This is a genomic window from Blastococcus sp. SYSU DS0753 (assembly GCF_054051175.1).
In genome coordinates, this window is sequence record NZ_JBJHAT010000028.1 from 1 (window position 1) to 57,040 (window position 57,040).

Genomic DNA, 57,040 nt, shown 5'->3' on the forward strand with positions numbered 1-57,040 from the left:
GCCGCCGCGGAGCTGGCCCGGATGAGCGGGGAGCTGCAGGAGGCGGTCGCCCGCTTCACCGTCTGAACCAACCCGGCACGCCCGACGGCGCCGTCCCCCGACCCGGGGGCGGCGCCGTCGCGCGTCCGGCTCAGGTGAGCACGTTGTAGGCGATCACCATGTTCACGACGGCGGCGACGACCGCCACCGCACCGAGCACCAGACCGGCGGTGGCCTGGCCGGTGCGGGTGCTGTTGCGCCGGGCGGCGACGCCCAGGCCCACGCTCACGACGCCCAGGGCCAGGCCGATGATCGCGAACAGGATCGCGAAGACGACGCCGACGGCGCCGGTGACGAGCGAGGCGATCGCCAGGCCGTTCTGGCCGCTGCGCGTGGACGGGCTGCTCGACTGCTGAGTGGTCACGGGATCCTCCCGGGATGGGGCCGGGGCGGTCCCGGCGCCGGACCGTCAGTGAGCGCGGGCCCGCCCCCGGAAACCGCCGGCGACCAGCGTCACCCGGTCAGGGGAACCGGTGGGTTCCGGTCGGATCGCGCGCTACAGGTACTGGCCGCCACCCGGACGGAGGTCCGGCTGGCCCGCCGGGTGCTGCCCGCCGGGAAGGGCCTTCCGCCGGATCTCCTCCAGCTGGGCCCGGGCGGCCATCTGCTGGGCGAAGAGCGCCGTCTGGATGCCGTGGAAGACGCCCTCCAGCCAGCCCACGAGCTGCGCCTGCGCGATCCGGAGCTCGGCGTCCGAGGGCGTCTCGCCCTCGCTGAACGGCAGCGAGATGCGCGCCAGCTCCTCGCGCAGCTCGGGGGCCAGGCCCTGCTCCAGCTCGCGGATCGAGGAGGCGTGGATGTCGCGCAGCCGGTTGCGGCTGGCGTCGTCGAGGGGGGCCGCGCGGACCTCCTCGAGCAGCTGCTTGATCATCGTGCCGATCCGCATGACCTTCGCGGGCTGCTCCACCAGCTCGCCGACGTCCATGCCCCCGTTGCCCTCGTCGTCGGCCCCCTGGGGCATCGGCACGGTGCCGACCGGACGCCCGTCCGGCCCGACCACGACGACCTGCTGGGGGCGCTCGTTGCCGTTCTGCGGTGCAGTCATGCCACCCATCCTGCCCGGTGGCGCGGACGCTCCGCCGGGGGCCGGGAGAGTGCGGGCCGACCGGGGGCAGGAACTAGGGTCGGACCATGGCATCGGGGGGCCGGCTGGACGTCGCTCGGGTCCGCGGTCTCTTCCCCGGTCTGTCCGACGGCTACGTCCACGCCGACGGCCCGGCCGGCTCGCTGGTGCCCGAGAACGTCGCCCACGCGGTCGGCTCCGCGCTGCGCACGCCGATCGCCGAGCGGGGCGGGGTCTTCCCGGCGTCCGGGCGGGCCGAGGCGCTGGTCTCCGGTGCCCGGGCCGCCGTGGCCGACCTGGTCGGCGGCCGGCCCGGCGGCGTCGTCCTCGGGCCGAGCGCGACCGCGCTGACCTATGGCATGGCCCGCGCGCTGGCCCGCACCTGGCGCCCCGGTGACGAGATCGTGCTCAGCCGGCTGGACCACGACGCCAACGTCCGGCCGTGGCTGCAGCTGGCCGCGACCACCGGGGTGCAGGTGCGCTGGGCGGAGGTCGACATCGAGACCGGCGAGCTGCCCGCCTGGCAGTACGCCGACCTGCTCACCCGGCGCACCCGGCTGGTGGCGGTCACCGCCGCCAGCAACGCACTGGGCACCCGGCCCGACGTCGCCGGCATCGCCGCACAGGCGCACGCGGTCGGTGCGCTGGTCTACGTCGACGCCGTCCACGCCGCCCCGCACGTGTTCCTCGACAAGGGCTCGCTCGGTGCGGACTTCCTGGCGGTGTCGGCCTACAAGTGGTGCGGGCCGCACGTCGCTGCTTTGGTGGCCGACCCGGAGCTGCTGGAGTACCTGCGGCCGGACAAGCTGCTGCCCTCGTCGGACCGGGTGCCCGACCGGTTCGAGACGGGGGTGCCGCCGTTCGAGCTGTACGCGGGGGTGAGCGCCGCCGTCGACCACCTGGCCGGGCTCTGCGCCGAGGCGATCGGCAGTCGCCGCGACCGGCTCCGGGCGTCGATGGCCGCCGTCGCCCGGCACGAGGGCGACCTGTTCGACTGGCTGGACCAGGCCTTGCGGGCCATGCGCCACGTTCAGGTCCTCGGCGAGCCCGAGCGGTGCACCCCCACGCTGTCGTTCACCGTCGCCGGCATGCGCCCCCGCCAGGTGGCCGCAGAGCTGGCCCGGGCAGGCATCTGCGCCTGGGACGGTGACTTCTACGCCCGGGAACTCTTCGACGCCCTCGGGGTGAACGAGAGCGGGGGCGCGGTGCGCCTGGGGCTCATGCACTACAACACCGCCGACGAGGTCGGCCGGATCATCGACGCGGTCGCGGGGCTGCGTCCCCGCTGACGGCCCCGTCCCGAGGCTCGCCCCGAGCGTGCGAGGGGTGAGGAGGACGGGGTCCTCTTTCAGGAGCCGGGGAGGAGCAGCACCTTCCCGACGTGCTCGCTCGCCTCGACGACGCGGTGCGCCTCGGCCGCCCGCGCCATGGGTAGCCGCCGGTCGACGACCGGCCGGATCGTCCCGCGCTCGACGTCGGGCCACACGTCGTGCCGCACCGCGGCGACGATGTCGGCCTTGCCGCCGGGGCCGGTCGCCGGCCGCGAACGCAGGGCGGTGGCGTGCACCGCCGCCCGCTTGCGCAGCAGCGTGGCGATGTCGAGCTCCGCCTTCGACCCGCCCTGCATGCCGATGATCACCAGCCGGCCCCCGACGGCCAGCGCCTCCAGGTTCCGGGCCAGGTACTTGGCGCCCATGTTGTCCAGGACGACGTCGACGCCGCGGCCGTCGGTCGCCTCGCGCACGCGCTCCACGAAGTCCTCGTCGCGGTAGTTGATCGCGACCTCGGCGCCGAGCTCGCGGCAGACGTCCAGCTTGGCCGCGGTGCCGGCGGTGGTGAGCACGCGGGCCCCGGCGCCGGCGGCGAGCTGGATGGCCATGGTCCCGATGCCGCTGGACCCGCCGTGGACGAGGAAGGTCTCGCCCCTGCCGAGCCGGGCCAGCATGAACACGTTCGACCACACCGTGCAGGTCACCTCGGGCAGCGCGGCCGCCGTGGCCAGCTCCACCCCGGCGGGCTTGGGCAGCAGCTGCCCGGCCGGGACGGCGACCCGCTCGGCGTAGCCGCCACCGGAGAGGAGCGCGCACACCTCGTCGCCGACCGACCAGCCGGTCACGCCCTCGCCGACCTCGCTGACGACGCCGCTGCACTCCAGGCCGAGGATCTCGCTGGCGCCCTTGGGCGGCGGGTAGAAACCCTGCCGCTGGAGCAGGTCGGCCCGGTTCACCGCGGCGGCCGCGACGTCGACGAGCACCTCGCCGGGGCCGCACACCGGGTCGGGGACCTCGGCCCAGGTGAGCACCTCCGGGCCGCCGGGTTCGCTGATCGTCACCGCGCGCATGGCCCGACCCTAGAAGGACCCCCTGCCCCCCGCCGCTCGCAGGCTCGCATCGGGCCCCTGCAGGGGGCCGCTCCTGCCCTACGCCGCTCGCAGGCTCGCGTCGGGCGCCGGCAGGGGGCCGCTCCTGCCCTACGCCGCTCGCAGGCTCGCATCGGGCCCCTGCAGGGGGCCGCTCCTGCCCTACGCCGCTCGCAGGCTCGCGTCGGGCGCCGGCAGGGGGCCGCTCTTGCCCTACGCCGCTCGCAGGCTAGCGTCGGGCGCCGTTGCCGCGCCGGAGACGGCGACGGTGCTGCCCACGGCGTCGCTGGCGGTGGCGAGGTCGGCGAGCACCGCGCCGACGGCCCGGCGGGACACCTTCATCCCGTCCGTCCCGCCCGTCCGGGACGTCGTGGCGGCCTCGTCGCCGTCGGTCAGGTAGACCGGCTGCACGATCGTCCAGTCCAGCGCGCTGGCCCGCACGATCTGCTCCTGCCGCTCGTGGTCGGCGATCTGCGGGCGGAGAACCAGGGCGAAGACCACCCGTGAGGTGAACGGCAGCCGGTCGCGCGTCTCGCCGACCCCGTAGGACGACTGGACGACGAGCCGGCGCACGCCGTGCCGCTGCATCGCGGCGACCACCGTGGCGGTCCCCCGCGAGCGCACGTCCAGGGGTGTGCCGGAACTGCCGCGCAGCCGCACCCTCAGCGCGGGCTCGGCGATGCCCAGAGCGACCACGACGGCGTCCTGGCCGTCCACGGCCCGGCCGACGTCGGCCGCGCTCGTCGCATCCCCGTCGACCCCACGGACGCCGCGCCGTCCGCCGAACGCCGTGCCCGCCGCCCGCGCGAACGCGGTGACCTCGTGTCCTCGGGCGACCAGGGCGTCGACCGCTGCCCGACCCGAACCGCCCGTCGCTCCCACGACCAGTACTCGCATGACCCGCTCCTTCGGTGGTGGAGGTGCTGCCGGCGCGTTGCCGACGTCGTCCACCCTGGTCTGGACGGGCAGTCGGGAGAACGCCCGTCCGTCGCCGTTCCATGACCGTTCGTCCAGCGGATCTGGACTGGCGGTCCCCGCGCGGTCAGGCTCTCGGCATGGCCGTCGACCCCGCCGCCCCCTGGGCTCCCGTCGACCCGCTCGGGGGCGTCCTCGGCGACCTGCGCATGCGCGGCACGTTCTACTGCCGCGCCGAGGGCCGGGCACCCTGGGGCGCGGAGATGCCCGCGATTGCGGGCTGCATGAGCTTCCACGTGGTCACCGAGGGCGGCTGCCTGCTCGAGGTCGACGGCACGGTGCACCAGCTACGGGCCGGGGACCTGGCGCTCGTGCCGCACGGGCGCGGGCACCTGCTGCGCAGCGATCCGGGCGCGCCGATCGCGGGCCGGGCCGACCTGCTGCCGCAGGACTACCTCGGCGAGCACTACTCGGTGCTGCGGATCGACGGCGGCGGGGCGCCGTCCCGGCTGATCTGCGGGGTGGTCGAGCCCGAGCGGCCGGGTGCGCTGCACCTGCTCGACCTGCTGCCCCCGGTGCTGCTGGTCGAGGCCGGCGACGCGCGCGCGGGCTGGTTGTCGGTGCTGCTGGGGATGATCGCCGACGAGGTGCGCCAGGACCGGCCCGGCGCCGAGGCGGTGGTCACCCGGCTGGCCGACGTCATCGTGGTGCAGGCGATCCGCGGGTGGCTGGACACCGGGGCCACCGGGCCCGGGTGGCTGCGCGCGCTGCGCGACCCGCAGGTGGGCCGGGCGGTCGCGGCGGTGCACCGCGAGCCGGGCGCGGCGTGGACGCTGGACCGGCTCGCCCGTGAGGCGCGGATGTCGCGCTCGGCGTTCGCGGCTCGCTTCACCGAGCTCGCCGGCGAACCCGCGCTGCGCTACGTGACCCGCTGGCGGATGCACCTCGCCACGGCCGCGCTCGCCCGCGGTGCCCGGGTCAACGAGCTGGCCCGGCAGCTGGGCTACGAGTCCGAGGCCGCCTTCTCCCGGGCCTACAAGCGGGTGACGGCGGTGCCGCCGGTGACCGTCCGGGGCCGGCCGGAGGGATCCGCCCCCGGACGCGCGACGGCGCCGCGCCCCCGGGGGGATGCGGCGCCGTCGTCGTCGGTTACGCCCGGGCCTTGAGGTCCTTGCGCAGGATCTTGCCCGCCGCCGACTTCGGCACCTGCTCGATGAACTCGACGAAGCGGATCTTCTTGTGCGGGGCCACCTTCTCGGCCATGTAGGCCATCACGGCGTCCTCGGTGAGCTCCGAGCCGGGGGCCCGCACCACGAACGCCTTGGGCAGCTCCTCGCCGCTCTCCTTGTCCGGCACCCCGATCACCGCGGCGTCGGCGATCTCCGGGTGGTTGATCAGCACGGCCTCCAACTCGGCCGGGGCCACCTGGTAGCCCTTGTACTTGATCAGCTCCTTGACCCGGTCGACGACGGTGTAGCGGCCGTGCTCGTCGACGATCGCGACGTCGCCGGTGTGCAGCCAGCCCTCGCTGTCGATGGTGCCGGCGGTGGCGTCGGGGTTGTTGAGGTAGCCCTTCATCACCTGCGGGCCGCGCACCCACAGCTCGCCGCGCTCGCCCGGCGCGGCGTCCTCACCCGTGCCCGGGTCGATCAGCCGGCACTCGGTGTTGGGCACCGCGTAGCCGACCGAGCCCTTCGGCACCTCGCTGGTGACGCCGGGCGGCTCCGCGCCCGGGTCGGGCGTGGTGTGCGACACCGGGGAGAGCTCGGTCATCCCGTAGCCCTGGCCGACCGAGACGCCGGTGTCGGCGCCCTTGCGCAGCCGGTCCTGGGCGGCCAGCGCGAGCTGCTCGTCGAGCGGGGCGGCGCCGGAGAGGATCGAGGTCAGCGAGGAGAGGTCGTACTGGTCGACCAGCGGGTGCTTGGCCATGGCCAGCAGGATGGGCGGCGCCACGAACGCCCGGGTGATCTTGTGGTCCTGGATGGTGCGCAGGAAGTCCTCGAGGTCGAACCGCGGGAGGGTGACGACGGCGCCGCCCCAGGCCAGGCCCTGGTTCATCAGCACGGTGAGGCCGTAGATGTGGAAGAACGGCAGGACGGCGATGATCCGCTCCTCCTCGCCCAGCTGGATCAGCGGGCGGCACTGCGCGACGTTCGCCACCAGGTTGCGGTGGGTGAGCATGACGCCCTTGGGCAGCCCGGTCGTGCCGCTGGAGTAGGGGAGCGTGACCAGGTCGTTGGCCGGGTCGATGTCCACCTGGACGCTCGGGGCGTCGGCGCCGAGCAGGTCGAACAGGTTGGCGTGGCCCTCGGCGCCGTCGAGCACGATGACCTCGTCGACCGGCGACTTCTCCACGGCCGCGCTGGCGCGGTCCATGAACAGCGAGATGGTGATGAGCATCTTCGCCCCGGAGTCCTTCAGCTGGAAGGCGATCTCCTCGGGCGTGTAAAGCGAGTTGATCGGGCTCATCACGCAGCCGGCCGCGGCGATGCCGTGGAAGACCACCGGGAACCACGGGGTGTTCGGGCAGAAGACGGCGACGACGTCGCCCTTGCGCAGCCCGCGGGCGTGCAGGTTGGCGGCGACCCGGTCCACGTACTGGGCCAGCTGACCGTGGGTGATCACGTCGCCCTTGAGGCCGTCGATCAGCGCCGGTGCATCGGGCTTCTCCCGGCCGGCCGCCAGGACGAACTCGGGGACGGAGACGTTCGGGATCTCGACGTCGGGATAAGGGCTGGACAGCGCCACGGGTGTTCCTCCTCGCAGGGTGTGTGGCGCCAGTCTCACACCCGCGGTGTCCCCGCTCACAAGGGGGTTACCGGCGGGTTCGCCCGATCAGCGGGGCCAGAGCACCGACTGCGTGCAGCGGAACAGCGCGATGGTCTTCCCGGTGTCGGCGTTGCGCACGACGGCGTCCCACACCTGGGTCGTCCGCCCGGCGTGCACGTTGGTCGCCTCGCACGCGATGCGCCCCTCGCGCGCGGTGCCCAGGTGGTTGCTCTTCAGCTCGATCGTGGTGAACCCGCTGGAGCCCGCGGGCAGCAGCGCCCGCGTCGGCAGCCCGCAGCTGGTGTCGGCCAGGGTGACGACAGTGCCGGCGTGCAGGTAGCCGTTGGGTGCCAGCAGCTCGGGCCGGATGTCGAGGTGGCTCGTGAGCCGGCCGGGCTCGTGGGTGTCGACGACGATTCCGAGCAGGCCCGGAAAGGTGCCCGGCAGCAGGTCGTTGAGCTCGTCGGCGGTCAGGAACCCGGTGGCGGACATGGCTGGCAACGTAGCGAGCGCCCTCGGGACGGCGACCGGCACCCGCCTCGCCGGGCGACCTCCTGGCTCACCGTGCGGGGTCCTGGCTCACCGTCGACGCTGAGCCAGGACCCATAACGATCAGGTCACCTGATCATCAGGCGAGGCCGCGGACGGTGCGGAGCGGCGGGCGGGTGCCCTGGATGGACGCCACCATGTCCAGCGTCTGGCGGGTCGCGGCGACGTCGTGGGCGCGGAACACCCGCGCCCCCAGCCAGGCGCTCACCGCGGTCGCCGCGAGCGTGCCGGTGAGCCGTTCCCCGACGGGGACGTCGAGGGTCTCGCCGACGAAGTCCTTGTTCGACAGCGCCACGAGGACCGGCCAGCCGGTGGCCACGAGCTCGCCCAGCCGGCGGGTGGCCTCCAGCGAGTGCCGGGTGTTCTTGCCGAAGTCGTGCCCCGGGTCGACCAGCACCCGCTCCCGCGCCACCCCCGCCGCGACCGCCGCCTCGGCCAGGGTCGTCGTCCGAGCGACGATGTCGGCGACCACGTCGGCGTAGGCGATCCGGTGCGGCCGCGTGCGCGGCGGCAGCCCGCCGGCGTGGGTGCACACGATCCCCGCGCCCGCCTCGGCCGCCACCGCCGCGAGCTCCGGGTCGACCCCGCCCCAGGCGTCGTTCACGATGTCCGCGCCGGCGGCCAGCGCCTCCCGGGCGACCTCCGCCCGCCAGGTGTCGATCGAGATCGGCAGCGCCGGGTGTGCAGCGCGGATGGCGGCCACGAGGTCGACGGTCCGGCGCACCTCCTCGGCGGGGGAGACCTCCTCGCCGGGCGCGGCCTTCACCCCGCCGACGTCCACCATGTCCGCACCCTCGGCGACCACCCGGTCGACGCGCTCCACCGCCGCGGCCAGCTCGTAGGTGGCGCCGCGGTCGTAGAACGAGTCGGGGGTGCGGTTCACGATCGCCATGACCGCGAACGCGCCGTCCGGCACCTCGAGGGCCCCCAGTCGCAGCAACCCGCTCCCCGTCCGATCGTGGTGTGTGGTGGAGTCAGCCAACCAGACCGTCCACGAGGAGGCAGACAGATGGCGCAGACGACGGCGCACGGCGTCGAGGGGGTCCAGGGCCTGGTCGGGCAGCACCTGGGCCACAGCGACTGGGTGACGATCACCCAGGAGCAGGTGAACCAGTTCGCCGAGGCGACCGGCGACCACCAGTGGATCCACGTCGACCCGGAGCGGGCGAAGAAGGAGAGCCCGTTCGGCGGGCCGATCGCGCACGGCTACCTGACGCTGTCGCTGCTGCCCTCCCTGATGCCGCAGATCGTGGAGATCGGCGGGTTCCGCATGGGCGTGAACTACGGCACGGAGAAGGTGCGCTTCCCCTCCCCGGTGCCCGTGGGCGCACGGGTGCGGGCTGGTGCCACGCTCGAGGCGGCGACGCCGTTCGAGGGCGGCATCCAGATGAACCTCGCCGTGACCATGGAGGTCGAGGGCGGCAGCAAGCCGGCGATGGTCGCCACCGTCGTCTACCGCCGCTACCTCTGACGCCGCGGCGCTCGGGCATAGGAAGCTTTACCCGCGTTCTGACCGCCGGGACGCAGGTAAAGCTTCCTATGCCCAGACGCGTCAGTCGACGAGGGCCTGGTTGACGAGCTGGCGCAGGTAGTTGCGGATCGGCAGGGTGCTCGAGGGCAGCAGCTGCGTGTAGAAGCCGACGGTGATGTCCTCGACCGGGTCCACGTAGAACGCCGTGGACGCCGCCCCGCCCCAGCTGTAGTCGCCGATGTTCGAGACGACGCCGTAGCGCGTCGGGTCGATCACCATCGAGACCCCGAGACCGAAGCCCACCCCGCGCAGCGGGGTCTCGGCGAAGAGCGGACGGCCGAAGCTCTCCAGGTCCTGGCCGCCGGGGATGTGGTTGCGCACCATGTGCGCGAGTGTGCGCGGGCCGAGCAGCCGGCCGCCGTCGTAGGCGCCACCGCGGCGCAGCATCTCCGCGAACCGCAGGTAGTCCCCGGCGGTGGAGACCAGCCCGCCGCCGCCGGAGAGGAACGCGGGCTTGCTCAGCGCCGCCTGCCCCATGGCGTCGAGCGGGGCGAAGCCCGTGGGCGCGCCACCCGGCTGCCCGGGGGTGGCGGCGTAGAGCCGGGCCAGGGTGTCGGGGTCGTCCTCGGGGCGCAGCCCGAACGACGTCTGGGCCATGCCGAGCGGCCCGAAGATGCGAGAAGCGAAGAACTCGTCCAGCGGCTGCCCGGAGACGACCTCGACCAGCCTGCCCAGGACGTCGGTGGAGACGCCGTAGTTCCACTCGCTGCCGGGCTGGAACACCAGGGGCACCGAGGCCCACTGCCGGCAGACCTCGGCGGAGTCCGCGCCCGGCGGGGTGCCCCACTCGTGCCCCATCGTGCGGTACATCGCGTCCACGGGGTGGGCGTGGTGGAAGCCGTAGGTGAGCCCCGACATGTGGGTCAGCAGGTGCCAGATCCGGATCGGCTCCACCTGCGGGGCGGTCACCGGCTTCATCGCCGACCCGGCGACGTAGACCCGGGTCTCGGCGAACTCGGGCAGCCACCGCGAGATCGGGTCGGTGAGCTGGAAGGCGCCTTCCTCGTACAGCATCATCGCCGCCACCGAGGTGACCGGCTTCGTCATCGAGAAGATCCGCCACCGGGTGTCCAGCTCGACGGGGAGGCCGTTCTCCACGTCGCGGGAGCCGTAGCGCCCGACGTGCACCAGCTTCCCGTGCCGGGCGACCGTCACCAGGAAGCCGGGCAGCTGGCCGTCCTCGACGTAGCGGGCCAGCCGGCCGTCCAGGCGTCCCAACCGGGCGGGGTCCATGCCCACCTCGGCCGGGTCGGTGACCACCTGCAGTTCGTCGCTCACGCGCACCTCCGGGTCCCGGGCGCCGTCCGCCGCCGGGCGACGCCTCGACCGGCATCCTGACTCACGCCGTTGTGAGCCGGGACACACGGGGGTCTCGGCGTCCGCCCGGCTGCGGGCGCGACCTGCGATCAGACCGGGACGGAGCTCGCGGCCTTCTTGAGGTTCGAGCCGGCGGTCACCTTGACGGTGTTGGCCGCGGGGATGTCGATCGACTCACCGGTCTGCGGGTTGCGGCCGGTGCGGGCGGAACGCTGGGTCCGCTCGACGGTGATCAGCCCGGAGACGGCGACCTTCTCGCCACGGGTGATGGCGTCGACCAGCTCGTCCTGCAGGCCGGCGAGGACCGAGTCGACGGTCGAGGCCGGGACGTCGGCGCGCTTGGCGATGGCGGAGACCAGTTCGGCCTTGTTCATGTGTTTCCTCTCGTAGGCGGTGGCGGTGCCGTGTGCTCGGCACTCAGCCGGGTCTTCCCTCCCGGACGCGCGGCGCGCCGCCGGGGTTCCCGCACCCGCGCTCGTCGCGGGGTGCGGCCGGCCCGTCTCGCGGGAGTCCGGGCCGGCAGCACGGTGTCATGCCGCCTGCTGTCCTGGCCAGTGGGGGGTACCGCGAAACCCCGCAGCAGACCCGCCGGTCACAGCGGTAACGCCCCTCCGCGGGCCGGGCGACGCGCCGGGGCGGCAGGCCCCGGGGGCGCCCCCGGGGCTCGCGGGAGCGCGCCGGCGGAGGACCTCCCTCAGACGTCGACGATGTGCGAGCGGACCGACGCGACCAGCTCGGGGCCGACCTCGTGGATGCCGTGCGCGGCGGCGCCGTGCGGCACCGCCTGGGCGAAGATGCCGTCCTCGTCGGCCGCGGTGAACGTGGCGTCGCAGCCGGGGATGACGTCGCCGCAGGCGAAACGCTTCATGGGGGTCTCTCCTCTGGTGGGGTCAGCGATCGGACCTGGCGCTGGAGGCCAGGTCCTCGATCCGCAGCAGCCCGAGCACGTGGCCGGTCGGGTCCGTGCAGACGACGGGGTCGAAGCGGTGGGCGGGCGGTCGGGTGAGCGCCCGGCGCAGCGCGTCGCCGATGTCGGTCGAGGGGTGCACCCGCAGCGAGACCGGCGCGGTGTGCACCTCACCGGTCCGCGGGTCGCAGAGCAGCAGCGCCGCGGGCTCGCCGTGCGGCCCCACCACGACGGCCGGCGGGGTGGCGGGCACGTCCTCGCCGAGCACGTACTGGCGCACCGGGCGCAGCAGGCTGGCGACGCTGTCGGTCAGCCGCGCGCGTGCCACGTGGGCGCGCACCAGCCGGGCGACCTCGGGGTCCAGTGGCCGGAACTCCGGGGCCGGGCGGCCGAGCAGCCAGCCCTGGGCCAGCGGCACGCCGAGGCGGGTGACGGCGGCGAGTTCCGCGGGGGTCTCCACGCCCTCGGCCAGCAGCCAGGCGTCGATGCGCCCGGCGAACTCGCCGATCATCTCGACCAGCGCCATGCGCACCGGGTCGCCGTCGACGTCGGAGACGAGGGCACGGTCGAGCTTCACCAGCTGCGGCCGGACGGCGGCCAGCTGCTGCAGCCCCGAGTAGCCGCTGCCGGCGTCGTCGAGGGCGATGAGCGCACCGCGCTGCCGCAGGGCGTCGGTCTGCTGGCGCAGGGTGGACAGGTCGTCGACGGGGGTGTGCTCGGTCAGCTCCACCACGACGCGGTGCAGGTCGGGCCGGGTGGCCAGGGCGGTCTGGATCACGTCGGTGCCCAGCAGGTGCGGGCTGACGTTCACCGTCAGGAAGGTGTTGGCGGGCAGCGCGTCGACCGCGGCGAGCGCCTTGTGGATGGCCAGCGCCTCGAGCTCGGCAGCGACCCCGGCCTCGGTGGCGGCGGCGAACCAGACGTCGGGCCCGGCCGCGCCGGGGAAGCGGGCCAGCGCCTCGTAGCCGGCGATGCTCGCCGCGGCGAGGTCGACGATCGGCTGGAACACGAGAGTCAGGTCGTCGGCGTCGGCGAGCAGCGGACGGCAGTCCGGCAGACCGATCGTGCGCGTGCCCAGCATGGTCAGGGGATCGACCGGTGCGCTCCGCTCCTTGACCGCAGCTATGCGCCCTCACCCGGCGGGGGGAGACGCGCCGCGCCGCCGGCGGGGACACCCGTCCGGATCCGTCGGGAAGCCGTGCCAGCATGTGCGGAGGACGCCCCCGGCCCGGGGGCAGCGGACGCCGGGTGGAGGGTGCGTGGCCACGAGAGGCTCCGCCGTCCCGGACGGGCAGGTCGAGCCGGACCCGCTCACCGATCCGCTGCGCGTGGCGGCGGCGCGCCGGCTGCTGCTGGAGGTCCCGGGGCCCGCGGCCTTCGACCGGCTCTCGGCGCTGGCCGCCCGGCTCGTGGACGCCGGCCACGCGAAGGTCACCCTCTTCACCGACCACGACGTCGTCGTCGGCGGGTACGGGCTGCCCGCCGGCGTGGTCGGGGGGCCGGCGCTGGCGACCGGCGCCCTCTCGGCCATCACGGTTCGCCAGGGCCGGCCGCTGAAGGTCGCGGCGGCCGCGGAGGACCCGCGGGTGGCGGATCTGCCCGCCGTCGCCTCCGGCGAGGTCGGGGCCTACCTGGGCGCGCCGTTGATGGCCGCCTCGGGGCAGGTCGTGGGCGCGCTGGCCGTGTACGACGCGGCGCCGCGGAGCTGGTCCGAGGACGCCGCCGAGCTGCTGGAGCAGCTGGCGGCCTCCGTCGTCGCCGAGCTGGAGCTCTCGGCGGCGCAGTCGGCGGTCGGCACCTCGCGGGCCTGGCTCGAGGTCGCGCTGGAGGCGAGCTCCGTCGGCATCTGGGAACGGGACCTGCGTACCGGGACGATCCACTGGGACGACCGGTGCGCGGCGCTGTTCGGCCTGGAGTCCGCGGTGGAGCTGAACTCGCTGGACGACGTCCTCGAGTCGCACGTGCACCGCGACGACCACGCCACGATGGCCGAGGCCATGCGGGTGGCGATCGAGGACCGCAGCGACTACACCATCGAGTTCCGGGCGCTGCGCGAGGACGGCGCCACCCGCTGGGTGCTCGCCCGCGGCCGCGTGGTCGCCGACGCGACCGGCGCACCGGCGCGGGTCCTCGGCACGGCCGTCGACATCACCGAGGCCCGCGGCCAGGCGCAGCGGCGGCTCACCGCCGTGCAGCGGGCCGCCGCCATCGCCGAGGTGGCGGCCGAGCTGGCGAACGCCGCCCGGCTGGACCAGCTCGCCGACATCGCGCTGCGCGGAGCGCAGGTGCTGGGCGCGGAGTCCAGCGCTCTGGCGGTCTTCGACTCGTCGGGCGGTCCGCTGCGGCTGCGCATGACCGGCAACATGGTCGCCACCGTCCGGGAGGGCGCGCCGGACGCCTGGCTCGAGGACGGCGTCGTCCTCCCGATGGACGACGCGCTCCCCGCGCAGCACGCGGCCCGGCACGGGCGCCGGTTGCTGCTCGGCGACCCCGGCGAGGCGGTTGCCCGGTTCCCGGCGCTGGAGCCGGTCGTCGAGCTGCTCGGGCTGGGGGCGCTGGCGACGATCCCGCTGCGCATCGAGGGGCGGCTCCTGGGGGCCTTCCTCGCGGCGTGGACCACCGAGCACGAGTTCACCGCCGACGACGTCGAGGTGCTCGAGGCGCTGGCCGCGCAGATCGCGCTGAGCGTCTCGCGCCTGCAGGCCGACGCCGAGCGCGGTGCAGCGGTCGCGGCGATGGCGCAGGCCAACCAGCGGCTGCGGCTGCTCGCGGACGCCGGCCGGGTCCTCTCGGGCACCCTGGACATCGACCAGCAGATCGGTCAGCTCGCCGCGCTGGTCGTGCCCGCCCTGGCCGACTGGTGCTGGATCCTGGTCACCGACGAGCAGGGCCGGCTGCACGGGCTGGCCAGCAGCCACCGCGACCCCGCACGCCGCGAGGAGGTGCAGGCCTACGTCCGGGCGATGGTCGCGGAGATGACCGAGGAGTCGGCCGCGCGGCAGGTGACCGCCACCGGCCGCCCGATGGTGCTGCCGGACATCGACGGCGAGCACGTCGCCCGCGCGCTGCCCGACCCCGCCACCCGGGAGCTCTTCGCCCGGCTGGGCGCCGCCTCCGCCGTCGTCGTGCCGCTGGTGGCGCGAGGGCAGGGGCTCGGCGCGCTCGGGCTGTTCACCGCTGAGCACCGGGGCCCGCTCGGGGAGGCCGAGGTGGACACCGCGGTGGAGATCGGCCGGCGGGCGGGCCTGGCCCTCCACCAGGCGCGGCTGTACGGGCAGCAGCGCGACCTGGCCGACGCCCTGCAGCGCAGCATGCTCACCGAGCCGCCGCAGCCGGAGCACTGCGAGATCGTCGTCCGGTACGTGCCGGCCGCCGAGGGCGCCGAGATCGGCGGCGACTGGTACGACGCGTTCCTGCAGCGCGGCGGCACCACCGTGCTGGCGATCGGCGACGTCGTCGGCCACGACACCCGGGCGGCCGCCGCGATGGGCCAGGTGCGCGGCCTGCTGCGCGGCATCAGCTACTCCAGCGGTGGCTCTCCGGCGGAGGTGCTCACCGAGCTCGACCGGGCCGTCCACGGCCTGGCGCTGAACACGATGGCCACCGCGCTGGTGGCCCAGCTGGAGCCCGAGCCCGGCGACGAGGCCGGCCGGATGCGGCTGCGCTGGGCCAACGCGGGGCACCCGCCGCCGGTGCTGCTGGCCTCCGACGGCAGCGTCGTCCTCCTCGACGGCAAGCAGGCCGACCTGCTGCTGGGCGTGGCGCCGGAGACGGCGCGGGAGGACCACGTCGCCGTCCTCGCGTCGGGCGCCACGGTGCTGCTCTACACCGACGGGCTGGTCGAGCGGCGGGACCGCGACATCGACGAGGGCACCGAGCAGCTGCTGGAGGTGCTCGGCGAGTGCGAGGGGCTGCCCCTCGACGAGTTGTGCGACCGGGTGCTCGAGCGCATGTTCCTGCCCGACGCGGAGGACGACGTCGCCGTCCTCGCCGTCCGGCTGAGCTGACCCGAGCCCGCGAGGGGCGGCTCGTCGCGACGTGCTGGAGCGGCCCCCGTGCAGGGCCCCGGCCCGAGCCTGCGAGGGCCGGGGGGCACGGGGGGTCCTCTTACTGGCCGGGCGGGACGTCCAGGTCGGTCGCCGTCCCGGCGGGGGTGCTCGCCCGCAGCTCGGCGTCGCGGGCGGCCATCGCCTCCTGCCGGGCCGGCTCCTCCTCCAGGATCGCCGCGGCCTTCCAGTCCGCCGGGATGGCGAAGGCGTCGACCAGCGTGGTCAGGTGCGGCCGCAGCTGCTTGAGCAGACCGTTCACCGTGGCCGTGAGCGCCTTGGCCCGGGCCGGGGTGAGCTGCCCGTGCTCCAGGAACCAGCCCTTGTCCGCCTCGATGGTCGAGAGGGCGTAGAGGTCGCACAGGGTGTCCAGCAGCGCCTTCGCCGCGGGGTCGCTGACGCGGTCCACCCCTTCGACGAACGCCTCCAGGACGATCCGGTCGATGTGCGCCTCGGCGGTCTTCAGCACGTGGTCCTGGACGTCGTTGAAGACGTCGAACGGAGCCATGCCCTCGGTGGTGGAGTTGTTGCGCAGCCGCCGGATGGCGCCCTCGAGCGCGTGCTTCTCGCGGAACTCGAGCATCTTGGCCTGCCAGCCGCGGTCGCGCATCGGCACCTCGTCGTCCCGGCCGGGGACGGCGTCGACCAGCCGCTGGAGGAGCGCGCGGGCCGCCGTCCGCTCCAGCACCGTCTCGCGCACCATGTCGGCGACGAAGCCGACCCGGCCCCAGCCGTCGAGCGAGCCGAAGGCGTCCCGGTAACCGGTCAGCAGACCCTTGGCCACCAGCTGCAGCAGGACGGTGTTGTCGCCCTCGAACGTGGTGAAGACGTCGGTGTCGGCCTTGAGGTGGGGGAGCCGGTTCTCCTGCAGGTAGCCCGCGCCGCCGCACGCCTCGCGGCACATCTGGATGGTGCGGGTGGCGTGCCAGGTCTGGGCCACCTTGAGCCCGGCGGCGCGCGACTCCAGCTCCCGCTGGGCCTGCTCGTCGATCCCCTGGCCGTGCTCGTGCACCGCCGTCTGGACGTCGTGCATGGTGCTCACCAGCTCGTTCTGGGCGAAGTGCAGCGCATAGGTCTTCGCCAGCGCCGGCAGCAGCTTGCGCTGGTGCACCAGGTAGTCGTTGATGACGACCTCGCGCTCCTCGCCGGGGGCGGCGAACTGGCGGCGGGTGTTGCCGTACCGGACGGCGATGTCGAGGGCCAGCTTGGTGGCCGCCGAGGCGGAGCCGCCCACGCTGACCCGGCCGCGCACCAGCGTGCCGAGCATCGTGAAGAAGCGGCGGGTCTCGTTCTCGATGGTGGAGGTGTAGGTGCCGTCCTCGGCGACCTGGCCGTAGCGGTCGAGCAGCATGTCGCGCGGCACCGTGACGTGGTCGAACGTCAGCCGCCCGTTGTCGACGCCGAGCAGCCCGGCCTTGGGGCCGTCGTCGCCGATGGTGACGCCGGGCATCGGGTTGCCGTCCTCGTCGCGGATGGGCACCAGCCAGGCGTGCACGCCGTGGTTCTTCCCCTGGGTGACCAGTTGCGCGAAGACGACCGCCATCCGCCCGTCCTTGGCGGCGTTGCCGATGTAGTCCTTGCGCGCGGCCTCGTGCGGGGTGTGCAGGTCGAACGTCTGCGTCGCCGGGTCGTAGGTGCACGTGGTGCGCAGCTGCTGGACGTCGGAGCCGTGCCCGGTCTCGGTCATCGCGAAGCAGCCGGGCAGGTCGAAGCTCATGATGTCGCGCAGGTAGGTCTCGTGGTGCCGGCGCGTGCCGAGCAGCTGGACGGCGCCGCCGAAGAGCCCCCACTGGACGCCGGCCTTGACCATGAGCGAGAGGTCGACGAAGGCGAGCATCTCGATCGAGGTGACCGAGCCGCCGGCGTCGGCCTCGCCGCCGAACTCCTTGGGGAAGCCCAGGGTCACGCGGCCGGAGTCGGCCAGCTTCGCCGCCATGCGGGTGACCCGCTCCCGGGCCTCGGTCATCGACTCGCCGTAGACCGGCAGCATCTCCGGGTCGTGCAGGTTCTCGCGGGCGTCGCGGCGCACGTGCGCCCAGCGGCCGTCGAGGGCCTCCTGCAGGTGGGCCGGGTCGACCGTGGTCGGCAGGGTGCTCGTCACTGTTCCTCCTGGGACGTCGGTCGTGCGGTCGGTGCGGGTCGGTCGGGTCCGCGGTCGGGCACCGGGACGACGCCGGTGAGCCCGGACCAGGCCAGGTCGGTGAGGTGGGCGGCCAGTTCGGCCCGGGGCATCGGCCGGTCGGCCCGCAGCCACCAGTCGGCGGCGGCGCGGACCAGGCCGATCAGTCCGTGCCCCCACGGGTCGGCGGGCGCGGGGTCGCGGCCGGCCCGGGTCAGGGCGGTGCGCAGCAGCCCGGCCGCCTCGTCACCCACCAGGTCGGAGAGGTTGTCGATCGGGTCGGCGTCGACGGGGCGGTCGGTCGGGTGCAGGTGGACGACGAACCGGTACAGCTCGGGGTCGGCCTCGCAGAAGGCGAGGTAGGCCTCGACGGCCGCGGTGGTCATCTCGCGTGGGGAACCTGCGTGCTCCATCGCCGCCCGCAGCCGGGGGAGCAGCTGCTCGGCGACCCGCGCGCAGACGGCCACGTACAGGTCGGTGCGGTCGGCGAAGTGCCGGTAGACGACGGTCTTGCTGGTGCCGGCCTCGGCGGCGATCTCGTCCATGCCGACGCCGGCGCCGTGCCGGCCGATCGCGGCGACGGCGGCATCGACCAGTGCGGCGCGGCGGGCACGGCGGTGCTCGTCCCACCGCGAGCTGCGCCGGTCCCGGACGGCCGCGGCCGCCTCTCCCGGCGACGGGGCCGTCGTCTCCACTCCCACCGCCTCGAGTTTCACGGAACTCACGGTACCGGGTACTGTTGGTACCGGCCAGTCCCACCCGACTTCGGAGGTCCCGATGGCTACCCAGAACCCGGCCACCCGCAAGGCCGCGATCGTCGGCGGCAACCGGATCCCGTTCGCGCGGTCCAACTCCGCCTACGCGCAGGCGTCGAACCAGGACATGCTCACCGCCACGCTCGACGGGCTGGTCGCCCGCTTCGGGCTGCAGGGTGAGTCGGTGGGCGAGGTGGTGGCCGGCGCCGTCCTCAAGCACGCCCGCGACTTCAACCTCACCCGCGAGTCGGTGCTGGGCTCCAAGCTCTCGCCGACCACCCCGGCGTACGACGTGCAGCAGGCGTGCGGCACCGGGCTGGAGGCGGCGATCCTCGTCGCCAACAAGATCGCGCTGGGGCAGATCGAGTCCGGCATCGCCGGTGGCGTCGACACCACCTCCGACGCCCCGCTCGCGGTCAGCGAGGACCTGCGCCGCGTGCTCATCGCGCTGAACAACGCCAGGACGTGGCAGGACCGGCTCAAGGTCCTCGGCCGGATCCGCCCGGGCATGATCGCCCCGGAGATCCCGCGCAACGCCGAGCCGCGCACCGGCCTGGCGATGGGCGACCACGCCGCGATCACCGCGAGGGAGTGGGGGATCGGCCGCGAGGAGCAGGACGAGCTCGCCGCCCGCTCGCACCAGCTCATGGCCGCCGCCTACGACCGCGGGTTCTTCGACGACCTGGTGACGCCGTTCCTCGGGCTGGCCCGCGACAACAACCTGCGCCCGGACTCCAGCGTCGAGAAGCTGGCGAAGCTCAAGCCGGTGTTCGGCACGGGCGACCCCGACGCCACGATGACCGCGGGCAACTCGACCCCGCTCACCGACGGCGCCTCGGCCGTGCTGCTGGCCTCCGACGAGTGGGCCGACGCCAAGGGGCTGCCGGTGCTGGCGCACCTCGTCGACGCGCAGACCGCCGCCGTCGACTACGTGCACGGCGGCGAGGGGCTGCTCATGGCGCCGGTCTACGCCGTCCCGGTGCTGCTGGCCCGCAACGGGCTGACCCTGCAGGACTTCGACTTCTACGAGATCCACGAGGCGTTCGCCTCGACGGTGCTCGCGACGATGAAGGCCTGGGAGGACCCGGCCTACTGCAAGGAGAAGCTGGGCCTGGACGCCCCGCTGGGCTCGATCGACCGGACCAAGCTCAACGTCAACGGCTCGTCCCTGGCGGCGGGGCACCCGTTCGCCGCGACCGGCGGCCGGATCGTCGCCCAGCTGGCCAAGCAGCTGCACGAGGCGGGCCCCGGCAAGCGTGGCCTGATCTCCATCTGCGCCGCCGGCGGCCAGGGCGTCGTCGCCATCCTCGAGTCCTGACCTCGCGCACTCGCCGGCTCCACCCGCACGACCGGACGTGCAGCCGCGCCACGGCCCGGCTGCACGTCCGCTCGGGTGGCCGCAGCGGTGGGCAGGCGCTCCCGATCCCCTTCCTGGAGGCACTGAACAATGGCTGACTGGTACACGAACTTCGCCAATTCCGGCTTCGGCACCACGATCACCAAGCAGCTCGGCCTGCCGCGGCCGGCGGAGCTGCGCCGCTACGAGCCCGGGCAGCCGCTGCTGCCGGGGCCGGTGGTGGTCGGCTCCGCCGGCCAGGGCCGGCTGCGCGACACGGTCACCGCCGTCCTCCGGGACGCCGGGGTGACGGTGCAGTCGCCGGTCACCGCCGACGGCGGCACCGACGGCGAGAAGCTCGGCGCGGTCGTCCTCGACGCGACGGGGCTGACCGGGCCGGCCGACCTGGCCAGCGCACACGACTTCCTGGCCCCGGCGATCAAGCGGCTGCGCGCCTCCGGCCGGGTGCTGGTCCTGGCCGACCCGCCGTCGGACGCCGGCTCCCCGGCGCAGGCGGCGGCCCGCCAGGCGGTGGACGGACTGGTCCGCTCCATCGGCAAGGAGCTGCTGAACGGGTCGACGGCCAACGCCCTGTTCGTCCCCGAGGGCGCCGAGGCGTCGCTGGCGAGCTCGCTGCGGTTCTTCCTCTCCGGCCGCTCGGCCTACGTCGACGGGCAGCTGCTCACCGTCTCGCCGGCCGACGTCCCGGCCAACCCCGACGAGGAGAAGCCGCTGGCCGGCAAGGTCGCCGTCGTCACCGGCGCCGCGCGTGGCATCGGCGCGGCGATCGCGAAGGTGCTCTCCCGGGACGGCGCCCACGTGGTGGCCGTCGACGTCCCGGCCGCGGGGGAGCAGCTGGCGAAGGTCGCGAACGAGATCGGCGGCACGGCCGTGGCGCTGGACATCACCGCCGAGGACGCCGGCCCGCGGCTGGTGCAGCAGCTCGTCGCGCGGCACGGCGGGGTCGACGTCGTCGTGCACAACGCCGGGATCACCCGCGACAAGCTGCTGGTCAACATGGACGCCGCGCGCTGGAACTCGGTGATGGCGGTGAACCTGCAGGCGCAGCTGGACATCACCCAGGCGCTGCTGGACGCCGAGGGCGCGCTCAGGCCCGGCGCCCGCGTCGTCTGCGTGTCCTCGCAGTCGGGCATCGCGGGCAACCGTGGCCAGACCAACTACGCGGCGAGCAAGGCCGGCGTCATCGGCATGGTGCGCGCCTGGGCGCCGGAGTTCGCCGGCCGGAACGCCACGATCAACGCTGTCGCGCCGGGCTTCATCGTCACCGAGATGACGGCGAAGATGCCCTTCGGCACCCGGGAGATCGGCTCGCGGATCAACTCGCTGCAGCAGGGCGGGCTGCCGGTCGACGTCGCCGAGACGATCGCCTGGCTGTCGCAGCCGGCCAGCGCCGGGGTCAACGGGCAGACCGTGCGGGTCTGCGGCCAGTCGATGCTGGGGGCCTGAGGTGGCGACGACGGAGTTCGACGGGCCGCCGAACATGGCGGCGCTGTTCGCGAAGGCGGCGCTCACCGCGCGCGGCCGGGGCGGGGAGCTGCCGAACACCCGGCTGGCGCGCACCGGGGTGGCGGTGGACGGCGCGCACCTCGCCGACTACGCGCGCGTCTGCGGGTTCCCGCTGACGGACTCGCTGCCGGCGACCTACCCGCACGTGCTCACCTTCCCGCTGCAGACGGCGCTGATGACCGACCGCGCGTTCCCGCTCGCCCTGCCCGGGCTGGTGCACGTGCGCAACCGGATCGACGTGCTGCGGCCGGTCGGCGTCACCGAGGAGCTCGACCTCGAGGTGTGGGCGGAGCGGTTCGCCCGCCATCCACGCGGGGCGACGGTCGACCTGTGCGCGTCGGTCTCGGCCGGCGGCGAGGAGGTCTGGCGGAGCCGCTCGACGTACCTGGCGCGGGGAGCCAGCGCTCCCGAGGGTGCACCGGAAAGCGATGTGACGGTAGCGGTGGGGGACCTGGAGCGCCCGGTCGCCACCTGGCGGGTCCCGGCCGACGCCGGCCGCCGGTACGCCACGGTCTCCGGCGACGTGAACCCGATCCACCTCTCGGGGCTCACCGCGAAGGCGTTCGGCTTCAAGCGGGCGATCGCGCACGGCATGTGGGTGAAGGCCCGCGTGCTGGCGGCGGTGGGCAACCGGCTGCCCGAGGCGTTCGGCGTCGACGTCGCCTTCCGCAAGCCGCTGTTCCTGCCCTCGACGGTCACCCTCGCCACCGCGCAGGCCGACGGCGGCTGGGATGCTGCCGTCCGCAACGCGAACTCCGGCACCGAACACCTGGTCGGGACCATCCGTCCGCGCTGACCAGGGGCTCTTTCCGTCGTCGATCATCGGCGAATGGCCGGTCGACACGCCGGTGACGGCCACCAGATGCCGATGATCAACGGGCTGCACTGACAGGAGAACCCGCATGGCCGTGTCGTTCGAGCTCACCGAGGACCAGGTCGAGCTGCAGAAGTGGGTGCACGAGTTCGCCGCGACCGTCGTCCGCCCGGCGGCCGCCGAGTACGACGAGCGGGAGGCCTTCCCCTGGGAGGTGCTGCAGGAAGCGGCGAAGATCGGGCTCTACTCGCTCGACTTCTTCGCCACCCAGTGGTTCGACGAATCCGGCCTCGGCATCCCGCTCACCATGGAGGAGCTCTTCTGGGGTGACGCCGGCATCGGGCTGGCGATCGTCGGCACCACGCTGGCCGCGGCCTCGGTGCGTGCGAACGGCACCGACGAGCAGGTCGGCCAGTGGATCCCGGCCATGTTCGGCACGGAAGCCCAGCCGAAGGTCGCCGCCTTCTGCTCCTCGGAGCCCGACGCCGGGTCCGACGTCGGCGCCATGCGGACGCGGGCGGTCTACGACGAGGCGACCGACGAGTGGGTGCTGACCGGCACCAAGACCTGGGCGACCAACGGCGGGATCGCCGACATCCACGTGGTCACCGCCGTCGTGGACCCCGAGCTCAAGGCGCGCGGGCACGCCAGCTTCGTCGTCCCGCCGGGCACGAAGGGCATCAGCCAGGGGCAGAAGTTCCTGAAGCACGGCATCCGCGCCTCGCACACCGCTGAGGTCGTCCTCGACGAGTGCCGCATCCCCGGTGACTGCCTGCTCGGCGGGCGGGAGAGGCTGGAGGAGCGCCTCGCCCGTGCCCGCGAGGGCGCGAAGAGCGGGCGCACCCAGCCCTCGATGGCCACTTTCGAGCGCACCCGGCCGGCGGTCGGCGCGCAGGCCGTCGGGGTGGCGCGGGCCGCCTACGACTACGCGCTTGACTACGCGAAGCAGCGGGTGCAGTTCGGCCGGCCGATCATCGAGAACCAGGCGATCGCCTTCCAGCTCGCCGACATGCGGACGCGGATCGACGCCGCCCGCCTGCTCGTCTGGCGGGCCGCGTGGATGGCGCGCAACGGGCAGCAGTTCACCGCGGCCGAGGGCTCGATGTCCAAGCTCGTCGCCGGGGAGACCGCGGTGCGGGTCACCGAGCAGGCGATGCAGATCCTCGGCGGCAACGGCTACACCCGCGACTACCCCGTCGAGCGCATGGCGCGGGACGCGAAGATCTACACCATCTTCGAGGGGACCTCGGAGATCCAGCGCCTGGTCATCGCCCGCACGATCTCCGGCGTGCAGATCCGGTGACGCGAGTCGCCGCCCCGGCAGGGTGGTGACGACGGCGTCGGGCACCCGCCGGGCGCCCGACGAGCGTCCCGTGACCTGACAACCCGCCGGACGGCGTTCGGCACAGTTTCGACTGCATCCACGAGCGCGTCGGCCGGTCGTCGGCGATCCAGGATCACGAACGGGTAACGCGCAGGCACGCCCGTGCCAGGCGGCGTTGCGCCACCGGAGCGCCGGAGTGCGCGTGGTCCCGTGCTCCGTCGCCCGGCTCCGGGCGTCCGCGCCCGGCGTCCCGGGTTCGATCATCACGGGGGTCGGCGTGCGTTCCACGTCTCCATCTCGTCGTGCCCTGGGCCTCGTGGCCGTCGGTGCGATGGGCCTCTCCACGACAGTTCTCGCGGTCGGCGGCGTCGCGCAGGCGGACCTGCCCACCGACATCTCCTGGGGCACCACGTCGGCGTCGACGATGACGGAGCCCATCCCGGCCGGCGTGTGCGCCGTCGACTGGGTGGTGTCGGGGGCGTCCGGTGGCGGCGGCAACCACAGCAACGGCGGTTTGGGTGGGCGCGTCGAGGCCCGCCTGCCCGCGACCCCCGGCCAGGTCTTCGAACTGGTGGCCGGCCAGAGCGGCGCCCCGTTCGACATCCCGGGATTCGAGGGACTAGGCGGCGGCAGCGGCGGTCAGCCCAGTGGTGGCAACGGTCACTTCGGCGGTGGCGGCGGCGGGCGCAGCGCACTCCTCCTCGACGGCTCGCCGCTGATCATCGCCGGCGGCGGCGGTGGTGGCGGCTACTACGTCGGCGGGGGGAACGCCGGCCCGGTCGGCGTGAAGGGCGTCGACGAGTCGGCGGGCGTCCTCGGCGGCACCGGCGGCACGGCCTCGGCGCCCGGCGCCGGCGGCGCGTCCGGCTGGAGCTCCGGGACGGGCGGCGACGGCATCGGCGGGGTCGGTGGTGCGGCCACGGGCCACAATGCGGGCGGTGGTGGCGGCGGCCTCTACGGCGGCGGCGCCGGGGGCAGCGACGGTGAGGACGGCGCCGGTGGCGGTGGTGGCTCGAATCTGGCGCCCGAGACGGCCACGGTGAACGGTGTCAGTGAGATCGGCGGCAACGGCTCGGTCAGCGGAAACTACGTCGACTGCCCCGCGCCGAACGCTCCGACGCTGACGGCCCTGACCGCGGGCGACGGCTCGGCCACGGTCGCCTTCACCCCCGGCACCGACACGGGGACGGCGGTCACCGGTTGGGAGTACCGGGTGGACAAGGACGCCTGGGCACCGTTGACCACGACCTCGACCAAGGATGGCGCGCGTACCGGCACGGTCCCGGGTCTGACCAACGGCACGCCGGCGATCGTGGTCGTGCGCGCCACCAGTGGTCGGGGACCGGGCGCGATCAGCAACGCGCTGACCGTCACGCCGTCCGCCCCGGTCACGAGCACCCCGCCGGCTCCGGAGCCGACCCCGGAGGAGAAGGCGGACACCCCCCGGGTGCCGGCCACGGTCCCCACCACGTCGCTGACCCTGACCACCGACAAGGGTGACATCACCAGCGCCGCCCCGGGCGACGAGCTGGTCGTCATCGGCACGGGCTTCCGGCCGAACTCGACGGTGGCCATCGTCATCTACTCCGAGCCGCGGCTGCTGGGGACCGCGACCACCGATGGCAACGGCGACTTCCGCACGGCGGTGACCGTGCCGGCCGATCTCGCGGCGGGCCAGCACAGCCTGGTGGCTTCCGGCTTCGCGCCGGACGGCACGGAGCGCTTCCTCCGCCTGGACGTCACCGTCGCCGCACCCGCCGAGGACGAGACGACGGCGCCCACCGGCGCCGGCACCACGCTGGCCTCCACCGGTGCCGACATCGCCGTGCCGGTGGTGGGCGGACTGGTGGCGCTCGCCGCGGGTGGCGCGCTGCTGCGTGCCGCCCGCCGTCGCGCCGCCTGATCCGTACGGCCGCACGACGCATCTGGGGCCCGGGTCCCGCCCTCACCGGCGGGCCCGGGCCTCCGGCGTCCCACGGCGCGTCGGATCACGCTGAGCACCTGTTCCGTCACTTAACATCTGGCGAGGCGCGCCACGGGCGTGCACGCAGGCCGACGACCGGGGGCACGGTATGGCGGACCCGGACCGGGGACGGCGCGAGGACGACACCCGTCCCACGCAGCGGTGGGACCGCGTCGCCGAGCCCGACGTGGTGCCGGTGCTCGGTCGCCCGCCCGTACCGCCGGTATCCAGTCGCGCCGCCGCGCCGCGGTACGGCGCGCGCCCGGCCGGGGGTGGCAGCCCGGCGGGCACCGTCGCCGACGCCCCTTCGGCCGAACGCCCGTGGGACGACGGGCCGTGGGACGAGCACTGGGACCAGCTCGTCTCGGACGACGGGTCCTGGGACGACATCCCCTCGGACGGCGGCACCTCGGTCGATGGCTCCTGGGACGACCAGTCGTGGGACGACCCGTCGTGGGACGACGACGGCGAGGAGCCGGCCGGCGGCCCCCGGCGCCGCGAACCGCGGTGGCAGGTGGTGTCCCGCGGCATCGGCGAGCTGTTCGTGACGGCCGGTCTGGTGCTGCTCCTGTTCGTCGTCTACGAGGTGTACGTCACCGACCTGCTCACCGACCGCCGGCAGGGCCAGCTCAGCGCCGAGCTGCAGGAGCGCTGGGAGGACGCCCCCGCCGACGCCGGCCTGGTCCAGGTGGAGATCGGGGACGCGTTCGGCGTCCTGCGGATCCCGCGGCTGGGCGAGGACTACGCGCGCGTCATCCTCGAGGGGACCACCGAGAACGAGCTCTCGCAGGGCCCGGGCCACTACGCCGACACGGCGATGCCCGGTGAGCCCGGCAACGTCGCGCTGGCCGGCCACCGCGTGGGCAAGGGCTCGCCCTTCCTGGAGCTGGACGCGATGCGCGCCGGCGACCCGATCGTCGTGGAGACCGCCGACACCTGGTTCGTGTACCGGGTGCTGGGCGACCCGGCGACCGGCGACGTCGACGCCGACCCCAGCGGGATCCCCGGCATGCAGATCGTCAGCCCGAGCGACGTCTCGGTCATCGCCCCGACGCCGAACGCCGATGTCGCCGTCGGGCCGACGGGCTCCTACCTCACGCTCACGACCTGCCACCCGCGGTTCTCCGCGAAGCAGCGGCTGATCATCCACGCGGAGCTCGACGGCGCGGGCATCCCCAAGGCGGAGATGCCCGACGGCCCGCCGGCGTTGCGCGAGAGCTGACCGAGGAGGCTGCGATGTACGGCTGGATCTGGCGTTCCCTGCCCGGCGGGAGGGGCGCGAAGACGCTGGAGGCGCTGGTGCTGGCGCTCGCCGTCTGCGCCCTGCTGCTCTTCGTCGTCTTCCCCTGGGTGGAGCCGCAGCTGCCCTGGAACGACGTCACCGTCGACGGCTGACCCGGCTCACCCCCGGTCGAGCGCGCTCAGCACGGCGTCGAGCACCCGGGTCGCGCCGAAGCGGACGACGTCGTCGCTGACCAGCCCGGTCTCCGCCGCGGCGGACCCGACCGCGGCCCGGGCGTCGGCGTCGTCCAGCCCGGCGGTGTTCAGCGCGACGGCGGCGACCCGCGCGGGGCGCACCCACCCGGCGGCCTGCTCGTAGCCGCGCACGATCTCGCCCAGCGACGGGAGCGCGGTGCCCGGGTAGTCGGCGATCGCGGTGCGCCCGGCCCGGTGGCACAGCACCAGCGCGTCCGCCGAGGAGCCGTGCAGCAGGCCGAGCGTCACCCCCGAGTAGGCCGGGTGGTGGATCGAGCCCTGGCCCTCCAGCCAGAGCAGATCACCACGGGTCGCCCCCTCGCGCACCAGCCGGTCGGCGGCGCCGGCGACGAAGTCGGAGATCACGTGGTCCACCGCCATGCCCCACCCCGAGATGGCGACCCCGGTCTGCCCGGTGGCCACGAACACCGAGCGCAGCCCGCGGTCCCGCGCGGCCTGGTCGAGCTCCAGGACGACGCTCATCTTCCCGATCGCGCAGTCCGAGCCCACCGTGTGCACGACCCGGGCCCCGACCGGCCCGGTAAGCGGCACCCCGAGGTCGTCCGGCACCGCCCGCAGGTCCCGGATCCGGACCCCGGCCGCCCGGGCGGCCGCCGCCAGTTCAGGATCGGCGCCCAGATCCGTGTGCAGCCCCGCCTCGACGTGCATCCTCAGGCGCAGCGCCGCGAGCAGCGTCCGCCGCCAGGTGTCGGTCAGCCGGCCCCCGAGCGGGGCCACGCCGAGCAGCACCGTCGTCGCGCCGAGCTCCCGGGCCGCCGCGACGTCGGCGACGACCGGCACGGGGCGGGCGCAGAACGGGACGACGTCCACCGCCCGCTGCCCGGCGTGGACGTCGTCGATCACGCACACGACCTCGCGGGCGCCGTAGCGCAGCACCCCGTGGGCGGTCTTGGCGTAGGACTCCGCGAGCTGGCCACCGGTGAGGACGGCGAGCCGTTCGGCGCTCACGCCGCATCCTCCGCGACGAGCCCGAGCCCCGGTGCGTCCGGCAGCACCAGCCGCCCGTCCCGCAAGCCCAGGCCGGTGAACGGCTCGTCGCTGATCAGCAGGTGGCCGTCCAGGTCGACCAGATCGGCGAGGGGGCCCAGCTGGGCGGCCTGCGCGATGCCGAGCTGCGACTCGATCATGCAGCCGAGCATCACCCGCAGGTCCAGCGCGGCCGCCGCGGCGATCATGCGGTGGGCCTCGCGGATGCCGCCGCACTTGGCCAGCTTCACCACGATGCCGTCCGCGTAACCGGCGACGCCGGCCACCGAGGCCAGGTCCTTGCAGCCCTCGTCGACGAAGACCGGGAGCCGGCCGGGCAACTCGCGGTAGCGGGCGAACGAGTCCAGGTCGGCTGCCGGGAACGGCTGCTCGATCATCTCGACCCCCAGCTCGCGCAGCCGCGGCAGGAGGTCGCGGGCCTGGTCGAGGGTCCAGCCCTCGTTGCCGTCGATCCGCAGCGGGGCGTCGGTGACCGACCGGATCGCCTCCAGCCGGGCGAGGTCCTCCGGCCCGCCCACCTTCACCTTGTAGACGGCGAAGCCGGGGGCGCGCCGGACCCGGGCGGCGGTCTCGGCCACGGTCGTGATCCCGATGGTGAAGCTCGTCGGCGGGAGCACCCCGTCCAGCCCCAGCAACCGCCAGACCGGCAGGCCGTAGCGGCGGCCCACCCAGTCGTGCACCGCCCCGTCGAGGGCCATCTTCGCGCCCTGCGGGCCGTCCCAGGCGCGCAGCCGGCGGGCGATGCCCTCCAGGTCGCGCAGGTCGTCGCCGAGCAGCGCGCGCCCGTCCGCGGCGACGGCGTCGGCCATCGCGGGCACCGACTCGCCCCAGTAGGCCACCGGCGCGCCCTCGCCGTACCCGCGGACGCTCCCGTCGGCGAGCCCGACCACGAGCACCTCCTCGGTGTCCACCGACGAGCGGGCGATGGTGAACGTGTCGCGCAGGCGCAGTGTCAGGCGACGGCAGGTGAGTTCCACGGGGTGAGTCTGGCGGGCCACGGCCGGGATGTCTCGAACAGGCAACGATCCTGCTCAGCGGTCGGTTCGGGTTGTCGGCCGGCAGCGACGGGGTCAAGGTCGGAGGTGGACGACCTGCCCCGACCCCGGAGGTTCCCGTGCGCACCACCCGACTCCTGTCCCTGGGCGCCGTCGGCGCGCTCGCCCTCTCCGCCTGCGGCGGCGGTGGGGAGAGCGTCGACACCGGTGGCGGCGGTGGCGGCGGGGACAACGTGCTCGTGGCCGCGGTGAGCGCGCAGCCCGACAAGCTCGACCCGCACACGACGACGGCCTACCCGGCGTTCCAGATCCTGGAGAACGTCTACGACACCCTCGTCGTCCCGGCCGCCGACGACCTGACGATGGAGCCCAGCCTGGCCGAGAGCTGGGAGACCAGCGAGGACGGGCTGACCTGGACGTTCACCCTCCGCGAGGGCGTCACGTTCCACGACGGCAGCGAGTTCGACGCCGCCGACGTCGTCTACTCGTACAACCGGATCATCGACGAGGAGCTCGCCAACTCGTACCGGTTCGCCAACGTGGAGTCGGTCGAGGCGGCCGATCCGCAGACCGTCGAGATCACCGTCAGCCAGCCGACGCCCAACCTGCCGGCGCTGATCGGCGGCTTCAAGGGCATGGCGATCCTGCCCGAGGGCGCGGCCGAGGAGTTCGACCTCAACACCGAGGCGGTCGGCACCGGCCCGTTCCAGCTGGAGAGCTCGGACGCGAGCAGCACGGTGCTGACCCGGTTCGACGAGTACTGGGGCCAGGAGCCCACGCTCGACGGGGTCGAGTTCCGCTACATCACCGAGCCGGCCGCGGCGCTCACCGCGCTGCAGAACGGCGAGGTGCAGTGGACCGACAACATCCCGCCGCAGCAGATCGAGTCGCTGGAGGGCGACGACGCCGTCGAGCTGGCCACCACGCCCAGCGTCGACTACTGGTACATGAGCATGAACTACGACCGGGAGCCCTTCGGCAACCCGCAGGTGCGGCAGGCGATCGCCACCGCCATCGACCGCGCCGCGGTCACCGAGGCGGCCCGGTTCGGGGCGGCGCAGCCCAACCAGACCGCCATCCCCGAGGACAGCTTCTACTACTACGACTACGCCCCGTTCGAGCCGAGCGCCGAGGAGGCGCAGGCGCTGCTGGAGCAGGCCGGCGTCCAGGCGCCCATCACGATGGGCCTGATGGTCACCGACGAGTTCCCCGAGACCGTCACCGCCGCGCAGGTCATCGCCAGCCAGCTGCAGCCGATCGGGATCAACGTGGACGTCCAGACCGTGGACTTCGCGACCTGGCTGGACCGGCAGAGCCAGGGCGACTTCGACGCCTTCATGCTCGGCTGGCTGGGCAACATCGACCCGTTCGACTACTACCACTCGCAGCACATCACCGACGGCTCGAACAACTACCAGGGCTACAGCAACCCCGAGGTGGACCGGCTGCTCACCGAGGCGTCGACGGAGACCGACGAGGACACCCGCAAGGACCTCTACGACCAGGCGGCGCAGCTCATCGTCGACGACGTCTCCTACGTGTACCTCTACAACCCTGACGTCGTGCAGGCCTGGGCGCCGGGGCTGTCCGGGTACGAGATCCGCGCCGACAAGGCGATCAACTTCGAAGGCGTGGAGTTGCCCTGACCGGCTACGTCCTCCGGCGGATCGGCCAGTCGGCGGTCGTCCTCGCCGGAGTGAGCGTCATCGTGTTCGGCCTGGTGCACCTCGTACCGGGCGATCCGGTGCGGCTCGCCCTGGGCACCCGCTTCTCGCAGCAGAGCTACGACGCCCTCCGCGAGCGGTCGGGGCTGGACCAGCCGCTGGTCGAGCAGTTCTTCGGCTGGTTCGGCCGGGCCCTGACCGGGGACCTGGGGGTCAGCTTCCGCAGCGGCGAGACGGTGACCTCCCAGATCGCCGAGCGGCTGCCGGCCACGTTGACGCTGGCGATCGCCGCGATCCTGGTCGCCCTGCTCATCGCCATCCCGCTGGGCACGATCTCGGCGCTGCGCCCGCGCTCGCTCGTCGACCGGGTCGCCACCGTGATCAGCCAGTTCGGCATCTCGGTGCCCGACTTCTGGATGGGGATCGTGCTGATCCTGGTCTTCGCCGGGACGCTGGGCTGGCTGCCCTCGGGCGGGTACGTGCCGCTCAGCGAGGACCCCGGAGCCTGGTTCCAGCGGCTGCTCATGCCGGCGTTGGTGACCGGCGTGGTCTCCGGTTCGGTGATCACCCGGTTCGTCCGGTCCAGCATGCTGGAGGCCCTGGGCGCCGACCACGTGCGGACGGCGCAGGCCAAGGGGCTGCCGCAGCGGCAGGTCTTCTCCTGGCACGTGCTCCGCAACGCCCTGCTGCCACTGGTCACGGTGACCGGCGTGCAGCTGGCCTACCTGCTGTCGGGGGTGGTCGTCGTGGAGATCGTCTTCTCCTGGCCGGGGCTGGGTCAGCTGGCCCTGCAGGCGGTGCAGGCCCGCGACTACCCGGTGCTGCAGGGCGCCATCCTGCTGTTCGCGCTGGTCTTCCTGGTGATCAACCTCGTCGTCGACCTCCTCTACACCGCCATCGACCCGCGGATCCGCCGATGAGCATCCAGCCGACCCCCGGGCCGCCGCCCTACCAGGAGCCGAGCGGCGAGCGCCGCCCGGAGGCCCCCGAGGAGCCCCCGGGCGGATCGCCGCAGCGGGAGTCGCGGTCGGCGCCGCCCACGCTGCGCCCGGCCCGCCCGCGCTGGCGGGAGACGCTCGGCCTGCTGGCGCGCAACCCGACGGCGGCAATCGCCTCGGTGGTCCTGCTGCTGATCGTGGTCGTGGCCTTCTTCGACGACACGTTCGCCCCGGAGGGGGCCAACGAGATCTCGGTGACCGACCGGCTCCAGTCGCCCAGCTGGGAGCACCCGTTCGGCACCGACGACCTCGGCCGGGACATCCTCAGCCGGGTCATCCTCGGCGCCTCGGTGTCGCTGCGGGTGGGCTTCCTCGCCGTCGGCTTCGCGCTCGTCGTCGGCACCCTGATCGGCCTGCTCGCCGGCTACTACGGCAAGTGGGTCGACGACGTCCTGATGCGGTTCATGGACATGCTCTTCGCGTTCCCCGCCGTGCTGCTGGCGATCGCCGTCCTCGCCGTCCGCGGACCCGGGTCGGGCAACACCGCGCTGGCGATCGGGATCGTCTACACGCCGATCTTCGCCCGGGTCACCCGCGCGAGCGTGCTGGGCGTGCGCGAGGAGGTCTACGTGCGGGCGTCGCGGTCGGTGGGGGCCTCGGACTGGCGGATCCTCACCCGGCACATCCTGCCGAACGCCGCGCCGCCGATCATCGTGCAGACCTCGATCAGCCTGGCGTTCGCGGTGCTGGCCGAGGCGGCGCTGTCGTTCCTCGGTCTGGGCACCCAGCCGCCCAACCCCTCGTGGGGGCTGATGCTGGCCGAGGGACGCGGCTACATCGACCTGGCCTGGTGGCTGGCGTTCTTCCCGGGGATGGCGATCTTCCTGACCGTGCTCTGCTTCAACCTGCTCGGCGACGGGCTCCGCGACGCGCTGGACCCGCGGCAGCGCACCCTGATGGCCGGGGGTGGCAAGTGAGCGGCGAGCCGGTGCTGGAGGTCGAGGACCTGCGGGTGCGGCTGCGCACCCCGCGCGGGCCGGCCGACGTCGTCAACGGGCTGAGCTACACCGTCGGCGCGGGGGAGACGGTCGCCGTGGTCGGGGAGTCCGGCAGCGGCAAGAGCGTCTCGGTGCTGGCGCTGCTCGGCCTGCTCCCCGCCCGGGTGGCGACGGTGACCGGCCGGGCGCTGCTGCAGGGCGAGGACCTGCTGACCATGTCACCCGAGCGGCTGCGCCAGGTGCGCGGCCCGGGCGCCGGCATGGTGTTCCAGGACCCGATGACCTCGCTGAACCCGGTGCTCACCATCGGCCGGCAGCTGGTCGAGGGCATCCGGGCGCACGGCGACGTCTCCAAGGCCGACGCCCGGACCCGCGCGGCGGACCTGCTCCGCGAGGTCGGCCTGCCCGATCCCGAGAAGGCGCTGGACCGCTACCCGCACGAGCTGTCGGGCGGCATGCGCCAGCGGGTGGTCATCGCGATCGCGCTGAGCAACTCCCCGTCGCTGCTGATCGCCGACGAGGCGACCACCGCGCTCGACGTCACGGTGCAGGCGCAGATCATCGACCTGGTCGAGAAGCTGCAGGCCGAGCACGGCACCGGCGTCATCTGGATCACCCACGACCTCGGTGTGGTCGCCGGGATCGCCGACCGGGTGCTGGTCATGTACGGCGGCCGGTGCGTGGAGGACGGCACTGTCGACGACGTCCTGGAGCGCCCGGCACACCCCTACACCCGTGGGCTGCTGGGCTCGCTGCCCGACCTGGCCGCACCGGTGGGCCCCGACGGCGAGGTGCCCGAGCTGACCGCGATCCCGGGTCTGCCGCCGCCCCCCACCGACCTGCCGCCGGGCTGCGTGTTCTGGCCGCGCTGCCCGGTGCGGGCCGATCCGCGCTGCGAGACGGAGCAGCCGCCGCTGGCGGTCGTCTCCCGCGCCGCGGCCGGCGGGCCGGCGGGCGCGACCGCGTCGAGCGCCTACGCCGGCGAAGGGTCGGGGAAGGGCGCGGGGCTGCCGCACCGCGCGGCCACCTGGTGCACCGAGGGCACGGACGGGGGGAGCCCGGCATGAGCGAGGACGTGCTGGTCTCCGCCCGCGGCCTGGAGGTGCACTTCCCCGTCGGGGGCGGCGGCCTGCGCCGGGCGCCCGCGAGCGTGCTGCGCGCCGTCGACGGCGTCGACCTGGACATCCTGCGCGGCGAGACCCTGGGCCTGGTGGGGGAGTCCGGCTGCGGGAAGTCGACGCTGGGCAACGCGCTGCTGCGGCTGGTGCCGCCGACCGGGGGGACGATCACCTTCGACGGCACCGACGTCACCTCGCTGGACCGCCGCGGTCTCAAGGAGATGCGCCGCCGGGCCGGAATGGTGTTCCAGGACCCGTTCGCCTCCCTCGACCCGCGGCGCACCGTGGCCCAGACGGTGAGCGAGCCGCTGGAGGTGCACGGCCTGCGCTCGGGCAAGCGCGAACGCGCGGCGCGGGTGGGCGAGCTGCTGGAGCTCGTGGGCCTGGACCCGGTGGTGGCCGGGCGCTACCCGCACGAGTTCTCCGGTGGGCAGCGCCAGCGCGTCGGCATCGCCCGGGCGCTGGCGGGGGAGCCGGACTTCCTGGTCTGCGACGAGGCGATCGCCTCCCTCGACGTGAGCGTGCAGGCCCAGGTGCTCAACCTGCTGCGCCGGCTGCAGCGGCAGCTGGGGCTCACCCTGCTGTTCATCTCCCACGACCTCTCCGCCGTCCGGCACATCTCCGACCGGATCGCGGTCATGTACCTGGGGCGGATCGTGGAGATCGGGCCCGCGGCCGCCGTGGGCAGCGAGCCGCAGATGCCGTACACGCAGGCGCTGCTGTCGGCGGTGCCCGTGCCGCACCCGGCGCAGGAGCGGGCGCGGGAGCGGATCGTGCTGCACGGCGACGTCCCCTCGCCCTCCGACGTCCCCTCGGGCTGCCGGTTCCGCACCCGCTGCCCGTACGTCTTCGAGCCGTGCGACGACGTCGACCCGGCGCTGCAGCCGGCCGGGTCGCCCGGCCAGCTGGCCGCATGCCACCTGCACGGCGTCGCCGGCACCCCGGTGACGAAGACCCCGGAGGGCGTCACCGCCGACCCCTGAGGGTCGGGGTCAGACGGCGGGGCCGACCAGCCGGGGGCGGGCCGCGGCGATCCCGACGGCCGTCTGACCCAGGACCACGACCAGCAGGAGCAGCAGCCCCGGGACCCACTCCCCGGTGGCCTCGTGCAGCAGGCCGACGCCCAGCGGGCCGGTGGCGGCCAGCAGGTAGCCCACGCTCTGCGCCGACGCGGACAGCCGGCCGGTCTGGGCGACGTCGCGGGTGCGCTGCAGGATCAGCGCCATGGCCAGCGGGAAGGCCGCTCCCGTGCCGATGCCGTAGAGCAGCGTCCACAGCAGCGGGGCCGCGGCCGGGGCCACGAGCAGCCCCACGATCGCCACGATCACCGGCACGGTGCCGACCAGCACCCACCCCTGCTGGCCGGGGCGCCGCGCGGCCAGCGGCGGGACCACCAGGGAGGCGGGGACGCCCAGCGCGGCGGCGAGCGCCAGCAGGCCGCCGGCCGCGACTGGGGAGACGCCGGCCTCGGCCTGGAGGATGTCGGCCAGCCAGGTCAGCATCGCGTAGAACGAGAGCGACTGGAGCCCGAAGAACAGCGTGACGGCCAGCGCCACCCGGTCGCGCAGCACCGCGGTGCGGGCGCCCGAGGGGGCGGGCGGCGGAGGGGGGACGTCGCGCCGAGCACGGGCGAGCGCGGCCACGGCGACCAGGGCGGCCAGCACCGGCACGCCCCACAGCAGCAGGCCGACCACGGCGCTGCCGGCCGCGGCGGCCAGCGGTTGCGCCAGCCCGGCCCCGATGCTGGCGGACGCCGCCATGGAGGCGACGATCATCCCCACGACCACCGCGCTGCGCGCGCCGTACTCCGCACGCGCGACCGCGGGCAGCAGCACGTTGGCGATGGCGATGCCCCCGGTGAGCAGCACGGTGCCCACGTAGAGCCCGGGCGTGGCGGCCAGTCGCAGCAGGATCCCGATCGCCAGGAGGGCGACGCCGAGCAGCACGGCGCGGTGCACGCCGACGCGGCCGGCGAGAGCGGGGGCGAACGGTGAGATGAGCCCGAAGCAGACCAGCGGCAGGGCGGTGACGACGGCGAGCGCGCCCGTGGAGAGCGACAGCTCGTCGCCGAGCTCCCCGAGGAGCGGGCCCACGGCGGCGAAGGGCGCGCGCAGGCAGAGCGCGACCAGGACCATCGCCACGGCCGGCAGGGCCAGCCGCCATGCGGGGCGGGTGCGGGTGCCGGTACCGGTCACGACCGGGAGCTGCGGCCGAGGTCGTGCTCGATCTGGGTGGCGGTCTCCAGCAGCGGCGGCACGTACTCGTCCTCCAGTTGCTCCAGCGAGGTGCGGCTGGCGCTGACCGAGAGGTTCACCGCGGCGACGACGGCGCCGCTGCGGTCGCGGACCGGTGCGGCGGCCGAGCGCAGCCCCTCCTCCAGCTCCTGGTCGACCATCGCGTAGCCCTGCGCCCGCACGGTGGCCAGCACGCGGCGCAGCTCCGCGGCGTCGGTGACGGTGCGCGAGGTCAGCGCGGGCAGCTCCGCCCGCGCCAGGTAGGCGTCGAGCTCCTCGTCGGGCAGGCCGGCGAGGAGGACCCGGCCCATGGACGTGGCGTGGGCCGGGAAGCGGGTGCCGACGGTGATCATCACGGTCATGATGCGCTTGGTGTGCACCCGCGCCACGTAGACGACGTCGTCGCCGTCGAGCACCGACAGGGAGGAGGACTCCTCGACCCGGGCGACCAGCGCCTCCAGGTGCGGCTGCGCGACCTCGGGCAGGGTGAGCCCGGACAGGTAGGAGTAGCCCAGCTCCAGGACCCGGGGGCGCAGCGAGAACTCCCGGCCGTCGGCGCGCACGTAGCCCAGCTGCACCAGCGTGAGCAGGAAGCGGCGGGCGGCCGCCCGGGTGAGCCCGGTGGCGCGGGCGACCTCGCTCAGCTGGAGCCTCGGGTGCTGGGCGTCGAAGGCGCGGATGACGGCGAGACCGCGGTCGAGGGACTGCACGAAGGTGCCGTCCCGGACGGGCACCGGCCGCTCGTCGGGCACGGAGGTCACGGCGCTCCTTCGGTCGGATCGGTGGTGAGCGGCATCACTGTACGGTGCGCATCGGGAACGCGCGTGCGGTATGCGCACGGATACGGCACGGTCACGACCGTTTGACGTGACAGCGCTCACGTGTCAGCGTTCCTTCGTTCACATCGCACACATGCGTTCGCATAGCGAACACATGTGACGCTCGGTCGTCATCGAAGGAGATCTCATGCGCCGCACCGTCGCTGCGTTCGTCACCGCGCCGCTGATGCTGGTCGCCGCCTGCGGCGGCTCCGACGAGGAGGCGGGCGGCACCACCGGTGGTGGCGAGGGCGGCGGGCTCGAGCAGGTGTCGGTCGGCGTCATCCCCATCGTCGACGTCGCGCCGATCTACCTCGGTGACCAGCAGGGCTTCTTCGAGGAGTGCGGCCTCGACCTGACCCTGGAGACCGGTCAGGGCGGCGCGGCCATCGTGCCCGCGGTCGTCAGCGGCCAGTCGCAGTTCGGCTTCAGCAACGTCACCTCGCTGCTGCTCGCCGCCAGCGAGGGCCTGCCGCTGCAGGTCGTCGCGAACGGCGTCGCCTCGACCGGTGAGCAGGGGGCCGACTTCGGCGCCGTCGTCACCACCCCGGACTCCGGCATCACCGGTGCCGCCGACCTCGCCGGCCGCACCGTGGCGGTCAACACGCTGAACAACATCGGGACGACGACGGTGCGCGAGTCGGTCCGGGCCGCCGGTGGCGACCCGGACAGCATCCAGTTCGTCGAGCTGCCGTTCCCGGAGATGCCGGCCGCCCTCGAGCAGGGCAACGTCGACGCCGCCTGGGTGGTGGAGCCCTTCCTGGCCCTGTCGACCGGTGAGGGCGCCCAGGTCGTCACGTCGAACTTCGTCGACACCGCCGACGACCTCACCGTGGCCACGTACTTCACCAGCCAGCAGTACGCCCAGCAGAACCCCGAGGCCGTCGAGTGCTTCAGCGACGCGATGGCGCAGTCGCTGGAGTACGCCCAGGAGAACCCGGACGCCGTCCGCGAGATCCTCGGCGAGTACACCCAGATCGACCCGGCCGTCGCCGAGCAGATGACGCTGCCGGCGTGGCCGGCCGAGATCAACCGCGACTCGGTGCAGACCCTGGCGGACCTCGCGGTCGAGGACGGGCTGCTCGACGAGGCGCCGGATCTGGACGCCCTGCTGCCGTGACCGGGTCGACCGCCACCCGGGCGTCGGCGGATCCCGCCGCCTCGCCGGCCCGCTCTCCGCAGGCGGGCCGGCGGCGGCAGGTGCCGGCCTGGGCCCTGGGGCTGCTGGGCCTGCTCGCGCTGATCGCGCTGGTCGAGATCGCGCCGCGGATCGGCCTGGTTCCGCGGCGCTGGTTCCCGCCGTCCTCGGAGATCGGCGCCGAGCTGCTCGTGCAGTTCGGCCGCCCGGAGTTCTGGACCGCGGTCCTGGACACCCTCGAGGGCTGGGCGATCGGCCTGGCGATCGCCGCGGTGGCCGGCGTGCTGCTCGGGCTGCTGCTCGGCACGTTCCGGTTCGCCCGCGAGTTCACCGCCTCCACCATCGAGTTCCTGCGCCCGATCCCGTCGGTGGCGCTGATCCCCATCGCCGTCCTGCTGTTCGGCAACGACCTGGAGAGCGAGCTGCTCCTGGTCGTCTACGCCTCCTTCTGGCAGATCCTCATCCAGGTCCTCTACGGCGTGCAGGACGTCGACCCGGTCGCGCAGGACACCGCGCGCGCCTACGGGCTGGGCCCCTGGGCGCGGGTGCGGCACGTCACCTGGCCCACCGCGCTGCCGTACGTGATGACCGGGCTGCGCCTCGGGGCCGCCGTGGCGCTGATCCTCGCGGTCACCGCCGAGCTCGTCATCGGCACCCCGGGCCTGGGGCAGCTGCTCAACAACGCGCAGAGCAGTGGCGCGGTGGCGGCCACCTACGCGATCGTCGTCGTCACCGGGATCCTCGGCGTGATCGTCAACCTGGTCTTCCGGGCCGTCGAACGGCGGGCGCTGTCGTGGCACCCGTCCCAGCGAGCGGAGGTGGCGGCATGAGCGTGCTGCGTCGCGTGGCGATGACCCTCGGCCTGCCGGTCATCCTGCTCACCGCCTGGTGGTTCGCCAGCGCCGGGAGCACCAACTTCTTCTTCCCGCCGCTGTCGGAGATCCTCGAGAGCCTGGTCGAGGAGTGGTTCGGCCCGCGCCTGGCCGCCGACGTCTGGCCGAGCCTCTACCGCCTGGCGGCCGGCTACGCCCTGGCCGTCGCGGTGTCCCTGGCCCTCGGCGTGCTCATCGGCACCTCCCGCACGGTGCGGGCGGTGACCGAGCCGGTGTTCGAGTTCTTCCGGGCCATCCCGCCGCCGGTGCTGGTGCCCATCTTCATCCTGCTGTTCGGCCTCGGCGACGGCATGAAGATCGTCGTCATCGCCTTCGGCTGCATGTGGCCGATCCTGCTGAACACCGTCGAGGGCGTGCGCGCCGTCGACGAGGTGCTCAGCGACACCGGCCGCGTGTACGGCCTCCGCGGCTGGTCACGGCTGCGCCGCCTGGTGCTGCCCAGCGCCAGCCCGCAGATCTTCGCCGGGCTCCGCCAGGGGCTCTCGGTCGCGATCATCCTCATGGTCATCAGCGAGCTCTTCGCCGCGACCAACGGGCTCGGCTACGCCGTCGTCCAGGCCCAGCGCAGCTTCGCCATCGCGGAGACCTGGGCGGGCATGCTCATGCTCGGCCTGCTCGGCTTCCTGCTGGCCCTGCTGTTCCGGATCGTCGAGAGCCGGCAGCTCGCCTGGTACCACGGCCTGCGCCGCGCCCAGCGCTCCTCCTGACCTCCTTCACCACCTGGAAGGTTCCCCATGCTCGACGTCCGCGGCATCAAGAAGGTCTACGAGAGCAAGGACCGCACGGTCGAGGCCGTCCGCGACCTCACGTTCACCCTCCCGGCCGGGGAGCTCGCCTGCCTGGTCGGGCCCTCCGGCTGCGGCAAGACCACGCTGCTGAAGATCATGTCCGGCCTGCTGGAGCCGACGTCCGGCGAGGTCCGCATGGAGGGCGAGGTCGTCAACGGCCCCCCGCCGGGGATGGCCGTGGTCTTCCAGGAGTACGGGCGCAGCCTCTTCCCGTGGATGACGGTGCGGGAGAACGTGGAGCTGCCGCTGAAGCAGAAGAAGCTGCCCGCCGCCCGCCGCAACGAGCTGGTGGAGGAGTCCCTGGCCGCCGTCGGCCTGGCCGAGGCGCACGCGGCCTACCCGTGGCAGCTCTCCGGCGGGATGCAGCAGCGCGTGGCCATCGCCCGCGCGGTCGCCTACGAGCCGCACGTGCTGCTCATGGACGAGCCGTTCGCCGCCGTCGACGCGCAGACCCGCGCCGACCTCGAGGACCTCATCCGCGACCTGTGGCACAAGTTCGGCGTCACCACGCTGTTCGTCACCCACGACATCGACGAGGCGGTCTACCTCGGGCAGCGGGTGCTCATCCTGTCGAACTCGCCGACGGTCATCCGCGACGACCTGGTGATCGACCTGCCCGACGAGCGCGACCAGCTCACCACCCGCTCGTCCCCGCGGTTCGCCGAGCTCCGCGCGCGGGTCTACGAGCAGATCCACCGGCCCAAGGACGAGCCGGCCGAGGAGCCGGCGCAGCCGGTGGCCGCGAGTCCGGTGACCGGGCCCGCACCGGCCGCACCCGACCACTCGGGGTTCTGACCGCTCCCCGAGGGGCCCGGCGCGAGACGCGCGAAACGGGGCCCCGGCAGCTGCGCCGGGGCCCCGTTCGCCGTCTCTCGCGGGCTCAGCGGTTGGCGCGCTCCGCCTGGGCGAAGCCGGCGCGCATGAACCTGTCGATGTCGTGCCACGTCGGTGCGGCGCGGTTGACCACCCGCTCGCGCCCGGCGTGGTTCGTCATCCACGTCGTGGAGACCTCGGCGCCGATGATGTCGTCGACCGAGTGGCCGGCGTCCGGCACGAGCGTGAACCTCGCCTCGTTCCCCTCGGCCGTCGTCGTGTCGTAGACGAGCCGGCTCTGGTTGTACGGCAGCAGCGGGTCGGCCAGGCCGTGAAGCACCCACACCGGGATCTCCTCGCCCTCGATGTAGCTGCTCGGGTCCGCGGCCTCGGTCTCCTCCGGGCACGCCTGGATGCTCAGCTGGCCCGGGAACTCCTCGCCGGCGCAGTGGATCAGCAGGCTCTCCGGGGACGTCGGGGCATCGTGGGGGTAGATCCCCGGCTGCATCGGCAGGTCGTTCTCCGCGGCGAACGTGTCCATGGAGAGGAAGTCGGTCGGCGGGAAGAACGGCACGGCCACCTGCACGGCGCTGGAGGTGCCGTCGACGCCCGTCTCCCCGGGCAGCTGCTCGATGTCGCTCGTCGTCGCGGCGAACGCCGCCGACCAGCCGCCCGAGGAGTTGCCCATGAACGCGAAGCGGTCCGGGTCGAGGCCGTACTGCGCGGCGTTCTCCCGCAGGTAGCGGACGGCGGCCCGCACGTCGTAGCCCTGCTCGGGGAACCGGGCGTCGGCGCTGGAGCGCACGTTGATGGTGGCGACGGCGTAGCCGCGGCCGGTGAACTCCTCGACGACGTCGAGCGCCTGCTCGCCGGTCTTCACGTCGTTGCTGAACCACGCGGAACCGGAGTGCCAGACGACCAGCGGCAGGGCGTGCCGGCGGGGGGTGCCGGGGAGGTGCAGGTCGAGCAGGTTACCCGGGGTGGCCGGGCCGTAGGCGAGGTCGCTGATCACGGTCGGCTCGGGAGCGGGCGGTGCCGCCTGGGCGGGCGTGGCCAGGGCCAGCACGACGGTGGAGGCGGCGGCGAGGCCGCAGGCGGCGGTGATCGCGCCCTGTCGTCGGGGCGCACGTGCGGTGTGCTGCATGGGATCCGGACTCCATTCCTGGTGGCGACGTTGCCGGTGCGGAGCGTGGGTGGTGTGAGGCTAGGCACACCCTCGGCCGGACACGAGGAGCAGCTTCCACTCACTGGAAACCGGCTGGGCCCGGGCGATGCGGCGCCGCCGCGGGAGTCGAGCCTGTGTGCCGATCGGCAGATCGAGCCGCGCTTCCTGCCGGTCCGCGCACGGCGTCCGGCGCCGGGTCGGCGCGGTGGGCCGGGAGCGGGCATCCGGGATGACGCACTAGCCTCGACGGCGCCAGGAGGGCTCGCCTAGTGGCCGATGGCGGCGGTCTTGAAAACCGCTAAGAGGTAACCCCTCTTCGTGGGTTCGAATCCCACGCCCTCCGCGCTGCGGTGCCGCAGGGCGTCGTCACCTCGCCCCGGCACGTCTCCGCGCTGCCGCCTGACCTGCGGCGGATCCCACCCCGCACCCGATCGTCCCAGACAGTGGGACGCTGCCGGGTCGGATCCGGCGGTCCGGAAACTGTTTCGCAACGGTAAAGAGCCTGGTCGGATCCGTAGTCGCCCCCCGCGGGGTGCGGCCCCTGCGTAACCGGGCGGTGTCGATATGTAGACACACGTGCAGGCCGCATCTAACGTCCCGCTCGACCGTCCGCGAGCGGCCGCCGGTGGCCCCCCACCGTCCGGCTGGACGGTCTTCCTCCGAACGCAGGAGAACCATCCTTGAAGAGAGCTCTGGCCGTCGTCGCCGGTGCCGCCCTGGTCATGGCGGTTCCCGTGACGGCTTCCGCCGCACCCCCCGCAGAAGACGCCCCCGCGACCCCGCAGCGCGCCCACGACCTGCCCAACCCGCTCGCCGAGACGCAGCAGGCGCTGCGTGCCGAGGCACTCGAGCAGGTGCTCACCGGGCAGGCCACGCCGCGCGGCAACAACAAGGTGGTCGAGGTCGCTCGGGGCCGCTACGTCGAGCTGGCCCAGGAGGACAGCGACGCGATCTGGACCGTCCTCGGCGAGTTCAGCGACCTGCCGCACAACTCGATCCCGGAGCCCAAGCGGTCGGTGGACAACACCACCATCTGGACCCCGGACTTCTCGCAGGGCTACTTCGACACCCTGCTGTACAGCTCCGAGCCGGGCGTCAACTCGGTGGCCAACTTCTACGAGCAGCTCTCCTCGGGCCGCTACACCGTGACCGGCGAGGTCGAGGACTGGGTGCAGGTGCCCGGCACCGGCGCCTCCTACGGCGACAACGACCTGGGCGACAGCGCCGTCTGGGGCTTCATCAACGACTCGGTCAACACCTGGTACGCCAACCAGCTGGCCGCCGGCAAGACGGCCGAGCAGATCGACGAGTACCTCTCGCAGTTCGACGTCTGGGACCGCTACGACTCCGACGGCGACGGCAACTTCGACGAGGCCGACGGCTACATCGACCACTTCCAGGCCGTGCACTCCGGCGAGGGTGAGGAGGTCGGTGGCGGCGTCCTCGGCGACGACGCCATCTGGAGCCACCGCTGGTACAACCAGACCAACCGGATCGGAACCGCCGGCCCGACGGTCAACGGTGCGGTCAACCCGCTCGGCGGCACGCAGGTCGGTGGGTCGAAGTACTGGATCGGTGACTACACCGTCGAGCCCGAGAACGGCGGCGTCGGCGTCTTCGCCCACGAGTTCGGCCACGACCTCGGTCTGCCCGACCTGTACGACACCTCCGGCAACAGCGGCGGCGCGGAGAACAGCACCGCCTTCTGGACGCTGATGAGCTCCGGCTCCTACGGCAACTCCGGCCGCCCCGAGGACGGCATCGGCACCCAGCCGATCCACATGGGCGCCTGGGAGAAGCTGCAGCTGGGCTGGCTCAACTACGAGGTGGTGCAGCCCGGCGAGAGCGCGAACCTGCGCCTCGGCCCGGCGGCGTACAACTCCAAGGAGAACCAGGCCGCCGTCGTCGTCCTCCCGGACAACGAGGTCACCACCACGATCGGCACCCCGTTCGAGGGCGAGGACTTCTGGTACTCCGGCTCGGGCGACAACCTCGACCACAGCATGCTGGCGCCCAAGCCCGCGGGGGCGGCTGAGCTGACCGCCCAGGTCAAGTACGAGATCGAGGCGGACTGGGACTACGCGTACGCGGTGTACACCACCGACGGCGGGGCCACCTTCACGTCGATCCCGACCAACCTGTCGACGACCACCGACCCCAACGGCCAGAACTTCGGCCACGGCATCACCGGCAGCACCGGTGGCGAGTGGGTCGAGCTCACGGCCGGCCTGGCGGGCGTGCCCGACGGGGCGCAGGTCGGCTTCCGGTACTGGACCGACGGCGCGGCCACCGAGCCGGGCCTGCAGGTCGACGCCGTGGCCATCGACGACGCACCGGTGACCGACTGGACGCTGGATGGCTTCGAGCTGACCACCGGTACGACGACGAACTCGTACTTCAACGCCTACATCCTCGAGAACCGGGCCTACACCGGCTACGACACGGGGCTGAAGACGGGGCCGTACAACTTCGGTGACCCGCGGCGTCCGGACTGGGTGGAGCACTTCCCGTACCAGGACGGCCTGCTGATCAGCTACTGGAACACCCAGTACAACGACAACAACGTCGGCGCCCACCCCGGTGCGGGTCTCGTCCTCCCGGTCGACGCCCACCCGGGCCTGCTCTACGAGCCGACCGACGACGAGGGTGAGGACCGCACCAACGGCGAGAGCTGGCGGCCGCGGGTCCAGTCCTACGACTCGACCTTCGGGCTCCAGCCGACGGACAAGCTGACGCTCCACGACCCGGACACCGGCGTGGCCGGCCGGGTCGGCGGTCTCCCGGCCGTCCGCACCTTCGACGACACGCTCGACTGGTGGGTGGCCCCGGGCGAGCAGCCCGACGCCAACGGCTGGACCGGCGTCGACGTGCCGAAGACCGGCACGACGATCACCGTCACCGGCATGAGCGCGCAGGGTGCGCTCATGCAGGTCCGGGTCAACTGACCCGGTAGCGCAGCACGCGAACGGCCCGCCGGCACCCGCCGGCGGGCCGTTCCGCGTCCCCGGGACGGTGCGCCGGGCAGCGACGTGCGGGCGCGGCGCGCGACCCCCGGGGACGGCGCCCGCAGCGCGCATCGCGGCCCCTCGGCGCGGCCGCCCGACATGCCGGGCGGCAGCGCCGGCGAGGGGTGACCGGTCCGCCCGCCGACGGCATCCACGCTGGTCGACGCGGTGCATGTCGACATGGCGGTGGCCCGCGGGACGGGTCACCGTGCCGCGGCAGGGGCGGTCGCAACGATCCGGTGACGGGCCTTCCGGTGAGGCGCCGAACCCGCCGATCGCGGGGTCGGTGCGCCGTAACTTCTCCCGTGATCGCGGCACCTTCCCCGGCCGCGACGAGGCACGGAGGAGTTCCCGGTGATCATGGGCACGATGCTGCTGTGGCCCGCCGCGGCGGTGCTCGGTTTCCTGCTGTGCACCGCGGTCGTGGTCGCGCTCGGCGCGAGCTCCACCGCCCGGTACGAGTACGCCGGCGCGGCCGCCACCCAGCAGGTCCAGCGCGCGGCGGCGCGGGCCGCCGGCACCCACCCGGCCGGGCGCCGCGCCGCCCCCGCCCCGGCCGGGCGTGGGACCCAGCGGAGCCCCCAGGCGGTCGCCCTCGCCGTCCGGCCCGCCGCGGCGCCCGCGCCCGCGCGGCCGGCCGGCCCCACTCCCGGGGCGGCCAACGGCTGGTGGCTGGTCGACGGGTCGGCGCAGGCCGTGGCCGGCCCCTTCGCCGACCGGATCGACGCCGACTGGGCGGCGCTGGCGGGTGAGCTGGCGGCCGTGACCGTGTTCGGCGTCCCCCGGGCCGACGGCACGATCGCCCCGCGCCCCTCGCCGGCGGACCGGGTCTGGCTGACCGAGCTCGGCGACCAGCTCGACCGGCTACCCGAGGACTGGGACGCGCTGCTGACCGACACCGACCCGCTGACGACCCTGGTCGTGGAGGTCGCCGCGGCGCTGGTCGAGGCCGGGCTGCCGCTGCACGACGCCGCCGGGAGCGGAACGTCGGGCGGGGTCTGCCTGGTGCCCGAGACCGCGTCCTGCGGGGTGCTGGTCAGCTGGCGGACGCACGACCGGATGGGCGTGCAGCACTCGCGCGGCGAGGCGGCGCACGTGGTCGTGCAGGAGGTCATGGCCGCCGCCCTCGCCGACACGCTGGCCGAGCTCGGCTTCGTCGTCCAGACCGTCGGGGCGACCGGGGTCACCCTGGTGACCGCGCTGCGCTGAGCGCCGCTCCCACGAGGCGACGCGGAACCGGTGGCGAACGCTCGGTGAACGCTGCGTCCGGGCCGTAACCGCGGGCCGGGCCGCTCAATGGACGGGCCGTGATCACCCGCACGTCGCCGTTCTCCCGCCGCACCGCCCTGCAGCTGGCCGCCGTCACCGGCGCCGGGGTCGCAGGCGCGGTGTCCGCAGGGCCCGCTGCCGCCGCGCCGTCCCCCGCCCGCATCCCCGGGCCGTTCGCGCACGGGGTCGCCTCCGGCGATCCGCTGCCCGACGCCGTGGTCCTCTGGACCCGCGTGACGCCCGACGCCCGGTCGACGCCGGGCTCCGGTGCCGGCCCCGTCGTCGAGGTCGGCTGGGAGGTGGCCACCGACCCCGGTTTCCGCCGCGTCGTCCGCCGGGGCCGGGTCCGCACCGGCCCGGCGACCGACCACACGGTGAAGGTGGACGCCGCCGGGCTGCGGCCGGGCACCGGCTACTGGTACCGCTTCAGCTGCCGGGGGGCGACCTCCCCGGTGGGCCGCACCCGCACGGCGCCCGCCACCGGTGCCGCCGTGCCGCGGCTGCGCATGGCGGTGGTCTCCTGCGCCAACCTGCAGGCCGGCTGGTTCACCGCCTACCGGCACCTGGCCGCGCGCGGGGACCTCGACCTCGTGGTGCACCTGGGTGACTACCTGTACGAGTACGCGCCGGGGGAGTACCAGGCGCGTGACGTCGTCGTCCGGCCGCACGACCCGCCGCACGAGATCGTCACCCTCGCCGACTACCGGCGCCGGCACGCCCAGTACAAGGCCGACCCCGACCTGCAGGCCCTGCACGCCGCCGCGCCGTGGGTGGTCACCTGGGACGACCACGAGAGCGCCAACGACGCGTGGTCCGGCGGCGCGGAGAACCACACGGAGGGCGCCGAGGGCGCCTGGCCGGCTCGCCGCGGGGCCGCCCAGCAGGCCTACGCCGAGTGGATGCCGGTGCGCTACACGCCGGGCGGCCGGCTCTACCGGCGGCTGCGCTTCGGCCGGCTGGCCAGCCTGTCGATGCTCGACCTGCGCACCTACCGCGACCAGCAGGCCGCCTCACCGCTCGACCCCGCCCTCGGGGACCCCGGCCGCACGCTGACCGGGCCGGAGCAGCTGGAGTTCCTGCTCGACGGGCTGGCCGACGACGCGGTGCAGTGGAAGCTGGTGGGCAACCCGGTGATGATCGCGCCGGTGCGGTTCCCGAACGGGCTGGACCTGCGGGCGACCCAGGCGATCGCCGGCCTGGTCGGCGTGGACCTCCCGCGGGTGACCGGCCTGCCCTACAACGTCGACCAGTGGGACGGCTACCCCGCCGAGCGGGACCGGGTGCGGGCGCACCTGCGCGACCGCGCGCTGCGCGGCACCGTCTTCCTCACCGGTGACATCCACTCCGGCTGGGCGGCCGAGCTGCCGGCGGACGACGCCACCTACCCGCTGACGCGCGACAGCCTCGGCGTGGAGCTCGTGTGCACCTCGGTGACCAGCGACAACCTCGACGACATCCTCGGCGCCCCGCCCCGGACGACGTCCCTGGCGGTGGAGACCGCGATCCGGGTGGCCAATCCGCACGTGAAGCACCTGGACTTCGACTCGCACGGCTTCTCGGTCCTCGACGTCACCCCGGAGGCGGTCCAGATGGACTGGTACGTCCTCACCGACCGCACCGATCCGGCGTCGGCCGCGGTCTGGTCGACGTCCTGGCGGACGCCGGCCGGCACCGGCCGCGTCGAGCGTGCGCCGCGGCGGCTGGCGTGAGCGGCCCGGTGCAAGGCATGGACCGCCGGCAGTTCCTCCGGGTCACCGCCGCGGGCGGCGCGGCCGTCGTCCTGTCGACGGCGCTCGGGGCGCCGCGGGCGCGGGCGGCCGACCGGCTGCGGGTCTACGTGCTGGTCGTCGACGGGACGCGGCCGGAGGAGATCACCCCGCTGCTCACGCCGAACCTGCACCGGCTGAAGACGGGGGGCACCTGGTTCCCGTCGGCGCGCTCGCTGCCGGTGATGGAGACCATCCCCAACCACGTGATGATGATGACCGGCGTCCGGCCCGACCGGTCCGGGGTGCCGGCCAACTCCGTGTACGACCGGGCCGAGGGCGCCGTCCGCGACCTGGACCGCCCCTCGGACCTCCGCTTCCCCACGCTGCTGGAGCGGGTGAACGCCACCGGCCGCACCACGGGCACCGTGCTGTCGAAGGAGTACCTGTACGGGATCTTCGGTGAGCGGGCCACCTACCGCTGGGAGCCGTTCCCGGTCATCCCCGTCACCGGGCACGCGCCGGACGCCGCGACCACCGACGCGCTGATCGCGATGGTCGACGAGGCCGACCCCGACCTGGTCTTCGTCAACCTCGGCGACATCGACCGGGTCGGCCACAGCGATCTGACCGGCAGCACCCTGCGGGTGGCGCGCGCTCCTGCGCTGGGCAGCACCGACCTGCAGGTGGGCCGCTTCGTCGCGCACCTGCAGCGCACCGGCCGGTGGGCCGGCAGCGTGCTGGTGGTGCTCGCCGACCACTCGATGGACTGGTCGGTGCCGACGAACCTCGTCTCGGTGGACGCCGTCCTGCGGCCGCGCCCGGACCTGCGGCAGTCGGTGCAGATCGCCCAGAACGGAGGCGCGGACCTCCTCTACTGGACCGGCCCGGCCGCGCAGCGGGCCGCCGGGCTGGCGGAGGTGCGGCGGCTGGTCGCCGCCCACCCCGGCGTGCTGTCGGTGCACCGGCCGGCGGAGCTGCGGCTGGGGCGGGAGGCCGGCGACCTGGTCGCCTACTGCCGGGCCGGCTGGCGCTTCACCGACCCGACGCCGCTGTCCAACCCCATCCCCGGCAACCACGGGCACCCGGCCACCGAACCGATCCCGTTCCTGGTGGCGGGCGGGCACCCCCTGGTGCGGGCGGGCGCGGTCAGCGGGGCGCCCGCGCGCACGGTGGACGTCGCGCCGACCGTCGGCGCGCTGTTCGGCCTGGGTGCACCGCGGGGCGGGTACGACGGCGCAGCGCGCACGGAGGCGTTCACCCGGCTGTCCGGGCGGCGGTAGCCGATCGCAGCGGGGGGTTGCCTACCCCTCGGGGGGACGCGGCGCTCCGCTGCCGGGCTCGCCGTGCCGATGCGGGGGAGGTGACCTTCCCGCCGTCGCTGCGAGCGCGCGAGCCCGCCGCTGCCGCGCGCACGGCCGTCGTCGTCCTGGCCATCTGCGCCGGGATGCTGGCGCTGGTCGGACTGTTGGGGCCCGCCACGGACGACGATGCGAGCCCGGCGGTGGTCTGGGCCTGCGTGATCGGGCTGGCCGGGGTGGCGGCCCTCTTCCACGGCGTGTCCGCGGAGCGCCTGGACCGCGCCGGCGCGTTCGTCGTCCTGGCCGTCGGCGGGGTGGCGGTGCTGTGCGTCCTGGCCGTCGTGAACGGGGGGACGTCGACCCGCGCGCAGGCGTTCCTGGCGTTCGTCGTGCTCTACGCGGGCTTCCACCTGCGGACGGCGGGCGCGGTGGTCGCCACGGTCGTCGCGGTGGCGGCCGGCGGGGTCATGCTGTTCGACGCCGCGCCCTTCAGCGGTGCCCTCACCGACTTCGCGTTCTTCGGGGCCATGCTCGGTGTGATCGGCGGTCTGCTCATCCGCTCCACCGACAAGCAGGAGCGCCTGGTGGCGGCGCTCCAGGAGCAGGCGGACGTCGACGCGCTGACCGGGATGGTCACGCGGCGGGTGCTCGACGAGGCGCTGGAAACCGGGGGCGCCGGCGCGGCGTCGTCCCAGGGCACCGCGCTGCTGCTCATGGACGTCGACCGGTTCAAGATGATCAACGACGTGCACGGCCACCTGGCCGGCGACGACGCCCTGGTGCACCTGTCCACCGTGATCAAGCAGCAGATCCGCGCCGCCGACGCGCTGGTCAGCCGGCTCGGCGGGGACGAGGTCGCCGTGCTGCTGCGCGACTGCTCGCGGGCCACCGCGGTGCGCCGCGCCGAGCAGCTGCTGGACGCCGTGTGCGGGGCGCCCCTGGTGCTCTCCGACGGGAGCAGCCTGGGCATGTCGGTGAGCGTCGGGGTGTCGCACCTCGCCGGCGCGGCCACCGATCTGCGTGAGCTCTACGCCGCCGCGGACGTCGCCCTGTACACCGCCAAGCGCGCCGGGCGGGGCCGGGTGGAGGTCGCGGCGGCCTAACCGGCCGGCGAGGGGAGGCGCAGGGAGCGGGCGGCGCCCGCGAGCGCCCGCAGGCTGAGCCGGCCGTCGGCGAGGCCGAGGTCGACCACGTCGTCGAACACGCCCTGGGAGCCGGCGGCGGCCCGGAACACCGAGTCCATCAGCGCCGGCCAGCGGCTCAGCCGGGAGGCCACCGACGAGTGCCGGAGGTGGCGGCCGAGCCGGTCGGCGAGCGCGCGCCGGTAGGCTGCGCCCGCGTCCGCCCCCCGGGTGGCGGCCTGCCCGGCGAGGGCGCCGGAGAGCACGGCGTAGAAGATGCCCTCACCGGTCAGCGGGTTGATCAACGCGGCGGCGTCACCGGCCAGGAGCACCCGCCCATCGGGCTGGCGGGGCCGGCCGGTGCTCAGCGGCAGCCGGTGGGCGCGGAGCTGCTCGGGCTCGGCTCCCGGCAGCAGCCGGTGCATCCCGGCGACGAGCTCGACCCGGGTGGCGCCGCCGGACACCAGCTCCCCGTACCCGACGTTGGCCCGTCCGTCGCCCAGCGGGAAGGACCACGCGTAGGCCGGCCAGCGCTGGTCGGTGGTCGTGATGACCTGGACGCCGCGCTGCCCGGGGGGCTCGGGGGCGTAGCCGCGGAGGGCGACGGCGAGCTGGTCGGGCCGGTTGCGCCGGGTGCCCAGCGCCCGGCGCACCACCGACTCCGCGCCGTCGGCGCCGATCAGCACCCCGGCGGTGACGGACCCGTCCACCTCGACCGCGTCGGCGTGCACCGCGATCCGCCGGACCACGTGCCGGCGCAGCACCGCCCCGGCGTCGCGGGCGGCCGCGATCAGCCGCGCGTCGAGCACCGCCCTGGGGATGACGTGGGAGGGCCGGGCGGTGGCCCGCTCGACCGTCGTCCCCCCGGGCGACCGCAGCCGCAGCCGCGGCACCGGCGGGAAGCCGGCGGTGAGGGCGGCCGGGCGCAGGCCGAGGCCGGCGAGGACGTCGAACGCCTCGGCGGCGATGCCGTCGCCGCACACCTTGTCCCGGGGGAACTCGGCGCGGTCGAGCACCAGCACCCGCGCCGAGGGCCGGGCCCGACGGGCGGCCAGGGCGGCGGCGGCACCGGCCGGCCCACCACCGACGACGACGACGTCCCAGTGCTCCACCCGTCCGACGCTAGGCAGTGGAGGGGCTCACCGCGCGACCGACCGCGGGACGCCGTCCCAGTTCTGGGAGAGCAGCCGCCGCCAGCTGTCCAGGTCGTGGTGCGCCGGTTCGGTCGTGGCGACGAAGTCCAGCAGCACGTCGCAGAAGCGGTCGGGCTCGTCGAGGTGCGGCCAGTGGCCCGCGTCCTCGAACACCTCGATCCGCGCCGACGGGACCGCGGCCCGGACCGGCTCGGCGTGCTGCGCCGGCACGATCGGGTCGCGACCGCCCCAGATGACCAGCATCGGCACGGAGTCGGCGAGGTACAGCCGGTCCAGCGCGGTCACCGCCTGCCCCCGCACGTCGACCGCCCCGCGCAGCGTGCGCAGGAACGCCCGCCGCGCCTCGGCGTCCTGCAGGGCCAGCAGCGCGTCGCCGGCCTCGGCGAGGTCGCGCACCCGCCGCCAGCCGGCGAGCGCCCCGAGCTGGTCGACGGCCCGCAGCCCGATGCGCAGCGGGCTGGAGATCCCGGCCAGCGCGGTGACCACGAGCTCGGCCCCGGGCAGGGTGGCCGCCCGCAGCCCCGCGGAGAGCTCCGAGCCCAGCCCGCCGCTGCCCACGAGCGCCAGCCGTTCGCAGCGCTCGGGGAACTGGTAGGCGAACTGCAGGGCGATGCCGCCGCCCAGCGAGTGCCCCACGACGGTGGCCCGTTCGACGTCGAGCACCGCGAGCAGGTCGCGCACGCCGTTGGCGTAGCCCGCGATCGAGTAGTCGCCGCGCGGCTTGTCCGAGTCGCCGTGCCCCAGCAGGTCGGGGGCGATGACGGTGTGCGACTCGGCGAGGCGGTCGATCACCCCGGCCCACGTCTGGCAGTTGTTCCCGATGCCGTGCAGCAGCAGCAGCGGCGGGCCGTCCCCCGCGCGGAGAAAGGCCCGCTTGTGCCCGTGGACGATCCGCGACTCTCGGACCTGACCGGTTGCCACGGCCCCAGTGCACCACGGTTCTTGTTGCTCTGCAGTCACGACGGCGCTGGTCAGGCCGGTGCGGGTGCCGTCCACTTCCGCGGCGGGTGCTCGTAGCCCTCGACGAACCGCAGCAGCCCGGCGGCGTCGCGGACCACGCCCAGCGCGTCGAGCCGGGGGGCGTCGAGGTAGCCGTCGTCCACCATGCGGCGGAGCTGGGCCAGCAGCGGCTGCCAGAACCCGTCGACGTCCAGCAGCGCCGCCGGCTTGGCGTGCAGCCCGAGCATGCCCCACGTCCAGGCCTCGAACAGCTCCTCCAGCGTGCCGGCGGCGCCGGGGAGCGCGACGAACGCGTCGGACAGGTCGGTCATGCGCGCCTTGCGCTCGTGCATGGAGGAGACCACCTCGAGCCGCGGGAGGCCGGGGTGGGCCAGCTCGTCGTCGACGAGGTGCTGCGGGATCACGCCGACGACCTCACCGCCGGCGGCGAGCGCGGCGTCGGCGACGACGCCCATCATCCCGACGCGCCCCCCGCCGTAGACGATCCCGACGCCGGCCTCGGCCAGCCCGGTGGCGAAGGACGCGACGGCCTCCGCGTGGGCCGGTGGCCCCGCGTGGGACCCGGTGAAGACGGCGATCCGCACCGGACGAGGCTATGCCGGGTGCCGGCGCGAGCTGCCGTCGACCCCGTCCCGGGCACCGCCGCGAGTCTGCGAGCGGTGGGGAGGACGGGGTCCTTCCTCAGCCGCCGTAGTAGCGGTACACGGGCTCGGCGATGCAGACGGGCTTGTCGCCGCCCTCCCGCTCGATGACCGCGGCCAGCGTCAGCTGCAGGCCGCCGGCCACCTCCTCGACCGACTTCAGGGTCGCGGTGAGCCGCACCCGGGAGCCCACCGGGACAGGGGAGGGGAAGCGCACCTTGTTCAGGCCGTAGTTGACGCCCATCACCGTGTCGGTGACGACGAGGACCTGCGAGGAGAGCGGGGCCAGCAGGGACAGCGTCAGGTACCCGTGGGCGATCGGGCCACCGAACGGGCTCTCCTTCTTCGCGCGCTCGACGTCGACGTGGATCCACTGGTGGTCGCCGGTCGCCTCGGCGAACTGGTTGACGTGCTCCTGGGTGACCTCGTGCCAGTCGCTGGTGCCGAGCTCCGTGCCGATCAGCCCGTTCAGCTCGGCCATGGTCGTGGTGGTGCTCACGTGGTCGTCCTTCCCTGGGGTGGGCGGTGTTCCTGGTGACACTCTGCCTCTGATCACCAGGGCACTCAGAGGCAGAGGTTCCGCCGCACACCTTGCCCGGCCCGGCGCGACGGCGCGCGTGCGGGTGCGGCGGGTGCGGATGTCCTCTCCCGGGATGCTCGTGCCCTGCCCGCCGGGGTGGGCAGGGCACGAGTTCCGGCGGGGTGCCCCCGGCGGCCGCCCGCGCGAGCGGGTTCACTGGGCGGGTGCTCGCCTCGACCGAAGGCTGGACCGCCTGCAGCCAGGGGCACCGTCACTGGGGGCGGGCCGGCGCGGCCGGCCTGCTGATCCACCGCGACGGTCCCGACGGTGTCGAGCTGCTGCTGCAGCACCGGGCCTGGTGGTCGCACCACGGCGGCACCTGGGGGACGCCGGGCGGCGCGCTGCACGCGGGCGAGTCGGCGGCCGACGGTGCGCTGCGCGAGGTGGCCGAGGAGCTGGGGCTGACGGCCGGCGACGTCGTGCTGGGCGCGCAGTCGGTGGACGACCACGGGGGCTGGGCGTACACGACGGTCCTGGCCCGGCCGGTGCGCCGGTTCGAGGCGGTCGACCTCCGGCTGGACGGGGAGAGCGACGGCGTGGCGTGGGTGCCGCTGGCGGGCCTGGCCGCGGTGGCCCTGCACCCGGGGCTGGCCGCCTCGCTGGACCGGCTGCGGCCGCTGCTCGCCGGCGACGACGCGTAGCCGGGTCCTGGGCGGCCCTCCCGGCGGGGCGGGTGACCCGGCGGCTGCCGGTCCACCCCGCCCCGCGGGTTAGGTTCGGCGCATGAGCGCCCGCGACGACGTCTCCGAGATCTTCGACAGCTCCGCGTGGGCGCCGGTCGAGGGCTTCGACTTCAGCGACATCACCTATCACCGGGCGGTGGACGCCGGCGTCGTCCGCATCGCCTTCGACCGCCCGGAGGTGCGCAACGCCTTCCGGCCGCAGACCGTCGACGAGCTGATCACCGCGCTGGAGCACGCGCGGCTCTCCACCGACGTGGGGTGCGTGCTCCTCACCGGCAACGGGCCGAGTCCGAAGGACGGCGGCTGGGCGTTCTGCTCCGGCGGCGACCAGCGGGTGCGCGGGAAGTACGGCTACGAGCACGACAAGGGTCGCTCGAGCGGCCGGCTGCACATCCTGGAGGCCCAGCGGCTGATCCGCTTCATGCCGAAGGTCGTCGTCTGCGTCGTCCCGGGCTGGGCCGCCGGCGGTGGGCACAGCCTGCACGTCGTCGCCGACCTCACCCTGGCCAGCGCCGAGCACGCCCGGTTCAAGCAGACCGACGCCGACGTCGGCAGCTTCGACGGCGGCTTCGGCTCGGCCTACCTCGCGCGGCAGGTCGGGCAGAAGTTCGCCCGCGAGATCTTCTTCCTGGGCGAGGAGTACACCGCGGCCGACGCCCACGCCATGGGCATGGTCAACCGCGTCGTCCCGCACGCGGAGCTCGAGGCCACCGCCCTGGAGTGGGGGAAGAAGATCGTGGTCAAGAGCCCGACCGCCCAGCGCATGCTCAAGTACTCGTTCAACCTGATCGACGACGGCCTGGTCGGGCAGCAGCTGTTCGCGGGCGAGACCACCCGGCTGGCCTACATGGCCGAGGAGGCCGTCGAGGGCCGCGACGCCTTCCTCGAGAAGCGGGACCCCGACTTCGGCCGCTTCCCCTGGCATGTCTAGCGGAAGGACCCCTCCTCCCCACCCCTCGCACGTCCAGGGCGGTGCCCTGGACGGGGCCATAACCTGTCATCCATGAGGAGTTCGAAATGATCGTCGAGGTGATGACGGGCGCCGACGAGCGACCCGAGGCGCGGGTGGTCGACGTCGAGGACCTGGGCCGGCTGCACCTGGCCCTGGGCGCGGTCACCGACGAGGAGGCCGCCGAGGCGCTGGAGCGATCGGGCCTCGGCCGGCTGCAGGACGCCGAGACGGCCACCCTCGACGTGGCGGCGCTGCGGGCTGCCGCGGCACCCCGGGCCACCGCCCCGGACTGGGACGCGCGGTGGGACCAGATGATCGCCGGCGCCCGGGCGCAGGGCTGGCTGTCCGAGGACGGGGCGAACCTGCGGGTGCACATCGAGAGCGCCGCGGGCGCCTGACCAGGCGGTCCTCCCCGGCGCCCGGCCGGGGCGCGCGGAAAGTTAGGTGTACCTCAGAGGACCGAGATCATTGTGGTGACCCCGTCCGGCAGCCAGGATGGCCGCGTGCATAGAACCAGCCGTGACAGGACGGCGTCGTGAGCGGTACGCCGGGCCGTCCGCTGAGTGCGGAGCTGTCGGAACAGCTGCTCGCCGTGGCCGTCGACATCCTGGCCGACGAGGGATGGGGCCGCCTGAACAGCGATCGCATCGCCGCCCGGGCCAGGGCCGGCAAGGCGGGCATCTACCGCCGGTGGCCGTCCATGGCCGCGCTCGCCCGGGCGGCGGTGAGCCGCTTCGAGCTGGTGGTGCTGCCCGAGGACTCCGGATCGCTGCGGGCGGACCTGCTGGGCCTGGTCAGCGCCCGCTGGACGCAGCCGCTGGACCGGCAGGAGCGCGCGGTGGCCAGCCTGGTGGGCGCGGCCCGGCACGACGAGGAGCTGCGGGCAGGGCTGGACGAGGCTCTCGTGCGCCCGCTGGCGGCCGCCGTCCAGACCGTCGGCGAGCGGGCCCAGCAGCGCGGGGAGCCCCTCCGGCTCGAGCGGCTGCGCTTGCTGGCCTCGGTGCTCGAGGCCTTCTGGTGGCAGCGCTACCGGATGGTCGAGCCGCTGACGGCCGAGCAGGTCGAGTGCATCGTCGACGAGGTGCTGGTGCCGATGCTGCGGCCGGTCGACGAGACCGTCGCCGCCTGACCTCCCGGCGGCGCCTCAGCCGACGCGGCGGGTCAGCGAGGCGACGTTCGCCGGTGGCTCCAGGCCCAGCTGCGCGTACAGCCCGCTCATCAGGCTGTCGGTCAGCGTCCGCACCTCGGTCGCGGCGGTGCGGTGGTCGGCGGCGTGCTCGACGACCCGCCGCTGCTCCACGACGACCACCCGGGACACGGTGAGCCAGAGGGCCGCGGCCAGGGGGGCGGCGATCCGCGGGCAGAACAGGACCGGCGAGGTGGCCATCCCGGGCTCGGGGTCGGTCTCCCACGCCTCGGCCAGCGCGACTGCCAGCTGCCGTTCGGCCTCGAACAGGATCCGCTGCTCGTAGCCGGCCAGTGCGGGGCTCTCGTGCACGGTGTCGGTGAACGTGCGTTCCTCGGGACGCACGTGCAGGGCCACGAAGTACGCGGCGCCCTCCGCCAGGTGGTCGCCCAGCGCGACCAGCGGCGTGGTCCCCGGCGGCCGGTTGCGGACCGCGTCGGCCGGGCCGTGCGGACACGGGATGCGCCCGTCGAAGAAGAGCTCCTCCTTCGTCGGGAAGTGGTTGAACACCGTCTGGACGGCGACGTCGGCCTCGCGAGCGATGTCGGCGACGGTGACCGCCTCGAACCCGCGCTCGGCGAACATCTCGTGCGCCACTGCCCGTACGTGGGCCCGGGTCTGCGCCTTCTTCCGCGCACGGCGGTCGCTGAGTTCACCCACGGTGCACAGCTTAGGCACCGAACGTGTCCACCGCCGTCAGGACCGACCGCCCGGTATGTCGCCGGGCGTGCTCTGGTCGGGGGCCTGCGCGGCGGACCGGGCGCCACCAGGCACGATGGCCGCGGATCGACCCGCCCGGGGCGACCGGACGACGACTGCGAGGAGGAGCCGCCCGGTGCGGACGAGAGCTGCGGTGCTGCGCGAGGCAGGAGCCGAGTACGAGATCGTCGAGCTGGAGGTTCTCGACCCCGGGCCCGGCGAGGTGCTGGTCGAGATGGCCTACGCCGGCCTGTGCCACTCCGACGAGCACCTGCGGCACGCCAACCCCGGCGGCCGCTACCCCATCGTCGGCGGGCACGAGGGCTCCGGCGTCGTCCAGGCCGTCGGCGCCGGCGTGACCGGGGTGGCACCCGGCGACCACGTCGTCACGAGCTTCCTGCCCG

At 74.2% G+C, this 57,040-nt stretch carries 52 protein-coding genes, 1 tRNA gene and 1 pseudogene (1 of these 54 cut by a window edge); 31 read left to right on the forward strand and 23 right to left on the reverse strand.

Annotated elements, in window-relative coordinates; genetic code table 11:
- Positions 1-130: 130 nt before the first annotated feature.
- Positions 131-403 carry a hypothetical protein gene (locus tag ACI799_RS17490; RefSeq protein WP_456590581.1) on the reverse strand — a complete coding sequence of 91 codons (273 nt, stop codon included), beginning with the start codon at positions 401-403 and terminating at the stop codon, positions 131-133.
- A gap of 132 nt (positions 404-535) precedes the next feature.
- A complete protein-coding gene (locus ACI799_RS17495; protein WP_456590582.1) occupies positions 536-1,084 on the reverse strand; it encodes a bacterial proteasome activator family protein in 549 nt (182 codons plus the stop codon).
- 86 nt (positions 1,085-1,170) lie between these two features.
- Between ACI799_RS17495 and ACI799_RS17500 the strand changes: the two genes are divergently transcribed.
- A complete protein-coding gene (locus tag ACI799_RS17500) occupies positions 1,171-2,391 on the forward strand; it encodes a cysteine desulfurase-like protein (RefSeq protein WP_456590583.1) in 1,221 nt (406 codons plus the stop codon).
- A 59-nt stretch (positions 2,392-2,450) separates the two neighbouring features.
- On the opposite strand, the gene ACI799_RS17505 is transcribed toward ACI799_RS17500, so the two are convergent.
- Positions 2,451-3,443, reverse strand: a complete 993-nt coding sequence (locus ACI799_RS17505; protein ID WP_456613567.1) for an NAD(P)H-quinone oxidoreductase — start codon at positions 3,441-3,443, stop codon at positions 2,451-2,453.
- Positions 3,444-3,674: 231 nt separating this feature from the next.
- The gene (locus ACI799_RS17510; RefSeq protein WP_456600216.1) at positions 3,675-4,358 is read right to left on the reverse strand and encodes an NAD(P)-dependent oxidoreductase; all 684 of its coding nucleotides are present in this window, start codon (positions 4,356-4,358) and stop codon (positions 3,675-3,677) included.
- 158 nt (positions 4,359-4,516) lie between these two features.
- Between ACI799_RS17510 and ACI799_RS17515 the strand changes: the two genes are divergently transcribed.
- The gene (locus ACI799_RS17515) at positions 4,517-5,542 is read left to right on the forward strand and encodes an AraC family transcriptional regulator (protein WP_456590586.1); all 1,026 of its coding nucleotides are present in this window, start codon (positions 4,517-4,519) and stop codon (positions 5,540-5,542) included.
- Here ACI799_RS17515 and ACI799_RS17520 read toward each other — a convergent pair.
- From ACI799_RS17520 to folP, 3 genes are all read right to left on the reverse strand, one after another.
- Positions 5,526-7,124 carry a 4-coumarate--CoA ligase family protein gene (locus ACI799_RS17520; RefSeq protein WP_456613568.1) on the reverse strand — a complete coding sequence of 533 codons (1,599 nt, stop codon included), beginning with the start codon at positions 7,122-7,124 and terminating at the stop codon, positions 5,526-5,528. The genes ACI799_RS17515 and ACI799_RS17520 overlap by 17 nt on opposite strands.
- An 87-nt stretch (positions 7,125-7,211) precedes the next feature.
- Positions 7,212-7,637 (reverse strand): PaaI family thioesterase, encoded by a 426-nt coding sequence (locus ACI799_RS17525; RefSeq protein ID WP_456590588.1) that lies wholly within the window; start codon positions 7,635-7,637, stop codon positions 7,212-7,214.
- 136 nt (positions 7,638-7,773) lie between these two features.
- The gene (gene folP, locus ACI799_RS17530; protein ID WP_456600217.1) at positions 7,774-8,634 is read right to left on the reverse strand and encodes a dihydropteroate synthase; all 861 of its coding nucleotides are present in this window, start codon (positions 8,632-8,634) and stop codon (positions 7,774-7,776) included.
- 69 nt (positions 8,635-8,703) lie between these two features.
- Between folP and ACI799_RS17535 the strand changes: the two genes are divergently transcribed.
- Positions 8,704-9,165: a MaoC family dehydratase gene (locus ACI799_RS17535; RefSeq protein WP_456590590.1), complete on the forward strand. Its 462-nt coding sequence runs from the start codon at positions 8,704-8,706 to the stop codon at positions 9,163-9,165.
- A gap of 81 nt (positions 9,166-9,246) precedes the next feature.
- Here the strand turns inward: ACI799_RS17535 and ACI799_RS17540 are convergent, their stop codons facing one another.
- The 4 genes and pseudogenes from ACI799_RS17540 to ACI799_RS17555 all read right to left on the reverse strand — a co-directional run bounded on the left by ACI799_RS17540 (position 9,247) and on the right by ACI799_RS17555 (position 12,530).
- Entirely contained in the window at positions 9,247-10,503 is a 1,257-nt protein-coding gene (locus ACI799_RS17540) for a serine hydrolase domain-containing protein (RefSeq protein WP_456590591.1), read from the reverse strand.
- Between the two features lie 128 nt (positions 10,504-10,631).
- Positions 10,632-10,931, reverse strand: a pseudogene (locus ACI799_RS17545) (HU family DNA-binding protein); the annotation flags it as partial.
- 305 nt (positions 10,932-11,236) lie between these two features.
- The gene (locus ACI799_RS17550) at positions 11,237-11,410 is read right to left on the reverse strand and encodes a DUF1059 domain-containing protein (protein ID WP_456590592.1); all 174 of its coding nucleotides are present in this window, start codon (positions 11,408-11,410) and stop codon (positions 11,237-11,239) included.
- 22 nt (positions 11,411-11,432) lie between these two features.
- Positions 11,433-12,530: an EAL domain-containing protein gene (locus ACI799_RS17555; protein WP_456613569.1), complete on the reverse strand. Its 1,098-nt coding sequence runs from the start codon at positions 12,528-12,530 to the stop codon at positions 11,433-11,435.
- 178 nt (positions 12,531-12,708) lie between these two features.
- On the opposite strand from ACI799_RS17555, the gene ACI799_RS17560 reads away from it, so the two are divergent.
- Complete coding sequence (locus ACI799_RS17560) at positions 12,709-15,456, forward strand: SpoIIE family protein phosphatase (protein ID WP_456600220.1); 2,748 nt, start codon at positions 12,709-12,711, stop codon at positions 15,454-15,456.
- Between the two features lie 100 nt (positions 15,457-15,556).
- Here the strand turns inward: ACI799_RS17560 and ACI799_RS17565 are convergent, their stop codons facing one another.
- Together ACI799_RS17565 and ACI799_RS17570 are read right to left on the reverse strand one after the other, a co-directional pair.
- The gene (locus ACI799_RS17565) at positions 15,557-17,596 is read right to left on the reverse strand and encodes an acyl-CoA dehydrogenase family protein (RefSeq protein ID WP_456613570.1); all 2,040 of its coding nucleotides are present in this window, start codon (positions 17,594-17,596) and stop codon (positions 15,557-15,559) included.
- Positions 17,593-18,330: a TetR family transcriptional regulator gene (locus ACI799_RS17570; protein ID WP_456613571.1), complete on the reverse strand. Its 738-nt coding sequence runs from the start codon at positions 18,328-18,330 to the stop codon at positions 17,593-17,595. Before ACI799_RS17570 ends, ACI799_RS17565 begins: the two co-directional genes overlap by 4 nt.
- A 61-nt stretch (positions 18,331-18,391) precedes the next feature.
- On the opposite strand from ACI799_RS17570, the gene ACI799_RS17575 reads away from it, so the two are divergent.
- The 7 genes from ACI799_RS17575 to ACI799_RS17605 all read left to right on the forward strand — a co-directional run bounded on the left by ACI799_RS17575 (position 18,392) and on the right by ACI799_RS17605 (position 26,728).
- On the forward strand, positions 18,392-19,687 hold the full coding sequence (locus tag ACI799_RS17575; RefSeq protein ID WP_456613572.1) for an acetyl-CoA C-acetyltransferase: 1,296 nt from the start codon (positions 18,392-18,394) through the stop codon (positions 19,685-19,687).
- A gap of 129 nt (positions 19,688-19,816) precedes the next feature.
- Positions 19,817-21,172 (forward strand): 3-oxoacyl-ACP reductase, encoded by a 1,356-nt coding sequence (locus tag ACI799_RS17580; protein ID WP_456613573.1) that lies wholly within the window; start codon positions 19,817-19,819, stop codon positions 21,170-21,172.
- 1 nt (position 21,173) lies between these two features.
- Complete coding sequence (locus ACI799_RS17585) at positions 21,174-22,028, forward strand: MaoC family dehydratase (RefSeq protein WP_456613574.1); 855 nt, start codon at positions 21,174-21,176, stop codon at positions 22,026-22,028.
- A 106-nt stretch (positions 22,029-22,134) separates the two neighbouring features.
- Positions 22,135-23,349 (forward strand): acyl-CoA dehydrogenase family protein, encoded by a 1,215-nt coding sequence (locus ACI799_RS17590; RefSeq protein WP_456600226.1) that lies wholly within the window; start codon positions 22,135-22,137, stop codon positions 23,347-23,349.
- Between the two features lie 337 nt (positions 23,350-23,686).
- Complete coding sequence (locus ACI799_RS17595) at positions 23,687-25,273, forward strand: fibronectin type III domain-containing protein (RefSeq protein WP_456613575.1); 1,587 nt, start codon at positions 23,687-23,689, stop codon at positions 25,271-25,273.
- A gap of 169 nt (positions 25,274-25,442) precedes the next feature.
- Positions 25,443-26,555 carry a class E sortase gene (locus tag ACI799_RS17600; protein ID WP_456590602.1) on the forward strand — a complete coding sequence of 371 codons (1,113 nt, stop codon included), beginning with the start codon at positions 25,443-25,445 and terminating at the stop codon, positions 26,553-26,555.
- Between the two features lie 14 nt (positions 26,556-26,569).
- Positions 26,570-26,728 (forward strand): hypothetical protein, encoded by a 159-nt coding sequence (locus ACI799_RS17605; protein WP_456590603.1) that lies wholly within the window; start codon positions 26,570-26,572, stop codon positions 26,726-26,728.
- A 6-nt stretch (positions 26,729-26,734) separates the two neighbouring features.
- Here the strand turns inward: ACI799_RS17605 and ACI799_RS17610 are convergent, their stop codons facing one another.
- Together ACI799_RS17610 and ACI799_RS17615 are read right to left on the reverse strand one after the other, a co-directional pair.
- A complete protein-coding gene (locus ACI799_RS17610) occupies positions 26,735-27,778 on the reverse strand; it encodes a DUF1611 domain-containing protein (RefSeq protein WP_456613576.1) in 1,044 nt (347 codons plus the stop codon).
- Positions 27,775-28,794 carry a dipeptide epimerase gene (locus tag ACI799_RS17615; RefSeq protein ID WP_456613577.1) on the reverse strand — a complete coding sequence of 340 codons (1,020 nt, stop codon included), beginning with the start codon at positions 28,792-28,794 and terminating at the stop codon, positions 27,775-27,777. Before ACI799_RS17615 ends, ACI799_RS17610 begins: the two co-directional genes overlap by 4 nt.
- 137 nt (positions 28,795-28,931) lie before the next feature.
- On the opposite strand from ACI799_RS17615, the gene ACI799_RS17620 reads away from it, so the two are divergent.
- Genes ACI799_RS17620 through ACI799_RS17640 form a run of 5 tightly spaced genes read left to right on the forward strand, consistent with a single transcriptional unit; the run spans position 28,932 to position 34,513 of the window.
- A complete protein-coding gene (locus ACI799_RS17620; RefSeq protein ID WP_456613578.1) occupies positions 28,932-30,458 on the forward strand; it encodes an ABC transporter substrate-binding protein in 1,527 nt (508 codons plus the stop codon).
- Positions 30,455-31,396, forward strand: a complete 942-nt coding sequence (locus ACI799_RS17625; protein WP_456613596.1) for an ABC transporter permease — start codon at positions 30,455-30,457, stop codon at positions 31,394-31,396. Before ACI799_RS17620 ends, ACI799_RS17625 begins: the two co-directional genes overlap by 4 nt.
- Positions 31,393-32,391, forward strand: a complete 999-nt coding sequence (locus tag ACI799_RS17630; protein ID WP_456613579.1) for an ABC transporter permease subunit — start codon at positions 31,393-31,395, stop codon at positions 32,389-32,391. The genes ACI799_RS17625 and ACI799_RS17630 overlap by 4 nt, the downstream gene beginning before the upstream one ends.
- Positions 32,388-33,479, forward strand: coding sequence for an ABC transporter ATP-binding protein (locus ACI799_RS17635; RefSeq protein WP_456613580.1), 1,092 nt, complete (start codon positions 32,388-32,390; stop codon positions 33,477-33,479). The genes ACI799_RS17630 and ACI799_RS17635 overlap by 4 nt, the downstream gene beginning before the upstream one ends.
- A complete protein-coding gene (locus ACI799_RS17640) occupies positions 33,476-34,513 on the forward strand; it encodes an ABC transporter ATP-binding protein (RefSeq protein ID WP_456590609.1) in 1,038 nt (345 codons plus the stop codon). Before ACI799_RS17635 ends, ACI799_RS17640 begins: the two co-directional genes overlap by 4 nt.
- A 9-nt stretch (positions 34,514-34,522) precedes the next feature.
- On the opposite strand, the gene ACI799_RS17645 is transcribed toward ACI799_RS17640, so the two are convergent.
- Positions 34,523-35,725 (reverse strand): MFS transporter, encoded by a 1,203-nt coding sequence (locus tag ACI799_RS17645; protein ID WP_456613581.1) that lies wholly within the window; start codon positions 35,723-35,725, stop codon positions 34,523-34,525.
- Complete coding sequence (locus ACI799_RS17650) at positions 35,722-36,525, reverse strand: IclR family transcriptional regulator domain-containing protein (RefSeq protein WP_456590611.1); 804 nt, start codon at positions 36,523-36,525, stop codon at positions 35,722-35,724. Before ACI799_RS17650 ends, ACI799_RS17645 begins: the two co-directional genes overlap by 4 nt.
- Before the next feature lie 205 nt (positions 36,526-36,730).
- On the opposite strand from ACI799_RS17650, the gene ACI799_RS17655 reads away from it, so the two are divergent.
- Genes ACI799_RS17655 through ACI799_RS17670 form a run of 4 tightly spaced genes read left to right on the forward strand, consistent with a single transcriptional unit; the run spans position 36,731 to position 40,196 of the window.
- The gene (locus ACI799_RS17655) at positions 36,731-37,702 is read left to right on the forward strand and encodes an ABC transporter substrate-binding protein (protein WP_456590612.1); all 972 of its coding nucleotides are present in this window, start codon (positions 36,731-36,733) and stop codon (positions 37,700-37,702) included.
- A complete protein-coding gene (locus ACI799_RS17660; protein ID WP_456600234.1) occupies positions 37,699-38,550 on the forward strand; it encodes an ABC transporter permease in 852 nt (283 codons plus the stop codon). Before ACI799_RS17655 ends, ACI799_RS17660 begins: the two co-directional genes overlap by 4 nt.
- Positions 38,547-39,320 carry an ABC transporter permease gene (locus ACI799_RS17665; protein WP_456613582.1) on the forward strand — a complete coding sequence of 258 codons (774 nt, stop codon included), beginning with the start codon at positions 38,547-38,549 and terminating at the stop codon, positions 39,318-39,320. The genes ACI799_RS17660 and ACI799_RS17665 overlap by 4 nt, the downstream gene beginning before the upstream one ends.
- Positions 39,321-39,347: 27 nt before the next feature.
- Positions 39,348-40,196 (forward strand): ABC transporter ATP-binding protein, encoded by an 849-nt coding sequence (locus ACI799_RS17670; protein WP_456590616.1) that lies wholly within the window; start codon positions 39,348-39,350, stop codon positions 40,194-40,196.
- Positions 40,197-40,281: 85 nt separating this feature from the next.
- Here the strand turns inward: ACI799_RS17670 and ACI799_RS17675 are convergent, their stop codons facing one another.
- Entirely contained in the window at positions 40,282-41,358 is a 1,077-nt protein-coding gene (locus ACI799_RS17675; protein WP_456613583.1) for an alpha/beta hydrolase fold domain-containing protein, read from the reverse strand.
- Between the two features lie 276 nt (positions 41,359-41,634).
- Here ACI799_RS17675 and ACI799_RS17680 point away from each other — a divergent pair.
- From ACI799_RS17680 to ACI799_RS17705, 6 genes are all read left to right on the forward strand, one after another.
- A tRNA-Ser gene (locus tag ACI799_RS17680) sits at positions 41,635-41,722 on the forward strand.
- 337 nt (positions 41,723-42,059) lie between these two features.
- Positions 42,060-44,324, forward strand: a complete 2,265-nt coding sequence (locus ACI799_RS17685; protein WP_456590618.1) for an immune inhibitor A domain-containing protein — start codon at positions 42,060-42,062, stop codon at positions 44,322-44,324.
- Between the two features lie 420 nt (positions 44,325-44,744).
- Positions 44,745-45,593: a hypothetical protein gene (locus ACI799_RS17690; RefSeq protein ID WP_456600243.1), complete on the forward strand. Its 849-nt coding sequence runs from the start codon at positions 44,745-44,747 to the stop codon at positions 45,591-45,593.
- Between the two features lie 98 nt (positions 45,594-45,691).
- Positions 45,692-47,362, forward strand: coding sequence for an alkaline phosphatase D family protein (locus tag ACI799_RS17695; protein ID WP_456613584.1), 1,671 nt, complete (start codon positions 45,692-45,694; stop codon positions 47,360-47,362).
- 17 nt (positions 47,363-47,379) lie between these two features.
- On the forward strand, positions 47,380-48,642 hold the full coding sequence (locus ACI799_RS17700) for an alkaline phosphatase family protein (protein WP_456613585.1): 1,263 nt from the start codon (positions 47,380-47,382) through the stop codon (positions 48,640-48,642).
- Positions 48,643-48,722: 80 nt separating this feature from the next.
- Positions 48,723-49,763: a GGDEF domain-containing protein gene (locus ACI799_RS17705; RefSeq protein WP_456613586.1), complete on the forward strand. Its 1,041-nt coding sequence runs from the start codon at positions 48,723-48,725 to the stop codon at positions 49,761-49,763.
- On the opposite strand, the gene ACI799_RS17710 is transcribed toward ACI799_RS17705, so the two are convergent.
- The 4 genes from ACI799_RS17710 to ACI799_RS17725 all read right to left on the reverse strand — a co-directional run bounded on the left by ACI799_RS17710 (position 49,760) and on the right by ACI799_RS17725 (position 53,035).
- Positions 49,760-50,893: a geranylgeranyl reductase family protein gene (locus ACI799_RS17710; protein ID WP_456590622.1), complete on the reverse strand. Its 1,134-nt coding sequence runs from the start codon at positions 50,891-50,893 to the stop codon at positions 49,760-49,762. The two genes, ACI799_RS17705 and ACI799_RS17710, sit on opposite strands and share 4 nt — an antisense overlap.
- Before the next feature lie 27 nt (positions 50,894-50,920).
- Positions 50,921-51,856: an alpha/beta fold hydrolase gene (locus ACI799_RS17715; protein WP_456613587.1), complete on the reverse strand. Its 936-nt coding sequence runs from the start codon at positions 51,854-51,856 to the stop codon at positions 50,921-50,923.
- Between the two features lie 50 nt (positions 51,857-51,906).
- The gene (locus tag ACI799_RS17720) at positions 51,907-52,479 is read right to left on the reverse strand and encodes an LOG family protein (RefSeq protein ID WP_456613588.1); all 573 of its coding nucleotides are present in this window, start codon (positions 52,477-52,479) and stop codon (positions 51,907-51,909) included.
- Between the two features lie 97 nt (positions 52,480-52,576).
- Positions 52,577-53,035 (reverse strand): MaoC family dehydratase, encoded by a 459-nt coding sequence (locus ACI799_RS17725; protein ID WP_456590625.1) that lies wholly within the window; start codon positions 53,033-53,035, stop codon positions 52,577-52,579.
- 245 nt (positions 53,036-53,280) lie between these two features.
- On the opposite strand from ACI799_RS17725, the gene ACI799_RS17730 reads away from it, so the two are divergent.
- The 4 genes from ACI799_RS17730 to ACI799_RS17745 all read left to right on the forward strand — a co-directional run bounded on the left by ACI799_RS17730 (position 53,281) and on the right by ACI799_RS17745 (position 55,880).
- Entirely contained in the window at positions 53,281-53,757 is a 477-nt protein-coding gene (locus tag ACI799_RS17730; protein WP_456613589.1) for an NUDIX domain-containing protein, read from the forward strand.
- Positions 53,758-53,839: 82 nt separating this feature from the next.
- A complete protein-coding gene (locus ACI799_RS17735) occupies positions 53,840-54,730 on the forward strand; it encodes a 1,4-dihydroxy-2-naphthoyl-CoA synthase (RefSeq protein ID WP_456613590.1) in 891 nt (296 codons plus the stop codon).
- 86 nt (positions 54,731-54,816) lie between these two features.
- Positions 54,817-55,149, forward strand: a complete 333-nt coding sequence (locus tag ACI799_RS17740) for a hypothetical protein (RefSeq protein ID WP_456590628.1) — start codon at positions 54,817-54,819, stop codon at positions 55,147-55,149.
- Between the two features lie 137 nt (positions 55,150-55,286).
- A complete protein-coding gene (locus ACI799_RS17745; RefSeq protein WP_456613591.1) occupies positions 55,287-55,880 on the forward strand; it encodes a TetR-like C-terminal domain-containing protein in 594 nt (197 codons plus the stop codon).
- A 15-nt stretch (positions 55,881-55,895) separates the two neighbouring features.
- Here ACI799_RS17745 and ACI799_RS17750 read toward each other — a convergent pair whose 3' ends face one another.
- The gene (locus ACI799_RS17750) at positions 55,896-56,597 is read right to left on the reverse strand and encodes a TetR/AcrR family transcriptional regulator (protein WP_456613592.1); all 702 of its coding nucleotides are present in this window, start codon (positions 56,595-56,597) and stop codon (positions 55,896-55,898) included.
- A 175-nt stretch (positions 56,598-56,772) separates the two neighbouring features.
- Between ACI799_RS17750 and ACI799_RS17755 the strand changes: the two genes are divergently transcribed.
- Positions 56,773-57,040, forward strand: the start of a protein-coding gene (locus ACI799_RS17755) for an NDMA-dependent alcohol dehydrogenase (protein ID WP_456590631.1). The gene runs 848 nt beyond the window's last position; 268 of the gene's 1,116 nt are visible here — the first part of the coding sequence; the start codon lies at positions 56,773-56,775; its stop codon lies beyond the right edge, outside the window.

What these genes read in the sequence shown, in the direction of transcription:
- ACI799_RS17640 (WP_456590609.1), top strand. Translation starts at nt 33,476, where the DNA reads ATGAGCGAGGACGTGCTGGTCTCCGCCCGCGGCCTGGAGGTGCACTTC.
- ACI799_RS17575 (WP_456613572.1), top strand. Translation starts at nt 18,392, where the DNA reads ATGGCTACCCAGAACCCGGCCACCCGCAAGGCCGCGATCGTCGGCGGC.
- ACI799_RS17505 (WP_456613567.1), bottom strand. Translation starts at nt 3,443, where the DNA reads ATGCGCGCGGTGACGATCAGCGAACCCGGCGGCCCGGAGGTGCTCACC.
- ACI799_RS17500 (WP_456590583.1), top strand. Translation starts at nt 1,171, where the DNA reads ATGGCATCGGGGGGCCGGCTGGACGTCGCTCGGGTCCGCGGTCTCTTC.
- ACI799_RS17510 (WP_456600216.1), bottom strand. Translation starts at nt 4,358, where the DNA reads ATGCGAGTACTGGTCGTGGGAGCGACGGGCGGTTCGGGTCGGGCAGCG.
- ACI799_RS17525 (WP_456590588.1), bottom strand. Translation starts at nt 7,637, where the DNA reads ATGTCCGCCACCGGGTTCCTGACCGCCGACGAGCTCAACGACCTGCTG.
- ACI799_RS17495 (WP_456590582.1), bottom strand. Translation starts at nt 1,084, where the DNA reads ATGACTGCACCGCAGAACGGCAACGAGCGCCCCCAGCAGGTCGTCGTG.
- ACI799_RS17670 (WP_456590616.1), top strand. Translation starts at nt 39,348, where the DNA reads ATGCTCGACGTCCGCGGCATCAAGAAGGTCTACGAGAGCAAGGACCGC.
- ACI799_RS17735 (WP_456613590.1), top strand. Translation starts at nt 53,840, where the DNA reads ATGAGCGCCCGCGACGACGTCTCCGAGATCTTCGACAGCTCCGCGTGG.
- ACI799_RS17535 (WP_456590590.1), top strand. Translation starts at nt 8,704, where the DNA reads ATGGCGCAGACGACGGCGCACGGCGTCGAGGGGGTCCAGGGCCTGGTC.
- ACI799_RS17550 (WP_456590592.1), bottom strand. Translation starts at nt 11,410, where the DNA reads ATGAAGCGTTTCGCCTGCGGCGACGTCATCCCCGGCTGCGACGCCACG.
- ACI799_RS17590 (WP_456600226.1), top strand. Translation starts at nt 22,135, where the DNA reads ATGGCCGTGTCGTTCGAGCTCACCGAGGACCAGGTCGAGCTGCAGAAG.
- ACI799_RS17655 (WP_456590612.1), top strand. Translation starts at nt 36,731, where the DNA reads ATGCGCCGCACCGTCGCTGCGTTCGTCACCGCGCCGCTGATGCTGGTC.
- ACI799_RS17605 (WP_456590603.1), top strand. Translation starts at nt 26,570, where the DNA reads ATGTACGGCTGGATCTGGCGTTCCCTGCCCGGCGGGAGGGGCGCGAAG.
- ACI799_RS17690 (WP_456600243.1), top strand. Translation starts at nt 44,745, where the DNA reads ATGGGCACGATGCTGCTGTGGCCCGCCGCGGCGGTGCTCGGTTTCCTG.
- ACI799_RS17675 (WP_456613583.1), bottom strand. Translation starts at nt 41,358, where the DNA reads ATGCAGCACACCGCACGTGCGCCCCGACGACAGGGCGCGATCACCGCC.
- ACI799_RS17555 (WP_456613569.1), bottom strand. Translation starts at nt 12,530, where the DNA reads ATGCTGGGCACGCGCACGATCGGTCTGCCGGACTGCCGTCCGCTGCTC.
- ACI799_RS17700 (WP_456613585.1), top strand. Translation starts at nt 47,380, where the DNA reads ATGGACCGCCGGCAGTTCCTCCGGGTCACCGCCGCGGGCGGCGCGGCC.
- ACI799_RS17740 (WP_456590628.1), top strand. Translation starts at nt 54,817, where the DNA reads ATGATCGTCGAGGTGATGACGGGCGCCGACGAGCGACCCGAGGCGCGG.
- ACI799_RS17580 (WP_456613573.1), top strand. Translation starts at nt 19,817, where the DNA reads ATGGCTGACTGGTACACGAACTTCGCCAATTCCGGCTTCGGCACCACG.
- ACI799_RS17600 (WP_456590602.1), top strand. Translation starts at nt 25,443, where the DNA reads ATGGCGGACCCGGACCGGGGACGGCGCGAGGACGACACCCGTCCCACG.
- ACI799_RS17630 (WP_456613579.1), top strand. Translation starts at nt 31,393, where the DNA reads ATGAGCATCCAGCCGACCCCCGGGCCGCCGCCCTACCAGGAGCCGAGC.
- ACI799_RS17515 (WP_456590586.1), top strand. Translation starts at nt 4,517, where the DNA reads ATGGCCGTCGACCCCGCCGCCCCCTGGGCTCCCGTCGACCCGCTCGGG.
- ACI799_RS17665 (WP_456613582.1), top strand. Translation starts at nt 38,547, where the DNA reads ATGAGCGTGCTGCGTCGCGTGGCGATGACCCTCGGCCTGCCGGTCATC.